This is a genomic window from Phaeacidiphilus oryzae TH49 (assembly GCF_000744815.1).
GTDB lineage: Bacteria > Actinomycetota > Actinomycetes > Streptomycetales > Streptomycetaceae > Phaeacidiphilus > Phaeacidiphilus oryzae.
Map to the genome: position 1 here is coordinate 4,005,373 of NZ_JQMQ01000005.1, position 55,563 is coordinate 4,060,935.

Annotated in this window: 52 protein-coding genes (2 of these 52 cut by a window edge); 31 read left to right on the plus strand and 21 right to left on the minus strand. The window is 74.2% G+C overall.

Features of this window, described 5'->3' with window-relative positions; translation table 11 throughout:
- Positions 1 to 176, plus strand: partial view of a c-type cytochrome biogenesis protein CcsB gene (gene ccsB, locus BS73_RS21520; RefSeq protein ID WP_037574901.1) — the end only. Its footprint begins 958 nt before the window's first position; 176 of the gene's 1,134 nt are visible here — the last part of the coding sequence; its start codon lies beyond the left edge, outside the window; its stop codon occupies positions 174 to 176.
- A gap of 99 nt (positions 177 to 275) precedes the next feature.
- Here the strand turns inward: ccsB and BS73_RS21525 are convergent, their stop codons facing one another.
- Both BS73_RS21525 and BS73_RS21530 read right to left on the minus strand, forming a co-directional pair.
- Positions 276 to 1,256: an isopenicillin N synthase family dioxygenase gene (locus BS73_RS21525; RefSeq protein ID WP_037574903.1), complete on the minus strand. Its 981-nt coding sequence runs from the start codon at positions 1,254 to 1,256 to the stop codon at positions 276 to 278.
- 12 nt (positions 1,257 to 1,268) lie between these two features.
- Positions 1,269 to 1,709, minus strand: coding sequence for a nucleoside deaminase (locus BS73_RS21530; protein ID WP_037574906.1), 441 nt, complete (start codon positions 1,707 to 1,709; stop codon positions 1,269 to 1,271).
- 133 nt (positions 1,710 to 1,842) lie between these two features.
- On the opposite strand from BS73_RS21530, the gene BS73_RS40430 reads away from it, so the two are divergent.
- Positions 1,843 to 3,315 (plus strand): PucR family transcriptional regulator, encoded by a 1,473-nt coding sequence (locus BS73_RS40430; protein ID WP_063837041.1) that lies wholly within the window; start codon positions 1,843 to 1,845, stop codon positions 3,313 to 3,315.
- A gap of 144 nt (positions 3,316 to 3,459) precedes the next feature.
- Here BS73_RS40430 and BS73_RS21540 read toward each other — a convergent pair whose 3' ends face one another.
- Positions 3,460 to 4,923: a purine-cytosine permease family protein gene (locus BS73_RS21540; protein ID WP_084704811.1), complete on the minus strand. Its 1,464-nt coding sequence runs from the start codon at positions 4,921 to 4,923 to the stop codon at positions 3,460 to 3,462.
- Between the two features lie 208 nt (positions 4,924 to 5,131).
- On the opposite strand from BS73_RS21540, the gene BS73_RS21545 reads away from it, so the two are divergent.
- Genes BS73_RS21545 through BS73_RS21560 form a run of 4 tightly spaced genes read left to right on the plus strand, consistent with a single transcriptional unit; the run spans position 5,132 to position 8,191 of the window.
- On the plus strand, positions 5,132 to 6,589 hold the full coding sequence (locus BS73_RS21545; RefSeq protein ID WP_037580556.1) for a menaquinone biosynthesis decarboxylase: 1,458 nt from the start codon (positions 5,132 to 5,134) through the stop codon (positions 6,587 to 6,589).
- Entirely contained in the window at positions 6,589 to 7,515 is a 927-nt protein-coding gene (mqnP, locus tag BS73_RS21550; RefSeq protein ID WP_037574909.1) for a menaquinone biosynthesis prenyltransferase MqnP, read from the plus strand. The genes BS73_RS21545 and mqnP overlap by 1 nt, the downstream gene beginning before the upstream one ends.
- A 32-nt stretch (positions 7,516 to 7,547) precedes the next feature.
- Positions 7,548 to 7,922: a hypothetical protein gene (locus BS73_RS21555; protein WP_037574912.1), complete on the plus strand. Its 375-nt coding sequence runs from the start codon at positions 7,548 to 7,550 to the stop codon at positions 7,920 to 7,922.
- Positions 7,919 to 8,191 (plus strand): DUF4031 domain-containing protein, encoded by a 273-nt coding sequence (locus tag BS73_RS21560; protein WP_037574914.1) that lies wholly within the window; start codon positions 7,919 to 7,921, stop codon positions 8,189 to 8,191. The genes BS73_RS21555 and BS73_RS21560 overlap by 4 nt, the downstream gene beginning before the upstream one ends.
- Positions 8,192 to 8,247: 56 nt before the next feature.
- On the opposite strand, the gene BS73_RS21565 is transcribed toward BS73_RS21560, so the two are convergent.
- A complete protein-coding gene (locus tag BS73_RS21565) occupies positions 8,248 to 8,919 on the minus strand; it encodes an HD domain-containing protein (protein ID WP_037574916.1) in 672 nt (223 codons plus the stop codon).
- 114 nt (positions 8,920 to 9,033) lie between these two features.
- On the opposite strand from BS73_RS21565, the gene BS73_RS21570 reads away from it, so the two are divergent.
- The gene (locus BS73_RS21570) at positions 9,034 to 9,741 is read left to right on the plus strand and encodes a copper homeostasis protein CutC (protein WP_037574918.1); all 708 of its coding nucleotides are present in this window, start codon (positions 9,034 to 9,036) and stop codon (positions 9,739 to 9,741) included.
- Positions 9,742 to 9,998: 257 nt separating this feature from the next.
- Here the strand turns inward: BS73_RS21570 and BS73_RS21575 are convergent, their stop codons facing one another.
- Positions 9,999 to 12,083, minus strand: a complete 2,085-nt coding sequence (locus tag BS73_RS21575; RefSeq protein WP_037574921.1) for a HelD family protein — start codon at positions 12,081 to 12,083, stop codon at positions 9,999 to 10,001.
- Between the two features lie 304 nt (positions 12,084 to 12,387).
- Here BS73_RS21575 and BS73_RS21580 point away from each other — a divergent pair, with 304 nt between their 5' ends.
- Positions 12,388 to 13,089 carry a DUF4232 domain-containing protein gene (locus BS73_RS21580; RefSeq protein WP_037574923.1) on the plus strand — a complete coding sequence of 234 codons (702 nt, stop codon included), beginning with the start codon at positions 12,388 to 12,390 and terminating at the stop codon, positions 13,087 to 13,089.
- A gap of 35 nt (positions 13,090 to 13,124) precedes the next feature.
- On the opposite strand, the gene BS73_RS21585 is transcribed toward BS73_RS21580, so the two are convergent.
- Together BS73_RS21585 and BS73_RS21590 are read right to left on the minus strand one after the other, a co-directional pair.
- Positions 13,125 to 14,777 (minus strand): DNA repair helicase XPB, encoded by a 1,653-nt coding sequence (locus tag BS73_RS21585; protein WP_037574926.1) that lies wholly within the window; start codon positions 14,775 to 14,777, stop codon positions 13,125 to 13,127.
- An 81-nt stretch (positions 14,778 to 14,858) separates the two neighbouring features.
- Positions 14,859 to 15,665, minus strand: coding sequence for a helix-turn-helix transcriptional regulator (locus BS73_RS21590; RefSeq protein ID WP_037574930.1), 807 nt, complete (start codon positions 15,663 to 15,665; stop codon positions 14,859 to 14,861).
- A gap of 50 nt (positions 15,666 to 15,715) precedes the next feature.
- On the opposite strand from BS73_RS21590, the gene BS73_RS21595 reads away from it, so the two are divergent.
- A complete protein-coding gene (locus BS73_RS21595) occupies positions 15,716 to 16,129 on the plus strand; it encodes a DUF2000 domain-containing protein (RefSeq protein ID WP_051940227.1) in 414 nt (137 codons plus the stop codon).
- Between the two features lie 99 nt (positions 16,130 to 16,228).
- Here BS73_RS21595 and BS73_RS21600 read toward each other — a convergent pair whose 3' ends face one another.
- The 3 genes from BS73_RS21600 to BS73_RS21610 are packed head-to-tail and all read right to left on the minus strand — an operon-like array spanning position 16,229 to position 19,494.
- Complete coding sequence (locus BS73_RS21600) at positions 16,229 to 16,630, minus strand: SRPBCC family protein (protein ID WP_037574935.1); 402 nt, start codon at positions 16,628 to 16,630, stop codon at positions 16,229 to 16,231.
- Complete coding sequence (locus BS73_RS21605; protein ID WP_037574937.1) at positions 16,627 to 16,950, minus strand: ArsR/SmtB family transcription factor; 324 nt, start codon at positions 16,948 to 16,950, stop codon at positions 16,627 to 16,629. The genes BS73_RS21600 and BS73_RS21605 overlap by 4 nt, the downstream gene beginning before the upstream one ends.
- Before the next feature lie 45 nt (positions 16,951 to 16,995).
- Positions 16,996 to 19,494: a helicase-associated domain-containing protein gene (locus BS73_RS21610; RefSeq protein WP_037574939.1), complete on the minus strand. Its 2,499-nt coding sequence runs from the start codon at positions 19,492 to 19,494 to the stop codon at positions 16,996 to 16,998.
- A gap of 200 nt (positions 19,495 to 19,694) precedes the next feature.
- Between BS73_RS21610 and BS73_RS21615 the strand changes: the two genes are divergently transcribed.
- The 3 genes from BS73_RS21615 to BS73_RS21625 all read left to right on the plus strand — a co-directional run bounded on the left by BS73_RS21615 (position 19,695) and on the right by BS73_RS21625 (position 24,133).
- On the plus strand, positions 19,695 to 20,747 hold the full coding sequence (locus BS73_RS21615; protein ID WP_037574941.1) for a hypothetical protein: 1,053 nt from the start codon (positions 19,695 to 19,697) through the stop codon (positions 20,745 to 20,747).
- A gap of 225 nt (positions 20,748 to 20,972) precedes the next feature.
- On the plus strand, positions 20,973 to 21,668 hold the full coding sequence (locus BS73_RS21620) for an HAD family hydrolase (protein ID WP_235215488.1): 696 nt from the start codon (positions 20,973 to 20,975) through the stop codon (positions 21,666 to 21,668).
- A complete protein-coding gene (locus tag BS73_RS21625) occupies positions 21,665 to 24,133 on the plus strand; it encodes a glycoside hydrolase family 65 protein (RefSeq protein WP_051940230.1) in 2,469 nt (822 codons plus the stop codon). Before BS73_RS21620 ends, BS73_RS21625 begins: the two co-directional genes overlap by 4 nt.
- Here BS73_RS21625 and BS73_RS34915 read toward each other — a convergent pair.
- The 3 genes from BS73_RS34915 to BS73_RS21640 all read right to left on the minus strand — a co-directional run bounded on the left by BS73_RS34915 (position 24,130) and on the right by BS73_RS21640 (position 27,014).
- Positions 24,130 to 24,993 carry a class I SAM-dependent methyltransferase gene (locus BS73_RS34915; protein WP_084704252.1) on the minus strand — a complete coding sequence of 288 codons (864 nt, stop codon included), beginning with the start codon at positions 24,991 to 24,993 and terminating at the stop codon, positions 24,130 to 24,132. The two genes, BS73_RS21625 and BS73_RS34915, sit on opposite strands and share 4 nt — an antisense overlap.
- Positions 24,994 to 25,064: 71 nt before the next feature.
- Positions 25,065 to 26,147, minus strand: coding sequence for an ABC transporter substrate-binding protein (locus BS73_RS21635; RefSeq protein WP_051940234.1), 1,083 nt, complete (start codon positions 26,145 to 26,147; stop codon positions 25,065 to 25,067).
- A 63-nt stretch (positions 26,148 to 26,210) separates the two neighbouring features.
- The gene (locus tag BS73_RS21640; RefSeq protein ID WP_037574944.1) at positions 26,211 to 27,014 is read right to left on the minus strand and encodes an ABC transporter ATP-binding protein; all 804 of its coding nucleotides are present in this window, start codon (positions 27,012 to 27,014) and stop codon (positions 26,211 to 26,213) included.
- Positions 27,015 to 27,107: 93 nt separating this feature from the next.
- Between BS73_RS21640 and BS73_RS21645 the strand changes: the two genes are divergently transcribed.
- Complete coding sequence (locus tag BS73_RS21645) at positions 27,108 to 27,752, plus strand: HAD family hydrolase (RefSeq protein ID WP_037574946.1); 645 nt, start codon at positions 27,108 to 27,110, stop codon at positions 27,750 to 27,752.
- A 7-nt stretch (positions 27,753 to 27,759) separates the two neighbouring features.
- On the opposite strand, the gene BS73_RS21650 is transcribed toward BS73_RS21645, so the two are convergent.
- A complete protein-coding gene (locus BS73_RS21650; protein WP_037574948.1) occupies positions 27,760 to 28,008 on the minus strand; it encodes a hypothetical protein in 249 nt (82 codons plus the stop codon).
- A gap of 170 nt (positions 28,009 to 28,178) precedes the next feature.
- Here BS73_RS21650 and BS73_RS40755 point away from each other — a divergent pair, with 170 nt between their 5' ends.
- Positions 28,179 to 28,562, plus strand: coding sequence for a cold-shock protein (locus tag BS73_RS40755; protein ID WP_037574950.1), 384 nt, complete (start codon positions 28,179 to 28,181; stop codon positions 28,560 to 28,562).
- Positions 28,563 to 28,614: 52 nt separating this feature from the next.
- On the opposite strand, the gene BS73_RS21660 is transcribed toward BS73_RS40755, so the two are convergent.
- The 4 genes from BS73_RS21660 to BS73_RS21675 are packed head-to-tail and all read right to left on the minus strand — an operon-like array spanning position 28,615 to position 32,231.
- Positions 28,615 to 29,475: a 1,4-dihydroxy-6-naphthoate synthase gene (locus BS73_RS21660; RefSeq protein WP_037574952.1), complete on the minus strand. Its 861-nt coding sequence runs from the start codon at positions 29,473 to 29,475 to the stop codon at positions 28,615 to 28,617.
- Positions 29,476 to 29,487: 12 nt separating this feature from the next.
- On the minus strand, positions 29,488 to 30,213 hold the full coding sequence (locus BS73_RS21665; RefSeq protein ID WP_037574954.1) for a futalosine hydrolase: 726 nt from the start codon (positions 30,211 to 30,213) through the stop codon (positions 29,488 to 29,490).
- A 7-nt stretch (positions 30,214 to 30,220) separates the two neighbouring features.
- Complete coding sequence (locus BS73_RS34920; protein WP_051940236.1) at positions 30,221 to 30,754, minus strand: hypothetical protein; 534 nt, start codon at positions 30,752 to 30,754, stop codon at positions 30,221 to 30,223.
- A gap of 43 nt (positions 30,755 to 30,797) precedes the next feature.
- Positions 30,798 to 32,231, minus strand: coding sequence for an MFS transporter (locus BS73_RS21675; RefSeq protein WP_063837042.1), 1,434 nt, complete (start codon positions 32,229 to 32,231; stop codon positions 30,798 to 30,800).
- Between the two features lie 222 nt (positions 32,232 to 32,453).
- On the opposite strand from BS73_RS21675, the gene BS73_RS21680 reads away from it, so the two are divergent.
- Positions 32,454 to 33,353 carry a DUF3027 domain-containing protein gene (locus tag BS73_RS21680; RefSeq protein WP_407675039.1) on the plus strand — a complete coding sequence of 300 codons (900 nt, stop codon included), beginning with the start codon at positions 32,454 to 32,456 and terminating at the stop codon, positions 33,351 to 33,353.
- Positions 33,354 to 33,465: 112 nt separating this feature from the next.
- Positions 33,466 to 36,783 (plus strand): sacsin N-terminal ATP-binding-like domain-containing protein, encoded by a 3,318-nt coding sequence (locus BS73_RS21685; RefSeq protein WP_037574958.1) that lies wholly within the window; start codon positions 33,466 to 33,468, stop codon positions 36,781 to 36,783.
- A gap of 72 nt (positions 36,784 to 36,855) precedes the next feature.
- On the opposite strand, the gene BS73_RS21690 is transcribed toward BS73_RS21685, so the two are convergent.
- Positions 36,856 to 37,059 (minus strand): cold-shock protein, encoded by a 204-nt coding sequence (locus BS73_RS21690; RefSeq protein ID WP_037574960.1) that lies wholly within the window; start codon positions 37,057 to 37,059, stop codon positions 36,856 to 36,858.
- 368 nt (positions 37,060 to 37,427) lie between these two features.
- On the opposite strand from BS73_RS21690, the gene BS73_RS21695 reads away from it, so the two are divergent.
- The 5 genes from BS73_RS21695 to BS73_RS21715 all read left to right on the plus strand — a co-directional run bounded on the left by BS73_RS21695 (position 37,428) and on the right by BS73_RS21715 (position 41,458).
- Positions 37,428 to 38,306, plus strand: a complete 879-nt coding sequence (locus tag BS73_RS21695; protein WP_051940238.1) for a menaquinone biosynthetic enzyme MqnA/MqnD family protein — start codon at positions 37,428 to 37,430, stop codon at positions 38,304 to 38,306.
- A 169-nt stretch (positions 38,307 to 38,475) separates the two neighbouring features.
- A complete protein-coding gene (gene mqnC / locus BS73_RS21700; RefSeq protein ID WP_037580569.1) occupies positions 38,476 to 39,669 on the plus strand; it encodes a cyclic dehypoxanthinyl futalosine synthase in 1,194 nt (397 codons plus the stop codon).
- A gap of 35 nt (positions 39,670 to 39,704) precedes the next feature.
- The gene (locus BS73_RS21705; protein WP_037574962.1) at positions 39,705 to 40,151 is read left to right on the plus strand and encodes an imidazolonepropionase-like domain-containing protein; all 447 of its coding nucleotides are present in this window, start codon (positions 39,705 to 39,707) and stop codon (positions 40,149 to 40,151) included.
- A 122-nt stretch (positions 40,152 to 40,273) separates the two neighbouring features.
- Entirely contained in the window at positions 40,274 to 40,750 is a 477-nt protein-coding gene (locus BS73_RS21710; RefSeq protein ID WP_037574964.1) for a hypothetical protein, read from the plus strand.
- Between the two features lie 12 nt (positions 40,751 to 40,762).
- The gene (locus BS73_RS21715) at positions 40,763 to 41,458 is read left to right on the plus strand and encodes a demethylmenaquinone methyltransferase (protein WP_037574966.1); all 696 of its coding nucleotides are present in this window, start codon (positions 40,763 to 40,765) and stop codon (positions 41,456 to 41,458) included.
- A gap of 204 nt (positions 41,459 to 41,662) precedes the next feature.
- On the opposite strand, the gene BS73_RS21720 is transcribed toward BS73_RS21715, so the two are convergent.
- Complete coding sequence (locus BS73_RS21720) at positions 41,663 to 42,625, minus strand: esterase/lipase family protein (protein ID WP_037574968.1); 963 nt, start codon at positions 42,623 to 42,625, stop codon at positions 41,663 to 41,665.
- 258 nt (positions 42,626 to 42,883) lie between these two features.
- On the opposite strand from BS73_RS21720, the gene BS73_RS40435 reads away from it, so the two are divergent.
- On the plus strand, positions 42,884 to 44,086 hold the full coding sequence (locus tag BS73_RS40435) for a helix-turn-helix domain-containing protein (RefSeq protein ID WP_051940240.1): 1,203 nt from the start codon (positions 42,884 to 42,886) through the stop codon (positions 44,084 to 44,086).
- 139 nt (positions 44,087 to 44,225) lie between these two features.
- Positions 44,226 to 45,494, plus strand: coding sequence for a geranylgeranyl reductase family protein (locus BS73_RS21730; protein WP_037580571.1), 1,269 nt, complete (start codon positions 44,226 to 44,228; stop codon positions 45,492 to 45,494).
- A gap of 31 nt (positions 45,495 to 45,525) precedes the next feature.
- Here BS73_RS21730 and BS73_RS21735 read toward each other — a convergent pair whose 3' ends face one another.
- Positions 45,526 to 46,866 carry an Ig-like domain-containing protein gene (locus tag BS73_RS21735; RefSeq protein ID WP_051940245.1) on the minus strand — a complete coding sequence of 447 codons (1,341 nt, stop codon included), beginning with the start codon at positions 46,864 to 46,866 and terminating at the stop codon, positions 45,526 to 45,528.
- Positions 46,867 to 47,296: 430 nt separating this feature from the next.
- Between BS73_RS21735 and BS73_RS21740 the strand changes: the two genes are divergently transcribed.
- From BS73_RS21740 to nuoH, 8 genes are all read left to right on the plus strand, one after another.
- Positions 47,297 to 47,656 (plus strand): NADH-quinone oxidoreductase subunit A, encoded by a 360-nt coding sequence (locus tag BS73_RS21740; protein ID WP_037574971.1) that lies wholly within the window; start codon positions 47,297 to 47,299, stop codon positions 47,654 to 47,656.
- A 49-nt stretch (positions 47,657 to 47,705) separates the two neighbouring features.
- Positions 47,706 to 48,260, plus strand: coding sequence for a NuoB/complex I 20 kDa subunit family protein (locus BS73_RS21745; protein ID WP_037574973.1), 555 nt, complete (start codon positions 47,706 to 47,708; stop codon positions 48,258 to 48,260).
- A 133-nt stretch (positions 48,261 to 48,393) separates the two neighbouring features.
- A complete protein-coding gene (locus BS73_RS21750) occupies positions 48,394 to 49,110 on the plus strand; it encodes an NADH-quinone oxidoreductase subunit C (RefSeq protein WP_037574975.1) in 717 nt (238 codons plus the stop codon).
- On the plus strand, positions 49,110 to 50,477 hold the full coding sequence (locus BS73_RS21755) for an NADH-quinone oxidoreductase subunit D (protein ID WP_037574976.1): 1,368 nt from the start codon (positions 49,110 to 49,112) through the stop codon (positions 50,475 to 50,477). Before BS73_RS21750 ends, BS73_RS21755 begins: the two co-directional genes overlap by 1 nt.
- Entirely contained in the window at positions 50,474 to 51,322 is an 849-nt protein-coding gene (gene nuoE / locus BS73_RS21760; protein ID WP_051940246.1) for an NADH-quinone oxidoreductase subunit NuoE, read from the plus strand. Before BS73_RS21755 ends, nuoE begins: the two co-directional genes overlap by 4 nt.
- A complete protein-coding gene (nuoF, locus tag BS73_RS21765) occupies positions 51,319 to 52,710 on the plus strand; it encodes an NADH-quinone oxidoreductase subunit NuoF (protein WP_051940248.1) in 1,392 nt (463 codons plus the stop codon). Before nuoE ends, nuoF begins: the two co-directional genes overlap by 4 nt.
- Positions 52,711 to 55,248, plus strand: coding sequence for an NADH-quinone oxidoreductase subunit G (locus BS73_RS21770; protein ID WP_037574979.1), 2,538 nt, complete (start codon positions 52,711 to 52,713; stop codon positions 55,246 to 55,248).
- Positions 55,248 to 55,563, plus strand: the 5' portion of a protein-coding gene (nuoH, locus tag BS73_RS21775; protein ID WP_037574980.1) for an NADH-quinone oxidoreductase subunit NuoH. 1,088 nt of this gene lie beyond the right edge of the window; 316 of the gene's 1,404 nt are visible here — the first part of the coding sequence; the start codon lies at positions 55,248 to 55,250; the stop codon falls past the right edge of the window. The genes BS73_RS21770 and nuoH overlap by 1 nt, the downstream gene beginning before the upstream one ends.

The window sequence follows — 55,563 nt, forward strand, 5'->3', positions numbered from 1 at the left end:
CCTGGGCGTTCATCACCTGGGTCGGGTACGCCGCGTACCTCCACGCGCGGGCCACGGCGGGCTGGAAGGGCCGGAAGGCGGCGTATCTCTGCCTGATCGCCTTCGCCTGCTTCCTCTTCAACTCCTACGGCGTCTCCATCTTCATCAACGGCAAGCACTCCTACGCGGGCGTGTAGCGGTTCCGCGAACAGCACCGCACCAGGCGACGGCCACCGGGATGCACCCCGGTGGCCGTCGCCGTCCGCGGCGCCGTCCGCGCGCGGGCCCCGCGAGGGTCACCCCACCGTGATCGCGTCCAGCTTCGCGCGGAGGTACGCCGAGGAGTCGACCGGCTCGTACGCGACCGGGCCGGCTCCCGGCGCCGGGACGACGCGGGTGTGCGGGTCGCATTCGTAGAAGTAGACGAGGGAGATCAGCTCCTCGTCCGGCGCCTCCGCCGCCGGCGGGAGCACCCGGTGCCGGCCGGACCTCCAGCGGTCCCCGGTCCAACGGGCCATCAGATCGCCGATGTTGACCGTCAGCGCCTCCGGGTCGTACGGCGCGTCCTCCCAGCCCGCGCCGCCGTCCGCCGGATCGACGTAGACCTGGAGGCCGCCGCGGCCCTGCTCCCGGTCCAGCAGCGTGACGGTCCCGAAGTCGGTGTGCGGGCCGATCCGGAACTGCCCCGGCTGCGGCTCGCCGACCTGCCCGAGCGCCGGGTACCGGTTGATGTTCAGGGTGTGGGTCGGATGCCGGGTGTGGTCGGTGAAGAAGCCCGGCCGCTGCCCCAGCGCCGCCGCCAGCAGCTCCAGCAGGCCGTCGGCGACCTCGCGCATCCGCGCGGTGTAGCGCTCGACGATCGCCCGCAGCGCCGGGACCTCCGCGGTCGGCCAGACGTTCGGCTGGAACCAGAACGCGTCGATCTCCGGGTCCCCGATCGGCCGGTCAGCGCCGATCGTCCAGGACTCCTTGAGGTCCGGCGGGGTCGCGGTGCCCTCGGAGTAGCCGTTCGCCTCGGCGCCGGGGCCGAGCCAGCCCCGCCCGCCGACGGAGACCGCGTACCGCCGCTTGACCTCGGGCGGCAGCTCGAAGAAGGCCCGGGCCGCCGCGCGCACCGCCGCCCGCTCCTCGCGGCTCACTCCGTGCCCGGTCACCAGCAGGAACCCGGCCTGGCCGAGGGCCGCGTCCACCCGCCGGGCGACCTCCGCCCGCTGCTCGGGGCTGCCGGAGCGCCAGGGCTCCAGGTCGATCACGGGGATCCGTGGGCTGCCTGTCATACCGTCCGGCTCCTATTCGCCGATGTCCTCGTACCAGAGTTCCGGCCGGGCGGCGATGAACTCCCGCATCAGGGCCGTGCACGCGGGGTCGTCCAGCACGGTGATCCGGGTTCCGTGCTCGGCCAGCCAGTCGTGGCCGCCGTGGAAGGTCCGCGCCTCGCCGATGACGACCCGGCCGATGCCGAACTGCCGGACCAGGCCCGAGCAGTACCAGCAGGGCGACAGGGTGGTGACCATCGTCATCCCCCGGTAGCCGCGCAGCCGGCCCGCCGCCCGGAAGGCCGCGGTCTCCGCGTGGACGGACGGATCGCCGTCCTGGACGCGCCGGTTGTGCCCGCGGCCGAGGAGCTCGCCGTCCGGCCCGAAGAGTGCGGCGCCGATCGGGATGCCGCCCTCGGCGAGTCCGGTTCTGGCCTCGTCCAAGGCGATGGCCAGCAGCTCCGTGTCTTTCATGACCCAACTCTCGCTGGCGTGAAACACCGGGGCAACGTGCGAAACGTACGCTCCCGGCGAGCCCCCCGCGGACATCACGTCCGCGGGAACGATCCAGGGGAGGCCCAGCGGGCCCCCCGGGGAGGGGAGCCGGATGGCCGCTCTGACGCTCCGCGAGATCCTGTCCCTCGACGTCCTCGGCCCGGCCGCGCCCCAAGTGCTCAGTGGCGAGAGCGAGTTGGGGCGCCCGGTGCGCTGGGTGCACTGCAGCGAGCTGTACGGGATCGGTCCGCAGCTGGCCGGCGGCGAGCTCCTCCTCACCGCCGGTCAGGGACTGGCCGGGGTGGACGCCGGCGCCCGCCGCCGCTACCTCCGCCGGCTGGACGAGCGCGGGGTGGCGGGGATCGCGGTCGAGATCGGCGGCTCGCTCCCGGAGGTCCCGTACGAACTGGTGGAGGAGGGCCGGCGGCGGGACTTCCCGGTGGTCGCGCTGCGGCGGAGGGTGCCGTTCCTCCGGGTCGCCGAGGCGGCCAACACCGCGATCGTCACCCGTGCCGTCGCCGGGCGCGGCCGGCCCGGCGAGGCGGGCGGCGGCCCGGAGTCCGGCCCGCGCCCCCACGCCGACCGGGACGCCCACGCGGCCGCCCTGCTGAGGGAGTTGGCCGAGGGCACGGCGCTGGGCCAGGCGGACGTGCTGGCCCGGGCCCGCGAGCTGGGCTTCCGCCCGTCCCCGCGCCTGCGGCTGATCGGTGTCGCCGGCCCGCTCGCCGAGGCGGGCCTGGTGCTGCTGGACCGGGCGGTCGCGGAGGAGCGGGGCGCGGCCGCGATCCGGGCGGTGGCCCCGGACGGGCTGCTGGCCCTGGTCGCGCTGCCGGCCCGCCCGGGGGTGGACCCGGTACGGCGGTTGGCCGCCCTGCTGGACGGTGCGGCGGCCGCCGCCGGGGAACGCCGCTGGCCGCGGCTCGCGCTGGGCGACGCGGTGCCCGGCGGTGCCGACTGGACCCGCTGGGGCGAGACCCTGCGGGAGGCGCGCGGGGCGCTGCGGCTCGCGCTGAGCATCCCGCCGCCGCGGACGGCCCCGGCACCGGGGCGCGCCGGCGGGGGCGCTCCGGCGGCCGGGGGCGGCGGGCCGCTGGTCACCTCGGCCCGCGCGCTGGCCCTGGAGCGCCTGCTGGTCGGGGACTCCGGGGTGCTGGACCCGGGCGGTCGGGAGCGCCTGGGCCGCCTGGTCGAGCGGGTGCTCGGCCCGTTGCTGGCCTGGGAGTCGGCGCATCCGAGCGACCTCGTGCGGACCCTGGAGGTCCATCTGCGCAACGGCTGCTCCGCGACCCGTACGGCGGCCCTGCTGCATCTCGGGCGGCAGTCCCTCTACCAGCGGCTGGACCGGATCGAGTCGCTGCTCGGCGTCCCCGTCGCCGATCCGGACCTCCACGCCGAGCTGCTGCTGGCGACCTGCGCGCGGCGGGTGCTGACGGCGATGACCGGTGCTCAGGACCCCCTGGGGGCACCGGCGCCGGCGCCGGTCTCCGCCGAGGCCTCCGCCGCCTGGGTTCCCTCGCCGACGAGGAACCGCCCGCCGCCCGCCGCATCGGCGAGGTCCGCTCCGAAGAGCCGCCCGGGGGTGTAGGCGGCCGGCCGGTTGCCGAGTGCGGCGCCGTAGCCGGCTGGGCGCGCAGTTCCCCGCGCCCCTTACTCGCGCCTTCGGCGCTGCGCTCGGGCGCGCCCGCCCCGTACGAGGCCTTCGGCGCTGCGCTCGGGGTGGGCCCGCCGCTTATGAGACCTTCGGGCTCGCCGGGGGGCGGCGCAGCGCGGCGTACAGCGCGGCGGCGGTGACGAAGCCTGCCGCGAAGGCGATGTCGCCCAGCGCGGGGACGGCCCTCGCGACGTAGCCGGTGAAGTCGGTCTGGTTGGAGAAGAGGAGGACGCCGGCGACGGTGCCGGCCAGCATCGCGACCGGGCCGGCCCAGTTGCGGTGGGACGGGGAGGTCAGCAGGGCGGCGGTCGCCGCGTCCGGTCGGCGGCGGGAGAGCCATCGGTCGGTGAAGACCACGCCGAGCCAGGGGCCGATCCAGTAGGTGATGACGAGGAGGAAGTTCTCGTAGGCCGAGCCGGCGTCGCTCAGCCCGCTCCAGGCGACGAGGGTCCCGATCGCGCCCAGGACCAGCGCCACGATCGCCCGCCGGGCCCACGCCGGGAGGCGGATCCCCATGGCGACGAAGGACAGCGTGCCGCTGTAGATGTTGAGGGCGTTGGCCGCGATCCCGCCGATGGCGATGGCCAGCAGCGTCAGATCGGCCAGCCAGGTGGGGAGGTGGCCGGTGAAGGCCGCCGTCGGGGTCGCCGAGGCGGGGGCCGCCAGCGTCGCGGACGCCGCGCCCACCGCGCCCAGCAGCACGCAGGACCAGAAGACCCCCACCGCCGGCCAGAGCGCCACCTTCCAGCGGGCCGTGGCCTTCGGCAGGTAGCGGGTGTAGTCCGAGCCGTACGGGGTCCAGCCGGCCGCGTAGCCGAAGGCCGCCCCGGCGGTGAGGAGGAAGGCGCCGGGGACCGGGTGGGCGCCGCTGGCGGACGGGTGGGCGTGCGCCAGCGTCCACACCGAGGCGATCAGGAAGACCGCGCACAGCACCGGGAAGGCGTACTTCTCCACGGAGTGGATGAAGTTGTGCCCGTAGAAGGCGATCACGATCTGCAGGGCGACCGCGATGAACAGGCACAGCAGGGTCGGCCAGCCCAGCAGCGAGTTGAGGGCGAAGGCGGCGCTCACCGAGTTGACGGCGAACCAGCCGACGCCCGCGGTGAGGGCGTTGAGCCCGGCGGGGAGGATGGTGCCGCGGTAGCCGAAGGCGGCCCGCCCGGCCACCATCTGCGGGACGCCGAACCGCGGTCCTGACAGCCCGAGGAAGCCGTGGGCCACCGAGCCCAGCGCGGTGCCGAGCACCAGCGCGAGGAGCGCGCTCCAGAAGCCGAGTCCGAAGATCCCGACCGCCAGGACGCCGATGAAGACGGTGGCGAACTCCATGTTGGGGGAGGTCCAGGTCCACAGAAGCTGAAGGGCGCTGCCGTGTCTGGCGTTCTCCGGGACCGGTTCCGCGCCGGTCGGCTCGACGGTGAGGACGTGGTCGCCGTAGGCGGCGATCTCCTCGGGGGCGGCGGCGGCAGCGGTGGCGGCGGTGGCGGTGGCGGTGGTCCCCGGCGGGGCCGGCTCGGGGTTCTGCGAGGGGGGAGCGGTGGTCATGTCGAACACTGTCGCGGGCGCCCAGGCCGGGGTAAACGTGCAGTGCGTCAGCTCTCCGCCGACCGGAGGCTGACGTTCCGTACGCCGCCGCCATCCGCGGTTTCCCGCGTGTTGCCGAGCCGTTTCGGTGCGGCGGCCGCACGGCCCGAACCGGGTGGACGCGGGGCGGAGTGCGAACCGCGGAGCCCCGTACCGGATACTGAAGGACATGGCTTACGACGATCTTCGGTCCTTCCTGCGGGCACTGGAACGGGACGGGGACCTCCGCCGGATCAAGGCGGAGGTCGACCCCCATCTGGAGGTGGGGGAGATCGTCGACCGGGTGCAGAAGGCCGGCGGCCCGGCGCTGCTCTTCGAGAACGTCAAGGGCAGCGCGATGCCGCTGGCGATGAACGTCTACGGCACCGAGCGGCGGCTCTCCAAGGCCCTCGGCCTGAAGTCGCCCGACGACATCGCGGAGAAGATCGCCGGGCTGCTCAAGCCGGAGCTCCCGCAGGGCTTCACCGGCTTCCGGGACGCCTTCGGCAAGCTCGCCGGGATGACCCACGTGCCGCCGAAGAAGGTGAAGGCCGAGGACGCCAAGGTCCAGGAGGTCGTCCTGACCGGCGAGGAGGTCGACCTGGAGCGGCTGCCGGCGCTCTTCACCTGGCCCGCCGACGGCGGCTCCTTCTTCAACCTGGGGCTGACCCACACCAAGGACCCCGAGTCCGGCATCCGCAACCTCGGCCTCTACCGGCTGCAGCGGCACGACAAGCGGACCATCGGGATGCACTGGCAGATCCACAAGGACAGCCGGAACCACTACCAGGTGGCGGCCCGGCGCGGGGAGCGGCTGCCGGTCGCCATCGCCTTCGGCTGCCCGCCGGCCGTGACCTACGCCGCCACCGCGCCGCTGCCCGGCGACATCGACGAGTACCTCTTCGCCGGCTTCGTGCAGGGCGAGCGGGTGCGGATGGTGGACTGCAAGACCGTCCCGCTCCAGGTCCCGGCGGACGCCGAGGTGGTACTCGAAGGGTGGCTGGAGCCCGGCGAGACCCGGCCCGAGGGGCCCTTCGGCGACCACACCGGCTTCTACACCCCGCAGGAGCCGTTCCCCGCGCTGACCGTCGACTGCGTGACGATGCGCCGCCGCCCCCTCCTCCAGTCCATCGTGGTCGGCCGGCCGCCGACAGAGGACGGTCCGCTGGGCAAGTTCACCGAGCGGTTCTTCCTCCCGCTGCTCAAGATCATCATTCCGGACATCGTGGACTACGACCTGCCGGAGGCCGGCGGCTTCCACAACTGCGCGATCGTCTCGATCGACAAGAAGTACCCGAAGCACGCCCAGAAGGTGATGCACGCGATCTGGGGGGCGCACATGATGTCGCTCACCAAGCTGATCGTGGTGGTGGACGCGGACTGCGACGTCCACGACTACCAGGAGGTCGCCTGGCGGGCCTTCGGCAACGTCGACTACAGCCGCGACCTGAGCGTGGTGGAGGGACCCGTGGACCATCTCGACCACGCCTCGTACCAGCAGTTCTGGGGCGGCAAGGCGGGGATCGACGCGACCCGCAAGCTGCCCGAGGAGGGCTACACCCGGGACGGCGGATGGCCCGAGATGGTCGCCTCCGACCCGGCCACCGCCGCCCTGGTGGACCGCCGTTGGAAGGAGTACGGGCTCTGATGAGCGCCATCGCCGCCACGCCCGACCGGCCGCAGGGGCCGGACACCGAGGAGCAGAGCAGGACCCGGGCCTTCCTCCGCCTGGTGATGATCGAGCACTCGGTCTTCGCGCTGCCCTTCGCCTACATCGCGGCGCTCACCGCGATGTTCCTGAGCAACGGCCACATCCACTGGGTGCAGCTGCTGCTGGTCACCGTCTGCATGGTGGGGCTGCGCACCTTCGCCATGGCCGCGAACCGGATCATCGACCGGGAGATCGACGCGCGCAATCCGCGCACGGCGGGCCGGGAGCTGGTGACCGGCGCGCTGAGCGTCCGCACCGCCTGGACCGGGGCGATCATCGCGGTGATCGTCTTCCTGGGGTCCGCCGCGCTGCTGAACCCGCTCTGCCTGGCCCTGGCGCCGGTCGCGGTGATCCCGATGGTGGTCTATCCGTACGGAAAGCGGTTCACCGACTTCCCGCACGCCATCCTCGGCCTGGCGCAGGCGATCGGGCCGGTCGGCGCCTGGCTCGCGGTGACCGGCAGCTGGTCCTGGCCGGCGGCGGTGCTGGGGCTCGCGGTGGGCGTCTGGATCGGCGGCTTCGACCTGATCTTCGCCTGCCAGGACGTCGCGGCGGACCGGGCACACGGGGTGCGCTCGGTGCCGGCCCGCTTCGGCATCCCGGCCGCGCTGTACGGCGCGCGCGGCGCCCATGTGGTGACGATGGCGCTGCTGGTCTGGTACGCGGTGCTGGTGGACGCGGGGGCGGCGTTCTGGCTGGGCCTGGTCGTCACCTTCGTGGCCTTCTGCTACGAGCACACGATCGTGAAGCCGCACGACATCTCCCGGCTGAACCGGGCGTTCTTCCAGGTGAACGGCTTCATCGGGATCGCCCTCTTCGTCTTCGCGCTGATCGACCTGCTGGTCCGCGGCCTGCGCGGATAGGCCTTCGGCCGGGCGACCCGGAGAATGGAGTCATGGGAGAGAAGGACGGGACGAGCGGCCCGCCGGAGCTGGAGCCGGTGCTCCACCGTGCGCGGGCCCTGCTGCTGCACGACCTGACCGCCCGGGACGTCGCCGACGCGGCGGTCGTCTCGCTGGTGGAGGACGCGGTGGCGCACCGGCGGTGGTGGGTCGAGCAGTGGCCGGAGGGCGCCGAGTTCCTGCCCGGCCTGGTGGCCCAGGACGTGCAGGACGCCCTGCTGGACGGCTACGGGCGGTGGCCGCTGTGCGAGGACTGCGCGGCGGAGGGCGACCCCCACGCCCTCTCCGTGGAACCCGAGCTGGGCCCCGATCCGCACTGGGTGTGCGGAAAGCACGGCGCGGTGGTCGCCGCGGTCGGCGAGCTGTGATCCTCATCGACCCGCCGGACTGGCCCGGGCACGGGCGCTACTGGTCGCACCTGGTGAGCGACGTGTCCTTCGAGGAGCTCCACGTCTTCGCCCGGCGGCTGGGCGTGCCGCCCCGGGCCTTCGAGCGGGACCACTACGACGTGCCGGCGGACCTCTACCAGCGGGCCGTGCGGGCGGGGGCCAGCGCGGTGCCGTCCCGGGTGCTGGTCGCCCGGATCACCGCGGCCGGCCTGCGGCGGCCCAAGCACCGGCCCTGGCCCGGGGACTGACGCCGGGTCAGGGGCAGCACAAGGGAACGCGGGGGACTCGGGGAGAGTCGGGTGAGTCAGGGAGATCCGGCGAGCAGCAGCTCCAGTTCGGTGCTGAGGTTCAGCCGGGCGCGTTCGGCGTACCGCTGGCGGGCCGGCGGGGTGCGGTAGAGCGCCGGCAGGTCGAGGAGGTCGCGGAGCACGGCGGCCCGGCCGGCCCGGAAGTCCGGGTCGGGGACGAAGGAGTACTCCTCGCGCACCGCCGCCGCGTAGGCGGCGTAGTCCTGCGGGGAGCCGGCCAGGACGGCCAGGTCCGCGTCGCAGAGCACCTCGCCGTCCCGGTCCCCGGCCTCCGGCTCGTGGGTGCGGGTGAGGAGGACCAGGCGGGACACCTCGTCGGCGCGGCGCCCGGGCACGCCGGCCTCGCCGAGGGCGCGCAGCGCCAGGCGGGCGCTGGCCGCCTCGTTCTCGCTGTGTTCCGGCCGGTAGACGGCGTCGTGGAACCAGGCGGCCAGCCGCACGGCGTCCGGATCGGCGGCGTAGCCCGCCAGCGCGTCCACCTCGTGGAGCACCGCGTCCAGATGGGCGACCGTGTGGTACCGGCGGTGCGGTTCTGACCAGCGGCGCAGCAGGTCCTCCCCATACGGGCCGGCCGGCGGCCCGCTGCTGCGGGTCCGGTCCAGCAGGGCGCACCAGCGGCGCAGCAGCTCGTCCGACGAGGTCGGCCGGCGGTGGTGTTCGGTCGGCATCAGGCCATTGTGGTGCACGGACCTGCGCGTTGGTGAGCGGAAGCGTGAGCGACGGGTGACCGAATCGGGTGCGGTGGCTCGCAGCGCGGGCACGGCTGTGGCAGGCTGTGCGATATGTCTAGACCAATCCTCGAGGTGATCGCCACCCGTGCCGAGGACGCGGTGGCCGCGGTGGCGGGCGGGGCCGATCGCCTCGAAGTGGTCACCGACATGTCCGCGGACGGCCTCACCCCGGACGTGGACGGGCCGGACGGCTTCGGCCGGATCCGGGACGCGGTGGACGTGCCGCTGCGGGTGATGCTGCGTCAGCGGGACGGCTTCCTGGCCGGCGGGGCCGAGGGGGTCGACGCGCTGCGGGCCGCCGCGCGCCGGCTGCGGGCGGCCGGGGCCGAGGAGTTCGTCCTCGGCTTCCTCGACCGGGACGGGCGGGTGGACGCCGAGTCCGTGCGGGCGGTGCTGGAGGAGATCCCCGGCTGCGCGTGGACCTTCCACCGGGCGCTGGACCACGCGGCGGACCGGGAGGAGGCGCGGGCGGCGGTGGGCGAACTCCCCGGCGTGGACGGGGTGCTGACCGGGGGCTCGGCGGAAGGGGTCGCCGGGGGCGGGCTGTCCGTCCTCGTCGACGAGGCGCGGGCGGGGGCGAAGCCGCGGAGCATCGCCGGCGGGGGGCTGACCCTGGACGCGGTCCCGCGGCTGGCCGCGGCGGGCGTCGACGCCTTCCACGTGGGCCGCGCGGTCCGCCCGTCCGGCTGGTCCGGCCCCGTCTCCGCGACGGAGGTCCACGCCTGGCGCGAGGCGCTGGACGCGGGCGCGGCCCGGTAGTTCTCAGTGGCCCCAGCCCCGCGACCACGCTTGGCTGCCCCGGAAGTGCGCCCCGAAGGGGCAGCACTTCAGGGGCGCGGGGAACTGCGCGGCCGGCCGACTACGGCGCCGCACCCGGCTGGGGGTCCCCCCTCTGGGGGAGGCCAACGGGCTGCAACCCGAAGCCCGTTGCCGAGCGCGGCAGGCTGCGGCGCCGGCCGCGCAGTTCCTGGCGCCCCTTGCTTGCGCCTTCGGCGCTGCGCCCGGCCGAGGGAGGGCTACGCCAGCAACGCCGGCAGCGGCCTCGCGTGGAGGACCGTGAGGCCGGAGACCGCACGGGTCAGCGAGACGTACAGCCGCCGCAGGCCGGTGCGTTCGTCCGGCTCCGCGGCGACGATCGCGGACGGCTCGGCCAGCACGACGTAGTCGTACTCCAGGCCCTTCGCCAGGCTCGCCGGCACCAGCGTCAGCCGCGCCTCCGCACTCGTCTCCTCGCCGGGGGACAGCGCCGCGATCCCCGCCTCCGCCAGCGCCGCCCCGATCTCCGCCAGCATCGCGTCCGCCGCGATCAGCCCGATCGAGCCGTCCTGCTTCAGCGCGGACCCGCTCTCCGCGACCAACTCCGCCAGCAGATCGGAGCCCTGACGCACGGTCAGCGAGCCGACCGCCGCGCGCACCGAGGTCGCGGGCGCCAGCTCCGGCGCGATCGCCGGCAGCAGCCGGGAGGCGTAGTCGATGATCTCGGCCGGCACGCGGAACCCCTGGGTCAGCTCCTCGACCCGCGCCCCGCCCTTGCCGAGATGGCCCAGTGCCTCCGCCCAACTGGGCGTCGACCACGGCGTGGTGCCCTGCGCCAGGTCGCCCAGCACCGTCACAGAACCGGTGGTGCAGCGCCGTCCGACCGCCCGGTACTGCATCGGCGAGAGGTCCTGCGCCTCGTCCAGCACCACATGGCCCAGCGAGCCGGTCCGGTCCAGCAGGTCGCGGGCCTCGTCGACGAGGACGGCGTCGGCCGCGGACCACTCCGCCCCGCGCGGGCTGCGCGCCGGCCTCGCCCAGAGCAGCAGCTCCTGCTCCTCGGCGGTGAGCAGCCCCTCCGCGCACTCCGCCAGGAACTCCCGGTCGGAGAGCAGCCGGAAGACCGTCTTCACCGGGTCCACCTGCGGCCAGGCCGCCTTCACCACGGCCTTGACCGCCGGGTTCCTGGCCACGGCGTCCTGCACCCGGTCGTCCGGGGCCTCGCCGGACTGCTCCATCCGCACCAGCACGGCGTGGGCGATCCGCTGCGGCAGAGCGGCCCTGGCCGCGTTGTAGCGGATGTCCCGGTCCATCAGCTCCTGGACGATCTCGGCGAGTTCGTACCCGGGGATCCGCCAGCGCCGGGAGCCGCGGACCACCACGCAGGACTCCTCGGGCAGCCGGATGCCGGAGCGCACCGCCCGCCGCAGCACCTGCGCCATCCGGGCGTCGCCCTTCACCGACGCGGTCGCCGCGCGGTCCGTCCCGCGCACCGGGACGTGCGCGACCAGCTCGTCCACGGTGGACTGGGCCACCGTCAACTCGCCCAGTGCGGGCAGCACCTGCTCGATGTACCGGAGGAAGGACCGGTTCGGCCCGACGACCAGTGTCCCGGTCCTGGCCAGCCGCTCCCGGTGGGCGTAGAGGAGGTACGCCACGCGGTGGAGGCCGACCGCGGTCTTCCCGGTGCCCGGCGCCCCCTGGACGCACAGGTCGGTGTGGACGTCGGTGCGGACGATCTCGTCCTGCTCGGGCTGGATGGTGGCGACGATGTCCCGCATCGGGCCGATGCGCGGACGCTCGATCTCCGCGGTGAGGAGGGCGGAGGCGAGCGGGGCGTCCGGATCGGCCTCGGTGAGGTACTCGTCCTCGTACGCGGTGAGCTCGCCGCCGGCCGAGCCGAAGCGGCGGCGCAGCCGGACGTCCATCGGCTTCTTGGGACTGGCCTGGTAGAAGGGCTGGGAGACCGGCGCCCGCCAGTCGATCACCATCGGGTCGCCGGTGGCGTCGTGGACGTGCCGGCGGCCGATGTAGAAGCGGGAGCCGGCGGCGTCCGCGGGCGCGGCCCCGGCCTCGGCGCCGATCTCGTGGAGGTAGTCGAGCCGGCCGAAGAAGAGCGGCAGGTCGGCCAGGTCGGCGAGGGCCGCGATCCGGCGTTCCAGCTCCCCGGCCAGCACCTCGCGGTTCACCCAGTTCCCGGTGACGTCGGTGATGTCCAGCGCCTCGGCGTCCGCGCGCATCGCGGTCAGCGCGGCCCTGGAGGCGGCGAGGTGGTTCCGCTCGCGTTGCAGCGGGTCGTCCTGCGCCGCCGGCGCGGGCATCGCCGACACATCGTGCGAGGGCATGGTGAAGCCTCCAGCCTGCGCGGACCCCCGGGGTGGGGGCGCGCGGGTCGTCTCGGTGGTCCGACTGTGGAATTCGGCGCCGCCGGGTTCCGACCCGGCGACACCTCCCGAGCAGCACAGGGAGGCGGAAACCGCGCCATTCTAGGCGGGCCGTGGAAGCCGGGCCAGCGAGTTACCCGGTGCTGGCGGCGTCTCCGGGATGTGTCGATCTCGAAACAGGGGAAACCGCCCTCGGCGATCTTGCGTGTTGGGATCACGTAAGCGCTCGCTGAGAACAGATGTCCACTACCTGGGGGGATTTCCCATGCAGCTCCGCAAGCCCGCCGCCCTGGCCGCCGTGGTCCTCGCCGCCGGTCTCTCGCTCACCGCCTGCAACGGGAACGGCTCGGTCTCCGCCTCCGGCTCGGCCGGCTCCGCGGGCGCCTCGGCCTCGGCGGGGGGCACCGCGTCGGCCGGCCAGTCCGGGAACGGCGGCGCCCAGGCCGGCTCCGGCAGCGGCTCCGCCGGCTCCTCGGGCTCGGGCACCTCCGGCTCCGGTACCTCGGGCTCGGGCACCTCGGGCTCGGGCTCCACCGGCTCGGCGTCGGGCACCTCCGCTTCCTCGAAGTGCCTGACGCCCAACCTGGCCATCGCCGTGAAGTCGAGCGGGCCGGCCAGCAACGGCCCGTACTACGACACCGAGATCAGCATGACCAACAGGGGCTCCGGCAGCTGCGTGATGCGCGGCTACCCGGGCGTGGACTTCCTCACCAACTACGGCAGCATGAGTGAGCCCCGGACCGCGAACCAGATCGAGCCCACCGTCCACCTGGCGCCCGGGCAGGCCACCTCGTTCACCATCCTGACGCCGGTCAACAACACCGGCGGCTCCGGCGTCCGGATCACCGGCGCGAAGATCACCCCGCCGAACGAGACCCACTACGCGACCGTCTCGCTCGGCCTGAACATCCCGGCGTCCGACGCCAACTCGGACGGCACCGCGGGCGTCAGCCCGGTCGGCGACTGAGCAGCCGGCCCGGTCGGGGGCGGCGGCGCCCCCGCTCAGACGTCGTCGCCCGCCAGCACCGCGTCCGCGTCCACGATCCGGTAGGCGTAGCCCTGCTCGGCCAGGAAGCGCTGGCGGTGGGCGGCGAAGTCCTGGTCCACGGTGTCCCGGGCGACGACCGAGTAGAAGCGCGCCGGGTGGCCGTCCGCCTTGGGCCGGAGCACCCGGCCGAGGCGCTGGGCCTCCTCCTGCCGGGACCCGAAGGTGCCGGAGACCTGGATGGCGACGGTGGCCTCGGGCAGGTCGATGGAGAAGTTCGCCACCTTGGACACCACCAGCACGTCGATCTCCCCGGCCCGGAAGGCGTCGAAGAGCTTCTCCCGCTGGGCGTTGGTGGTCTCGCCCTTGATCACCGGGACGTCCAGCTCCGCGCCCAGCTCGTCCAGCTGGTCGATGTACTGGCCGATCACCAGGGTCGGGGTGCCGCGGTGCCGCTCGACCAGGGCGCGGGTCACCTTGGACTTGGTGGCGGTGGTCGCGCAGAAGCGGTACCGCTCCTCCGGCTCCGCCGTCGCGTACGCCAGCCGCTCCGAGTCGGTGAGGGTGACCCGGACCTCGCAGCAGTCCGCGGGGGCGATGTACCCCTGGGCCTCGATCTCCTTCCAGGGCGCGTCGAAGCGCTTGGGGCCGATGAGGGAGAAGACGTCGCCCTCCCGGCCGTCCTCGCGGACCAGGGTGGCGGTCAGCCCGAGCCGGCGCCGGGCCTGGAGGTCGGCGGTGAAGCGGAAGATCGGCGCGGGCAGCAGGTGCACCTCGTCGTAGACGATCAGGCCCCAGTCCCGGGAGTCGAAGACCTCCAGGTGCGGGTAGACGCCCTTCCGCTTGGTGGTCATCACCTGGTACGTGGCGATGGTGACCGGGCGGATCTCCTTGCGGGTGCCGGAGTACTCGCCGATCTCCTCCTCGGTGAGCGAGGTGCGCTTGACCAGCTCGTGCTTCCACTGCCGGGCCGAGACCGTGTTGGTGACCAGGATCAGCGTGGTCGCCTTGGCGGTGGCCATCGCGGCCGCGCCGACCAGCGTCTTGCCGGCGCCGCAGGGCAGCACGACGACGCCGGAGCCGCCGTGCCAGAAGCCCTCGACCGCGTGCTCCTGGTACGGCCGCAGCTTCCAGCCGTCCTGGTCCAGCTCGATCGGGTGCGCCTCGCCGTCGACGTAGCCGGCCCGGTCCTCGGCCGGCCAGCCGAGCTTCAGCAGGGTCTGCTTGATCTGGCCGCGCTCGGAGGGGTGGACGACCACCGTGTCCGGGTCGAGCCGCGCGCCGACCAGCGGGGCGATCTTCTTGGAGCGCAGCACCTCCTCCAGCACCGGCCGGTCCGTGCTGGAGAGCACCAGGCCGTCCGCCGGGTGCTTCTCCAGGCGCAGCCTGCCGTACCGGTCCATGGTGTCCGCGATGTCCACCAGCAGGGCGTGCGGCACCGGATAGCGGGAGTGGGTGACCAGCGCGTCCACCACCTGCTCGGCGTCGTGGCCGGCGGCCCGCGCGTTCCACAGGCCCAGCGGCGTCACCCGGTAGGTGTGGACATGCTCCGGCGCCCGCTCCAGCTCGGCGAAGGGCGCGATGGCCCGCCGGGCCTCATCCGCGCTGGGATGCTCGACCTCCAGCAGGAGTGTCTTGTCTGACTGGACGATCAGCGGCCCGTCGTTCACCAACGCCTCCTCATGCGTGACCAGACCTCCCAGTGTCGCGCATCGGACAAGTCTCCCGGGAGCGGAGGCCGCCCCGGACGGTCAGCCGGCGCCGCCGCCGCTGCGGGCGTAGCGGCCCGGGGTGGTGCCGAGCACCCGCTTGAACTGCCGGGTGAAGTGCGGCTGGTCGTAGAAGCCGGAGGCGGTCGCGGCCAGCGCGGGGGACATCCCGTCCAGCAGGAGCCCGCGGGCCAGGTCGACCCGGCGTCCGGTCAGGTACTGGTGCGGGCCCATGCCGAACTCGCGGCTGAAGACCCGCACCAGATGGGCCGGGTGGGCGTGGAGCTGCTCCGAGGCCTGCTGGAGGCTGATCCCCTCGCGGAAGCGGGCGTCCAGCAGCTCGCGCAGCCGGCGGGCCAGCGTGGGGTCCTGGGCCTGGCCGCGGTCCTGGACGGTGTGCGCCAGATGGTCCCGCAGCCGCTCGGCGACCAGCGCCAGCCTTCCCTCCGCCTCGAACTCCTCGCCGGGGTGCTCCAGCGCCCGGTGGAGGCGGTGGATGCGGTCCCGGAGCAGCGGGTCGGGGAAGAGCGGCCGGTCGACGGCCAGGCCGATCAGATGCTCGGGGATCACCGAGGAGTCGAGGTAGGCGACCCGCTTGCGGAAGCCGGCCGGGGTGGCGGACTGGCCGTTGTGCGGGATGTGCGGGGGGAGGAGGGTGACCGCCTGCGGCAGCGTGCCGTGCTCGTGGTGGGCCAGGTCGTAGCGGACGCCGCCGTCGTCGACGATCAGCAGGGTCCACGCCTCATGGGTGTGCATCGGGTAGGCGTGGTCGACGAAGTGGGCGTGGAAGACCTCGGCCACCCCCGGCACGGGCGGCCGCCAGGCGCGTATCCGCTGCTGGGCAACCACGCAAGGATCGTACAAGACCGCCTGCCGGCGGCCGGGGTTCAATCCTGGGCATGGCTACTTTCGACACCAAGATCGCCGTCCTGGTCCGCGACGACCTCGAGACCTGGCAGCGGCTCAACGTCACCTCGTTCCTGGTCAGCGGGATCGGGCGGCGGGCCCCGGAGGTGATCGGCGAGCCGTACCAGGACGCCGACGGGACGGAGTACCTGCCGATGTTCCGCCAGCCGGTGCTGGTCTTCGAGGGCGGCAAGGAGCTGCTGGCGCGGTCGCACGGGCGGGCGCTGGACCGCGGGCTCGCGGTGGGCGTCTTCACCTCCGACCTCTTCGCCACCGGCAACGACGAGGACAACCGGGCGGCGGTGCGGGCGGTCCCGCGCGACTCCCTGGATCTGGTCGGCCTGGCCGTCTACGGCCCCCGCAACGCGGTGGACAAAGCGATCAAGGGCGCCCGCATGCATGGGTGACCTGCGGCGCGGGTCCCGATGCGGCGTCGCAGGCGCGCATCGGGGCCGCGCAGTTCCCCGCGCTCCTTGAGTCGCCGCGCGACTCCCGGGGCGGTCCGCTCAGCCGATGGTGGTGTTCATGGCGGCGAGGAGGCCGGGCCAGCCCTGGCCCATCCCCTTGTGCGCCGCGCGGCCCGCCTCGCTGTCGAGGTCGAGGCCGGCGTGGGTGAGGAAGAGGCGGGTGCCGTGGCCCTCGGGTTCCAGCCGCCAGGTGAGGACGGAGTCCAGCACGCCCTCGGCGAAGGTGTAGCGGAGCAGCTTCTCCGGCTCGGCTTCGAGGACCTCGCACCGCTGCGCGCCCCACGGGCCCATCTCCAGCGTGAAGCGGTGGCCGACCTCGGCGCCGACGTCGCCGGCCGCCCACCACTTCGCGTGCTGCGCCGGGTCGGTGAGGGCCTGCCAGACCACCGCCGGCGGGTGGTCGAGGTACTGCTCGAACTCCAGGGTGGCGAGCTTGGTCATGGATGTTCCCGGTCCTGTTCGCGGTCGAGGTGGTCGGCGAGGGCGCGCAGCCGCGCGCGCCAGAAGCGCTCGAAGGGATGGAGCCACTCGCCGATCTCGGAGAGCGGTTCCGCGGTGAGGTGGTAGAGGCGCTGCCGGCCGCGCGGCTCCTCGCGGACCAGCCCGGCCGTGCGCAGTACCTGGAGGTGCTCGGATATCGAGGGCCGGCTCAGTTCGAAGAGCCCCGCCAGCTCCCCGGCGGGGAGCGGTCCTTCGCGGAGGGCTTCGAGGAGCCGGCGGCGCACGGGGTTGGCCAGCGCGCTGTAGACGTCCGTGGGCATGGCCCCACGGTACCCCAAAGCGTCGGAATTTTCCGACGCTTCCGCTCAGGGGGCGGTGAGGTCCGGATCGTCCAGCTCGGCCACCCCGGTGATCCGGTGGAGGGCGAAGGTGCGGACCTCCTCGCGGAGGTGGTCGTACGCGGTGACGTAGCCGCCCTCGACCCGGACCGGCTCCACCACCCGCTGGCTGGCCGAGCCCTCCGCGTTGACGTAGCCGATCCACAGCTGGGCGCCGGTGAGGACGGCGGTCTGCATCGCGGCCAGGGTGTCCGCCGCCGCGGTCCGCGGCAGCCGACCCGGCGTCTGGGCCTCGGCCCCGCTCGGCGCCCTGCGCGGGGCGGTGGAGGCCCGGTCGCCGGCCCGGATCGCCCGGACCGCCGCGTCCAGCAGCACCGCCCGCGGGGCCGGCGGGCCGTCCGGGATCGCCGCCGGCGCGGTACGCAGGGGCGTGCGCCGGGCGTCCGGCCGGGCGACCACCACGTCCCCCTCGGCGGACTCCGCGGCCGGGGCGTAGCCCATCGAGCGCAGCACGGAGAGGAGGGTGTCCGGCGCGCTCTGGGCGACCACCACGGTCGGCGCCAGCCGGCGCAGCCGCAGCTGCGCGGAGCGCCGGTCGGCCAGGATCTCGCCGAGGAGCGCCTCGTCGTCGCAGCGGAGATACGATCCGGCGGCGCCCACCCGGAGCCGGCCGTGCCGCCGGGCCACGTCGTCGACCAGGTAGTCCAGCGGCTGCGGCACCGGGGTGCGGGAGTGCCGGGCGAGGAACTCGTGCACCTCGGCCGCCGACCAGCCGACGTCCAGCGCCCGGCGGACCGACTCGGGGGTGAAGCGGTAGACGGTCGCCCCGCCCTTGGACTCCACGTCCGCGAGGAGGGAGAGGGCCTGCGCGATCGGGGTGTCCAGCGGCCCCGGGGCGATCGCGGTCAGATCGGGTTGCAGGATGACGTGGTCGACCGGCTCCGGGAGGAGCGGCTCCAGCGCCGCGCGGGCGGCCGCCCGCGCTCCCGCCTCGCGGGCGTTCGCCGTGCCGGCGGACGGATCCGCCAGCAGCGCGCGGGCCGGCGCGGCCAGGGCCCCGCGGCCGGTGACGCCGAGCCGCTCCGCCTCGGTGAGCGTCCACCGCACCAGACGGTCCTTCAACTCGCCGCCCCGGAGCGGCAGTTCCCAGTGCAGCCGGGCGGTCACGGCCGCCGTGTCCGCGGCGGTGCCGGGCGGCAGCTCGGCGAGGAGAGCCAGCACCCGGGCGCGGACGGTGGCCGCGATCGGCCGGTCCAGGTCGGGGCCGAGCGCCGAGAGCACCCTGCCGCGCGCGTCCTTCTCGCCGACCAGGCCGGCCACCCGGGAGCCGGTCAGCCAGCCGTCCGCGACCAGCCGCAGCCAGCGCTCGCCCGGCGACTGCCGCAGCCACTCGTCGTACGCCGGGGTGGGCGCCCAGACCTCGTCCGCCTCGCCGTCGCCGGCCAGCAGTCCTGCGGCGTAGGCGAGCTCCAGCCAGAAGGCGGCCTCCTCGGGCGGCAGGTCCGCCTCGGCCGCGGTGCGGCGCAGCTCGCGGACGCCCAGGCCGCCCGTGCGGAGCACCGGCGGAGGCGCGGTCGAGTACCGCTCAAGCAGCTCCTCGACGGTGCGCACGGCCAGGAAGGCCTGGCCGCCCGCGGCCCGGTCGACGGCCTCCGGCTCGCGCTCCCGCCCGGCCGGGGACGGCGGGACGGGGGTGGTCTCGCGGTGGACCCGCCCGCCCCGCAGGGTCAGCGCCGCCTCCCGGGGGAGCACCACCGTGCGGCGGTCCACCGGCAGCAGCAGGCCGCGGGCCAGCAGCCATTCCACGGGAGTGCGGGCCTCGGCGGCCCGGACCGGGCGGCCGGCCTCCGGGACGCTGCCGGTGGGCGGGCCCCAGGTGAGCCGGGACAGCACCTCCGACACCCCGTCAGGGGCGGTGTCCAGCAGCGCGGTCAGGGCCTCCTGGTCGGCGAAGAGGGCGGCCAGCGCCTCGGCCGCGGAGACCGGGTCGTGGGTGGGGGGCAGGCCGGCGTCGGCCAGCAGCTCCTGGAGGCGGGACGGTGAGGTGCCGGTGACCGCCTCCGCGAGGGTGGGGCCGAGGCCGGTCGGGCCCCCGCCGGGCTCGCTGCTCAGCGGCGGGGCGAGGACGTCGCGGACCGTGCGGGGCAGGTGGAGGGCCTCGTCGGCGCCCCAGAGGAGGGCCTGCTCGCGCAGCCGGGCGACGGCCGCGGCGGTGGCGCCGGCCGTCTCGGGGCCGCCGACCAGCGCCTCCACCTCGGTCAGCGGCACGCCGTCCGGGACCACCGCGATCGCCTCGGCCACGTCCAGCGTGAAGCGGTCCAGCCGCTCCAGGGCCCGGACCACGGAGGCCCTGGTGGAGAGCCTGGTGGAGAGCTGGGTGAGGTCGCTCGGGACGGGGTTGAGCAGGTCCGGACGGGCGCGCAGGAGCGCGGCGAGGTCGGCGTCGGCCCGGCCGCGGAGTTCCTCGGCGAGAGTGCGCGGCGCGCGGGCGGCGGTGGCTGCGCCGGAGGTCCTGCTGCTGCTCATCCGGCCCAGAGTAGTCCCTCGGCGGGGGCCCGCCCGGGTGTGCGAGGTGGGAGGCGTGCGGCGGGGCGTGCGGAGGTGGCGCACACATCAGGTGGTGGGCGGGGCGCCGGGCCCGTCCGTTCGGGGTCGTCCGGTAGGGGGGAGGAGTACCGTCGCAGCGGGCGCGGCGTGCGGGCGCGCACAGGAGGGGACCGGGAACGGTGGGGTACGAGAGCGACAAGCTGGTCTACGACTATCTCAGCCGGGTGGGTGATCTGGCGCAGGCCGCGTCGATGACCGCGGCCGAGCGGGCCAGACTCGTCGCCCGGGTGCGCTCGGAGATCGACTCCGGGCGGGCGCAGCTGCCCAAGGAGACCCCGGCGACCGTGCGGCGGCTGCTGAAGCGGGTCGGCTCGGCGGAGGACGTGGTCCGGGCGGCCGAGCGGGGCGGCCCGGAGGCCGGCGCGGCCGCGGCGGGGGCGCGCGGCGGGCCGCATCCGGAGGTGCCGGTGGGGGCCGGGCCGTCGGGGGCCGTCGGCGGCGGCCTCGGCGGCGGCCTCGGGGGCGGCCTCGGGGGCGAGGAGGACGGATCCGCCGTCTACAGCGGCGGTGGGGACTGGTGGCGGCTGCCGGACGAGTCCGCGGCCTCGGCGCCGGCCCCGGACGGGCGGCGGGTGCCGACCATGCGCGGCCCGGCCCAGGCGGACTTCGGCGTCTGGGACCGGGTGGAGCTGGACTTCGACGTCGAGGAGGGCGAAGAGGGCGAGGAGACCGAGGAGGACGGCGAGGCGGAGGCCGCGGAGGGGGCGGCTGCCCGGGGCCCGGTCGGTACGGGGGCCCAGGCCGGGGCCGAGGAGGCCGCGGAGGAGGTCGTCGAGGTCGCGCCGCGCAGGCGGCTGCTGCGGTTCCGGCGCGGGCCGCGGCGGGCCACCGGGCCGCTGCTGTGGCTGGAGGCGCTGGCGGCGCTGCTCCTCGCGGCGGCGGCGGTGCTGGGGCTCTGGTACCTGGCGGTGCTCGGCTGGTTCGCCACGTACGGATCGGTCCGGCTGGGCCAGACGATGCGGAAGTTCGTGTCGATCGGGGTGCCGGCGCTGACCGTGGCCGGGGGGCTGGTGTGGCTGTGGGCGCGGAGCACCGGGCACTGGGGCGCGGCGTTGACGCATCCGCAGGCCATGGCGGAGCTCAAGGGGATGTGGGGGGCGTTGCTGCGGATCGCGTCGGCCGCGTCGGCGGTCCTCCTCGGCTGGCTCATCTACCGCCAGCGCCGCTGGTAGCGCCGCGGCGGCCCGGTCGGCCGGGCCGGACGTCATCCCCACCCCCTGCCCGCCCGCCGCGAGCGCCCTCGGCGCCGTCCTCGGGGCGGGTGGGGGTATCGCTGCCTCTTCGGGGCTAATCCTCGGGCGTTGCGCCTGGTCGGCGCCGCGCCCAGCGGTAACGCTGGGAGGACTGGTCACGGTGGCGGGAGGAGGGGACGGATGGGCTTCGGTGCGCGAGGAGCCGTGTTCGACACGGACGGGGTGCTCACCGACACCGCGAGCCTGCACGCGCAGGCCTGGCGGCGGACCTTCGACGGATACCTGCGGGAGCGCGCCCAGCGCCTGGGCGAGGAGCCGCCGCGCCCCTTCGACCCGCGGCGGGACTACCTCTCGCTGATCGACGGCCGCTCGCGGGAGGACGGCGCCGCCGCCTTCCTGGAGTCGCGCGGGATCCACCTCGCCGGCCCGGACGAGCTGCGGGCGCTGACCGACCGCAAGGACGCCGCCTTCATGGAGCTGCTGCGCACCCAGGGCGCCCGCCCGTACCCGTCCTCGCTGGACTTCGTCCGCTCGCTGCGCCGCGCCGGGGTGCCCACCGCGGTGGTCTCGGCCAGCCGGCACTGCCGCGAGGTGCTGGAGAGCGCCGGCGCCGCCGGGCTCTTCGACGTCCGGGTGGACGGGATCGACGCGGCCCGGCTGAAGCTGCCGGGCAAGCCGGACCCGGCGCTCTTCCTGGAGGCCGCCCGCCGGCTCGGCACCGAGCCGGGGCGGACGCTGCTGGTCGAGGACGCGATCGCCGGGGTGAGCGCCGGCCGGCGGGGCGGCTTCCATCCGGTCGTCGGCCTGGATCGCGGCGCCGGGGAGTCCGCCCTGCTGGAGGCGGGCGCGGACCGGGTGGTCGAGGACCTCGCCGAGCTCGGCGAGGAGGCGGCCCGATGATCGAGGACCCCCTCCTCGCCGAGGACTGCGACGCCGACGACTGGACGCTGCGCTACCAGGGCTTCGACCCCGAGCGGGAGGGGCAGCGGGAGGCGCTCTGCGCGGTCGGCAACGGCTACTTCGTCACCCGGGCCGCCGCTCCCGAGTCGGTCGCCGACGGCGTCCACTACCCCGGCACCTATCTGGCCGGCTGCTACCACCGCGCGGTCTCCGAGGTCCACGGCCGCCAGGTGGTCAACGAGGATCTGGTGAACGGGCCGAACTGGCTGGCGTTCAGCTTCCGGGCGGCGGACGCGAAGCCCGGCGCGCCCTGGTTCGGGGAACCCGGCTTCACCGTGCTCCCCGACTCCCAGACGCTCGAACTCGACCTCCGCACAGGCGAGTTGACCCGCCGTGCGATCTGCCGCGACCCGCAGGGCCGCCATACCCGGATCACCCAGCGCCGGCTGGCGCACATGGGGCGGCCGCACATCGGCCTGCTGGAGACGGAGATCGCCCCGGAGGACTGGGTGGGCGAACTGACCATCCGCTCCGGCGTGGACGGCCGGGTCGACAACCTCGGCGTCGCCCGCTACCGGGAGCTGAACAGCCACCACCTGGATCCGCAGGGGCAGGGCGGCGGCGAGCAGGGCGACCCCGTCTGGCTGCATTCCGGGCCCTCCGACAGCCCGCTGCGGATCGCGGTGGCCGCCCGTACCGTCCTGCGCCGCCCGCACGCCGGGGAGGCGCGGTGGGAGCTGCGGGTCGAGGAGGGGCGGGTGGCGGAGGAGTTCACCGTCCCGGTCCGGCCGGGTGAGACGGTGGTCGCGGAGAAGATCGCGGCGCTCTGCACCTCCCGGGACCGCGCCATGGAGGACCCCCCGGCGATGGCCCGCCGGCTCGCCGCCGAGGCGCCCGCCGCCGCCGAGCTCCGCGGCGAACAGGCCCTGCGCTGGCGGGAGTTGTGGAACCGGTGCCGACTGGAGGTGCGGCCGGACCACATCGTCGCCGTCCGGCTGCACCTCTTCCACCTGATGCAGACCTTCTCCGAGCACTCGGTCGGCCTGGACGTCGGCATCCCGGCCCGCGGGCTGCACGGCGAGGCGTACCGCGGCCACGTCTTCTGGGACGAGCTGTTCATCCTGCCGCTGCTCAACCTCCGCTTCCCGGAGCTGAGCCGGGCCGTGCTGGAGTACCGCCACCGCCGGCTGCCCGCCGCCCGCCGGGCCGCCCTCTCCACCGGCGCGACCGGGGCCATGTACCCGTGGCAGAGCGGGATGGACGGGCACGAGGAGACCCAGGAGGTGCACCTCAACCCCAAGTCCGGCCGCTGGCACCAGGACCGCAGCCGGCTGCAGCGGCACGTCGGCCTCGCCGTGGGGTACAACGTCTGGCAGTACTACCAGGCCACCGGGGACGACGACTTCCTGGCCCGGGCCGGCGCCGAGATGCTGCTGGAGATCGCCCGCTACTGGGCCCATCTCGCCGAGTACGACCGGTCCACGGGGCGGTACCGGATCCGCGGGGTGATGGGACCGGATGAGTACCACGACGGCTATCCCTGGACCGACGCGCCGGGCCTGGACGACAACGCGTACAGCAACGTCCTGGCCTCCTGGACGCTGTCCCGGGCGCTGGAGGCGCTCGGCCACCTGCCCGGACGCCGCCGCGGCGAGCTGCTGGAGCGGATCGGCCTGGACGCGGACGCGCTGGAGCACTGGAACGAGATCTCCCGCCGGCTGACCGTGCCCTTCCACGACGGGGTGATCAGCCAGTTCGCCGGCTACGAGCGGCTGGAGGAGCTGGACTGGGAGGGCTACCGGGCCAAGTACGGCGACATCCGGCGGCTGGACCGGATCCTGGAGGCCGAGGGGGACACCCCCAACCGGTACCGGGTCTCCAAGCAGGCCGATGTGCTGATGCTCTGGTACCTCTTCCCGCCCTCCGAGGTCCTCGCCCTCCTCGACCGGATGGGCTACCGCCCCGAGGGCGACCCGATGCGGGAGGCGGCCGCGTACTACCTGCGGCGCACCGCCCACGGCTCGACGCTGAGCGCCGTGGTGCACGCCTGGGTGCTGGCGCGCTGCGACCGCCGGGCGTCCTGGGAGTTCTTCCGCGAGGCCACCGCCGGTGACCTGGAGGACGTCCAGGGCGGCACCACCGCCGAGGGCATCCACCTCGGCGCCATGGTCGGCACGGTCGACCTCCTCCAGCGCTGCTATCCGGGTCTCGACACCCGGGCAGACGCCCTCTTCCTGGAGCCCAACCTGCCGTCCTCGGTGGCGACCGTGGAGCTGAACCTCCGCTACCGCGGGCACTGGGACGTCGGCCTGCGGCTCACCCACGAGGAGGTCGTGCTGCGGCTGCCGGACGAGCCGCCGGGCGTCCCCGTCCGGGTGGTGCTGCCGGACGGGGTGCGCCTGCTGCGGCCGGGCGAGACCCAGCGGGTGCTGCTCCCCCCGAACCCGTACCGGGAGCCGTACTAGCCGCAGGTGGCGGTGGTGTAGAGGATGTGGGTGGTGCGGCGCAGGGGGGCCGGGGGCAGCGCGGCGAAGGCCGCGGACCTGGCCTCCTCCCGGCGGGACTCGGGGATCCGGTCCAGCACCCGGCGGCGGCCGCCGCCCCACTGGGAGCGCCACCAGTCCTCGGGGCCGCCGTAGTCGGAGTGCGCCACCTCGTCGTGGACCCGGATGGCCTCGAAGCCCGCGTCGGCGAGCAGCGCCGGGATGTCGGGGCCGGAGCGGCGGTGGCCGGCTCCGGGGTCCGGCCGCTCCTCGGGGTCCGGCTCGGCGAAGGAGGCGAGCACCCGGAAGGCCTCGCCCCAGCGCGGGTCGTCGTCGGGCCCGAAGGAGGTGGCGCCGAACCGCCCGCCGGGGGTGAGCAGCCGGCGGGCGGAGGCGATCGCCGCCGCGGGGTCGGGGGTCACCTGGAGCACCAGGCTGGAGAGCACCGCCTCGAAGGAGGAGTCGGGGAATCCGGGCGACTCGATGTCGTCCACCCGCACCGAGACGTTGCGCAGCCCGAGCCGCGCCGCCTCCTGGGCGGTGGCGTGCGCCATCCCCTCCGAGAGGTCGATGCCGACCGCGTAGCCGTCCGGGCCGACGGCCTCGCGGGCGGGGAAGAGCACCGCGCCGCGGCCGCAGCCGAAGTCGATCACCCGGTCTCCGGGGCGCAGCCCGGCCAGCTCGGTCAGGCGGGCGCCGATGCGGTCGTGGAACCCGCCGTGGGCGCGCTGGTAGTCCTCCTTCGCGACCAGGTCGAAGGTGTGGGCGATGCGCTCCTTGCGCCGCGCCTGGTCGCGTCCCGCCCCCAGGGGCTCCACCGGTTCCACTGGAATCGTCGGCATCCTGCCATGGTGGTGCGGAGTGACCTGGCTCACAAGGGTTGCGCACCGGGATGGTTCGCGCCGACCGGGTGTCAGACGCCGAGGAGGTACTGGAGCTGGGAGAGGAGTTCGTTGGCGCCGGTGTAGCCGATGCCGAGGAACCACAGCTGGTCGTCGACCGGGAAGGCCTGGTGCTTCGCCACCGCGGGCAGCGCCCGCCAGGAGGCGCCGCCGGTGACGGCCTTCTGCTGGGAGTCCTCGGCCGGTCCGTAGCCCGCGTAGAGGAGGGTGGTGGCGTCCGAGGTCTGGTGGATCCCGCTCGCGTCCACCTCGGTGGCGAAGACCTCGCCGTCCTGCGCCCCCGGGCGGCCCACCTGGACGTCGGCCAGGACGCTGCCGGCGAAGCTCTTCCTGCCGTACAGCCGGATCGGCCGGCCGGCGACGAACCGCACCAGTCCGACCTTGTGGGCGCCCGCCTTGTCCTTGCCGCCGAGGGCGTCGACGACGTTGGCCACATGGGCGGAGTAGGCGTCGATCACCACGCCGACGGAGTCGTCCAGGCCCAGCGCCGAGGCGTGCAGCCGGAAGTTGGACTTCCACGGGTAGCCGGTGGTCTCGGTGAGGACGGTCGGAGCGATCGCGCTGAGCTGCCGGTAGCGGCTGCCGTCGCGGTACCTGCTGGAGAGGATGAGGTCGGGTTCCAGCTCCGCGATGGCCCTGAGGTCGGGCCGGCCGATGGTGCCGACCCGCTTGACCGGGGAGAGCCGGTCGGAGGCCCAGTAGTCGAGCAGTCCGGAGTCGACGGGGGCGCGGCAGGCGCCGACCGGGGTCAGCCCCAGGGTGAGGACGGAGTCCAGCTCGGCGGTGTCCAGGGTGACGATCCGGGACGGCGAGGAGGGGACGGTGACCTTGCCCATCACGGTGGAGACCGTGCGGGGGGAGGGGGAGGGGCCGACCGAGGGCGGCGCGGTCGGGGAGGCGGAGGTGCCCGAGCTCCCCGAGCCCCCCGCCGAGCCCGAGCCCCCGGCCGAGCCCGAGCCCGCGGATGAGCCCGAGTCCGAGCAGCCGGCCAGTGCGAGGCCGGCGCCGAGCCCGGCGCCCAGGCCGAAGCCGAGCAGCGAGCGGCGGGACGGCCCCGCGGGACGGCGGGCGGGGTCGGGTGGCTGACGGTTCATCAGTCGCCCATTATGTCCGATTTGATGATGAAGGTCGGAGAGGGCGGACGGTGTGGCGACCGCTCAGGCCGCGGCCCGGCGGGGGCCGGGGGCGCCGGGGACCACCAGCGGGGTGCCGGTGACCGGGTCCGGCACCACCACCGACTCGAGGCCGAAGACCTCCCGCACCAGCTCGGCGGTGACCACCTCGGACGGCGGGCCCTCGGCGGCGATCCGCCCGGCCTTCATCGCCACCAGGTGGTCCGCGTACCGGGCGGCCTGGTTGAGGTCGTGGAGGACGGCGACGGTGGTCTGCCCGCGCTCCCGGTTCAGCTCCGCCACCAGGTCGAGGACCTCGATCTGGTGGGCGATGTCCAGATAGGTGGTGGGCTCGTCGAGCAGCAGGAGGTCGGTGTCCTGGGCGAGCGCCATGGCGATCCAGACCCGCTGCCGCTGGCCGCCGGAGAGCTCGTCCACCGGGCGGTCGGCCAGCTCGGCGACGGCGGTCCGCTCCATCGCCAGCCCGACGGCGGCCTCGTCCGACTCCGACCACTGCCGCCACCAGCTCTGGTGCGGCTGCCGTCCGCGGGCGACCAGGTCGGCCACGGTGATCCCGTCCGGTGCGACCGGGGTCTGCGGCAGCAGGCCGAGCTTGCGGGCCACCTCCCGGGTGGGGGTGCGGTGCAGCTCCGCGCCGTCCAGCAGGACGGACCCGGAGGCCGGGCGGAGCAGCCGGCCGAGCGCCCGCAGCAGGGTGGACTTGCCGCAGGCGTTGGGGCCGACGACCACGGTGACCCGGCCGTCCGGTACGGCGAGGTCGAGGTCCTCGACGACCGTCCGCTGCTCGTAGGCCAGGGTGACCTGACGTGCCGTCAGTCGCGCGCTCACTCCGCCGGCTCCCCTCGGTGGAACGGTTGGGTCTGGTTAGGCAAACCTAACCTACTCCATGGGCGGGCCGGCACCCCACGTACCCTGGGGCCCATGGCAGACCCGAACACCCAGGCGCCGCTGACCGTCGGCTTCGACCTGGACATGACGCTGATCGACTCCCGGCCGGGCATCAAGTACACCTACGACCTGGTCGCGGAGGAGTTCGGGGTGCCGATCGACAGTGAGCTGGTGATCAGCCGGCTCGGGCCGCCCGTCGAGCGGGAGATGGCCCACTGGTTCCCGCCCGAGCGGGTGCAGGAGGTCTCCGACCGCTACCGGCAGCTGTACGCGGTGCACGGCGTGGACGGCTGCGACCCGCTGCCCGGAGCCGTGGAATCGCTGGCGGCGGTGCGGGAGTTGGGCGGCCGGGCGCTGGTGGTCACCGGGAAGCACACGCCGAACGCGGTCCTCTGCCTGAAGAGCGCGGGGATGGCGGACGCCGTCTCGGAGGTCTTCGGCGACGTCTTCGCCGAGGGGAAGGGCGAGATCCTGATCACCGAGGGCGCCGCCGTCTACGTCGGGGACCACCTCGGCGACCTGGTCGCGGCGCGCACGGCGGGCGCGGTCGGGGTGGGCGTGGCCACCGGGCCGTACACGGCGGCCGAGCTGACGGCGGAGGGCGCGGACGTCTCGCTGCCCGACCTCACCGGATTCCCGGCCTGGCTGGCGGGGTACGCCGGGCGGGCGTCGGGCTGAGCGGACGTCAGGCGTCGGCGGCGGTCGAGGCCGCCCGGCGCTGGCTCATCGCCGCGCGGACCATGCCGAGCAGCGCCACCAGGAAGCCGAGCGGCATCAGCATGCAGGCGGCGTAGGCGGGGGTCGGCAGCCGGCTCATGCCGAGGAAGAGCGGGGCGACGGTGGCGATGGTCGCCAGGGCCCCGACGATGAAGACGATCCCGCCGGTCCGCACGAGGGCGTCGCCGGCGCGGGCGGTGTTGTCGCTGGTGCTCACAGGAACAGGGTAGGCGGTGCCGGCGAGAGGCCGCCGAGAGGGCCGGAACGGAGGGCTCCGTACCTGGTCGGCCGGGATGCCGGGAGATCGTTAATCCCTGGGCGCGCTGGGTATGACACGGTAGGTTGGGCGCGGGTCGGAGCTTCTGTGTCGGAAAGCGGGTGTGTGCTTTGCCTACCGGCAAGGTCAAGTGGTTCAACGCGGACAAGGGGTTCGGATTCCTCTCCCGCGATGACGGAGGGGACGTCTTCGTCCACTCCAAGGCGCTTCCCGCCGGTGTGGACACCCTCAAGCCGGGGCAGCGGGTGGAGTTCGGCGTGGTCGCCGGGCATCGGGGGGACCAGGCACTCTCGGTCGTCCTCCTCGATCCGGTGCCGTCGGTGGCGGCGGCGATGCGGAAGCGGCCGGACGAACTCGCTCCGATCGTGCAGGATCTGACGACGCTTCTGGAGCGGGTGCTGCCGGGGCTGCAGCGGGGCCGCTACCCCGAGAAGCAGTCCGGCAAGCAGATCGCGCAGATGCTGCGGGCGGTCGCGGACCAACTGGACGTCTGAGGCCCGGGCGCCCCGCAGGTCGCGAGCGACCCGAGGGGCGCGGATCGCCGGGCTAGCGCCCCGGGAAGGCCAGTGCGTCGGCCGGCAGCTCGGGGACCAGCCCCTGCGCGGCGGCCCGGCTGAGGAACGCGGAGACCGCCTCGTAGCCCGCGGGGCCGAGGTCGCGGGTGAACTCGTTGACGTAGAGGGCGATGTGCTGGTCGGCGACCGCGGGGTCCATCTCCTCGGCGTGGGTGAGGACGTAGTCCCGGGACGCGGCGGGGTCGGCCCACGCGTACTCGACGGAGGCGCGGATCGTGCCGGCCAGCAGCCCCAGGCGCTCCGCGCCGAGCGAGCGGCGGGCGATGATCGCGCCGAGCGGGATGGGGAGGCCGGTGTCCGCCTCCCACGCCTCGCCCATGTCCGCCAGCTTGCGGATGCCGAACTGCTGGTAGGTGAACCGCGCCTCGTGGATCACCAGTCCGGCGTCGACCTTGCCGTCCCGCACCGCCGGCATGATGTCCCGGAAGGGCAGGACGACGATCTCGCCGAGCCCTCCCGGCACCGCCTTCGCCGCCCAGAGGCGGAAGAGGAGGTACGCGGTGGACCGCTCGCTCGGCACCGCGACGGTCTTGCCCGCCAGCGCCGCCGGGTCCTCCGGCGCGTCCGGCCCGACCAGCACCAGCGGCCCGCAGCCCCGGCCCAGCGCCCCGCCGGACGGCAGCAGCGCGTACTCGCCCAGCACCCAAGGGAGTTGGGCGTAGGAGAGCTTGAGGACGTCCAGCTCCCCGCGCTCGGCCATCCCGTTGGTGAGGTCGATGTCGGCGAAGGTCACCCGCGGCGCCGGCTCCCCGTCGACCAGGCCGTTCGCCCAGGCGTGGAAGACGAAGGTGTCGTTGGGGCAGGGCGAGTAGGCGATGGTCAGCGGTGCCATGGGGACGCTCCTTCAGGCCTTCGGGTGCAGTAGCGCGGGGTACGGCAGCGCGGCGTAGACGCGCTCCAGCGCGGCGAGCGCGTCGCCGATCACCCAGGACGACCGGTCCCGCGGACCCACCGCATTGGACACCGTACGCAGCTCCTGGACGGGGATGCCGAAGGGGGCCGCCGCCTCGGCCACCCCGAAGCCCTCCATGGCCTCGGCCACCGCCTCCGGGTGACGACCGGTCAGCTCGGCGGCGCGGGCGGCGGTGCCGGTGGTGGTCGAGACGGTGAGCACCGGGCCGGCGCTGACCGGCAGCCCGGCGGCCCGCAGCGCGCCGGTGATGAGCGCCACATGCGCGGTCTCATGCCGGATCCGGCCGAAGCCGAGCGCGGCGACGTCGGCGAAGCCCCCGGGAGCCTCCGGGGCCTCCGCGCCCAGGTCCGCGGCGACGATGCCGTCCGCGACCACGGCCGCCCCCATCGCGGCCCGCGGCGCGAAGCCGCCGGCGATGCCGGAGGAGACGGCCAGCGCGTACCCGTCGCCGCCGACGGCCAGCGCGGTGGCGGTGGCCGCCGCGGCGGCGGCCGGGCCCACGCCCGCGGCCAGCACGTCGACCGGCCAGCGGCGGCGGAGGGTGCGTCCGCCGGGCAGCGGAACCTCGACCGGTGCGGCGTCCTCCTCGGCCCCGGGGACGCCCCTGAGCACCGCGTCCGCCTCGACCGGGACCGCGGTCACGACCAGCAGGCGCACGGCGGGATCAGAGGCTCTTGTTGTCGAGCTCGTAGTACCAGACGCCGTAGGCCTTGTTGCCCTGGTCCATCGAGACGACGGTCAGCAGGGTCTTGGCCTTCGAGCTGGACATCACCTGGGTGGCGCGGACCTGGCCGGAGAAGGTGGTCGACCTGGTCCAGCCGGAGAGGACCGCCTGGCCGGAGCCCGTGGTGGAGGAGTCGCCGCCGTCGGTGAAGGCGTCCCAGCCGTGGCCCGCCATGGTCTCGTCCAGGCCGACCGACACCATGTCGTTGCTGCGGACGTTGATGGACGGCAGCTTGCCCTGGGAGGCCGCGGAGAGGGCCTTCGTCTGGCAGAGCTTGACCTGCGCGTCGGACAGCGGCTTGCCGTCGTTGTAGCAGGTCGGCTCGGCGGTCTTGAAGCCCTTGCCCACGGTGACCGTGGCCAGCGGCTGGGGCTTGGTGATGCTGGAGGCGTTGGCAGCGGACGTGCCCGCGGCGATGGCGCAGCCCACGACGACGAGGGCCCCCAGGGCGATGGCAGGACGGCTAAGGCTCATGAGCCGAAGGCTACCTGTAGAGATCGTTCCGTCGGACGGCGGGTCAGGCCGTGTCCTCCGCCGCCCGGCCCACGGTCCCCCGGGCGGGGTGCGGCGGCCGCGGCATCCGGCGGAGGCTGCGGAGGGTGAGCAGCAGGCAGGCGATCAGCAGCGCGGCCGCGGTGCCGGTGCCCAGGCGGCCGATCAGCGGCAGGACGATGCCCAGTCCGCCGCCGAGCACCCAGCCGAGTTGCATCAGGGTCTCCGAACGGGCGAACGCGGAGGTGCGGATCCGCTCCGGGACGTCCCGCTGGATCAGCGCGTCCAGCGCGACCTTGCCGAGCGACTGGGCGATGCCGGCCACGCCGGCCGCCAGCACCACGGTGAGCGGCAGGTACCAGAGGGTGGCGGCGGTGAGCGCGGCCGCCGCGGCGGCCAGCATCGCGGTGACGGTCAGCTCCGGCCCGCGGCTGCGCAGCCAGGAGCCGATCACCGTGCCCACCATGTTGCCCGCCCCCAGCGCCCCGGCGGCCAGCGCCAGGGCCAGCGCGCTGGGCAGCCCGCCGACCGGGTGCTCCCGCAGCAGGAAGGCGAAGAAGAAGGTGAGGAAGCCGGAGAGGGCACGCAGCGAGCCCTCCGCCCGGACCGCCAGCCGCACCGCCGGGCCGGCCTCCCGCCAGCTGCGGCGGAGGCGGGCGAGGAGCGGCTCGCGCGGCGGACGCGGCCCGGACGGCTGCTCGGCGCGGAGGTCGGGGCTGTCCACCTGGTGGGGGAGGGAGAAGGAGAGGACGGCGCCGGCCACGAAGACCAGGAAGGCGGCGCGCAGCGGCCAGTCCGGCCCGATGAAGTGCAGCGCCCCGCCCAGTCCGCCGGCCAGGGCGGTGGCGATCAGCCCGGCCAGTGTCACCCGTGAGTTCGCCTTGACCAGCGTCACCCCCTCGGGGCGAAGCCGGGGCACGACCACGCTGCGCACCACCCCGTACGCCTTGGAGGAGACCAGGACGCCCAGCGCCTCCGGATAGAGTTCCAGGCCACCGGTGCGGATCGAGCCGGCCATCGTCCAGGCGAGCATCGCCCGGGCCAGCATGGCGGTGGCCATCGCGGCCCGCCGACCGGACGGCAGCCGGTCCAGCAGCGGGCCGATCACCGGGGCCAGCAGGACGAACGGCGCCATCGTCACCAGCAGGTAGAGGGCCACCCGGTCGCGGGCCTGGCCGGTGGGCACGGAGAAGAAGATGGTGGAGGCGAGGGCGACGGTGATCAGCATGTCGCCGGCCGAGTTCACCGCGTGGAGTTCGATCAGATGGGCGAGTCCGGACTCGCCGGCTCCCCCGGCCGAGGTGGCCTTTCTGATCCGGCGCCCGGTCGCCCCCGCGGCCTTGCCGGTGCCCACCGCCGCGGCCGCGACGGCGCGCCTGGCACCCTCCCGGAAGCCCCTTGCCGCGCCCTCGGGTGGCGGGGCGTCCGGGCGGTTCGGAGTACGGTCCTCGTCCGCCACACTGCCATCCTGCCGGAGCGGCGCGGATGCCGGGTACTGTCCGGGCCAACGGCGGGACGATAGCGTTCGTCAGGTACCGGGGTGGTTGGAGGCGCTCGGAACGTCCCGCAGAATGGTGTACGAGTCCCGGGCCGAGCGCCGTACGGCCGCGCGGCAGCGGCGCCCCTGACACCGGTGTCTGAAGACTTGGATTGGGAGAGAATCGATCCTGTGAGTCCTGCGATGCGAAGCCGTACCCCTGACCGGCTGTGTGCCGAAGCCGTAGAGCTGGCCCGCAGGGCCGCGGTGGAGTCGGCCGGGGCCGACTCGGTGGGCGAGCACCAGGGCCTGGAGGTGGACGGCGACCGCGTCGTCACCCACTACTTCGCCTGCGCCGAGCTCGCCTACCGCGGCTGGCGCTGGGCGGTCACGGTGGCCCGCGCCTCCCGCGCCAAGAACGTCACCGTGGACGAGATCGTCCTGCTGCCCGGGGCGGACGCGCTGATCGCCCCGCAGTGGGTGCCGTGGAGCGAGCGGCTGCTCCCGGGCGACCTCGGCCCCGGCGACCTGCTGCCCACCCCGGCCGACGACCCCCGTCTGGAACCGGGCTGGACCGGGAGCGACGAGGGGCGGCCGGCGCCCGCGGCCGGTTCCGCCGCGGCCACCGAGGAGACCAGCGCCGAGGCGTTCGTCCCCGAGGAGCTGGAGCTCAGCGAGAGCGCCCGCGGCACGGTCGCGGACGTCGCCTCGGAGCTCGGGCTCGGACGCCCCCGGGTGCTCTCCCGGTACGGGCTGCATCTGGCCGCCGACCGCTGGGAGAAGGAGCACGGGCCGCACAGCCCGATGGCGCAGGCCGCGCCGGCCTCCTGCTCCAGCTGCGGCTTCCTGATGCCGGTGGGCGGTGTGCTGGGGCAGGCCTTCGGGGTGTGCGCCAACGAGTACAGCCCGGCGGACGGGCGGGTCGTGTCGCTGGGCTTCGGCTGCGGCGGGCACTCGGAGGCGGCGGTGATGCCGACGGCCCCGCAGCCCGCCGAGCCGATCCTGGACGAGCTGCGGGTGGATCCGATGGCGCTGCGGGGCGGCGGAAACGGCGGCGGCTCGGTCGAGGCGGGCGCCCCGCCGGAGGAGCTGGGCCACTCCTGAGGCCTTCGGCAAGGCGCTAGGCGCCGCCGCGTTCGGGGCGGTGTGACGGGATCTGTCGCGGACACGGAAGAATGCGCGGGACCATAGGGGTCCGAGCAGGAGGCCGAGTCGAGTGGAACCGCGGATCGTCGGAAGCCCGGAGAACGCCGTAGGCGCGGTCGGTGAGGCCGAGGACGTCTTCGACACGGGGGCCTTGCGGCACCGAGTCCTGGCGGCCTGGGCCGCCTCGCCGGCGCGCTTCCGGGAGGATGCGAACGCCGAGGAGGAGCTGGCCCTCGGCGGCTACCGGGACCGCCTGGTGGTCGAGCTGGCCCAGAACGCGGCGGACGCGGCGGCCCGCGCCGGACGCCCCGGCCGGCTGCGGCTGACCCTCCGGGACGGGGTGCTGGCCGCGGCCAACTCGGGTGCCCCGCTGGACGGTTCCGGCGTCGAGTCGCTGTCCACGCTGCGGGCCTCGGCCAAGCGGGCCGGGGACGAGGGCACGGTCGGCCGGTTCGGCGTCGGCTTCTCCGCCGTCCTCGCGGTGAGCGACGAGCCGGCGGTGCTCAGCACCTCGGGCGGGGTGCGCTGGTCGATGGGCGAGGCCCGGGCCGCGATCGAGGGACTGGGCGACCGGACGCTGCTGGACGAGGTGCGCCGCCGGGACGGCCATGTGCCGCTGCTGCGGCTGCCGCTGCCGGCCGGCGGCACCCCGCCGGACGGCTACGACACCGTGGTGGTGCTGCCGCTGCGCGACGGCGCCGCCGGCGACCTGGCCCGCCGGCTGCTCCAGGAGGTAGACGACGCCCTGCTGCTGACGCTGCCTCAGCTGGACGAGGTGGTCGTCGAGATCGACGACGGGCCGGTGCGGGTGCTGCGCCGGGAGTCCGCGGGGCCCGAGGGCGAGGGGCCGACCGAGGTGGCGGTCGCCGAGCAGGTCGGGGACGGTGAGCCGACCCGCAGCCGCTGGCAGGTGGTCGCCGACTCCGGCTCGCTGGAGTCCGGACTGCTCGCGGACCGGCCGGTGGAGGAGCGGCTGCGCCCCTGGTGGTCGGTGACCTGGGCGGTCCCGGTGGACGAGGCAGGGCGCCCGCGCAATCCCCGCACGCCCCCCGTGGTGCATGCGCCCACCCCGAGCGACGAGCCGCTGGGACTGCCCGCGCTGCTGATCGCGACGCTGCCGCTGGACTCCACCCGGCGCCATGTCGCCCGCGGGCCGCTGACCGACTTCGTCCTGGCCAGGGCCGCCGAGGCGTACGCCAGGCTGGTGCGGGAGCGCGGGCCGCGGGTGGACTCGCTCGACCTGGTGCCGGGCCCGCTGGGCAAGGGCGAGCTGGACGGGGCGCTGCGCGCCCAGGTGCTGGAGCGGCTCGCCGAGGTGCCGTTCCTGCCGGCCGCCGAGCCGGCCGGGCCCACCGAGGGCCCCGAGGGTCCCGAAGAGGACGGCGCGGAGGCGATCGGGCTGCGGCCCGGTGAGGCGGTGCTCCTCCAGGGCGCGGACCGGGAGCTGGTGGCCGCGGTGGCCAGCGTGCTGCCGGGGATGCTGCCGGCCGGCCTGGAGCGCCGCCCGGAGCTGCGCACCCTCGGCGTACGGCGGCTGCCGCTGGCCGAGGTGGTCGATCAGCTCTCCGGTCTGGACCGGCCGCCCTCCTGGTGGCGGCTGCTCTACGCGGCGCTGGCCGGGGCCGATCCGGAGCCGCTGGGCGCCCTCCCGGTGCCGCTGGCCGACGGGCGCACCGTGACCGGGCCGCGGCGGGTGCTGGTCCCGGCGACCGGAGCGGCCGCCGAGGCGGAGTGGGGCGCCGATCCGGCCGAGACCCCGCTCGCCGACGATCTGGCCCGGCTGGGGCTGCGGGTGGTGCACCCGGAGGCCGCCCACCCGCTGCTGGAGCGCCTCGGCGCCGGGGTGGCCGTCCCCGCCGGGGTGCTGGCCGCGCCCGAGCTGCGGTCCGCCGTGGAGCGCAGCCTGGAGATCGCCGAGGACGACCCGGAGCGGGCGGAGGAGCTGGCCGACGCCGTGCTCCGGGTGGTGCGCGCGGCCGGGGCGCGGCCCGGGGAGTACCCGTGGCTGGCCCGGCTGGCGCTCTCGGACGAGGAAGGCGAGCCGGCCCCGGCCGGTGAACTGGTGCTGCCGGACAGCCCGTGGGGCGCGGTGGTGGACGAGGAGGACGCCGCTTTCGTCGGCGAGGAGTGGGTGGAGCGCTGGGGCGGCGAGGTGCTGGCCGCCGCGGGCGTCGCCGCCGCGCCGGTGCTGGTGCGGGCCGCCGAGGCGGTCCTGGACCCGGACGACCTGGAGCGTCTCGACCCGACCGCCGAGCCGGACCGGGCCGCCGGCGGCGAGCCCACCGGGCTGATCGACGAGTCCCCGGACGGCCTCGCCGAGTGGGCCGAGGAGGTGCTGGACACCCTGGAGGCGCGGGGCGACGGCCTCGGCGGCGCGGGCGGGCCGGAGGGGGTCGAGGTGCCGCCGGTCGCCGTCGAGCTGGCGGCCGTGCGCGACCTCGACCTGGTGGCCGAGGAGGCCTGGCCTGAGGCGCTGGCCATGCTGGCCGTCCCGCCGCTGCGGTACGCGGTGACCGAGCCGGTGGTGCTGCGGCTGCCGGACGGCGGGAGCACCAGCGTCCGGCCGTACACCGCCTGGTGGCTGCGGGACCACCCGGTGCTGGACGGGCGGCGCCCCGCGGGCCTGCGCGCGGCCGGCTCCGACCCGCTGCTGCGCGGCCTCTACGAGGAGGCCGGCACCCCGCTGGACGAGGAGTTCCTCCACGCCCTCGGGGTGCGCACCTCGCTGGCCGCGCTGCTGGCCGAGCCGTTCGGCGCGGACGAGCTGCTGGAGCGGCTGGCCGACCCGCAGAGCGTCGTCACCCACCGGCAGCTGCACGGCCTGTACTCGGCGCTGGCGCAGGTGGACGCGATGGCGATCGGCGGGGAGCCGGCCCAGGTGCGGGCGCTGCCGGCCGCCGGGGACGGCGAGCCGCGGCGGGCCGAGGGCACCGCCGTGGTGGACGCCGAGCTCGCGGTGATCGCGGACGCCCCGGACCTGATGCAGCTGCTGGACGGGGTGCCGGTGCTGCCGGTCGCCCCCGTACTGGCCGGGGCGCTGGCCGAGCGGCTGCGGGTGCCGCTGGCCAGCGAGGTGGCCGGCGGGCGGGTGCTGACCGAGGGCGACCGCCGGCCGGTGCCGCCCGCGGTCCGCGCGCTGCTGCCGGAGAACTGCCCCGGGGAGTACGAGGAGCACGAGGAGCTGCTGGTCGTGGGGGTGGACGGCGGGGAGGCCCCGGTGGACTGGCGGTGGGACGGCGAGGAGCTGCACGCCGCCACCCCGGAGGGGCTCGCGGCCGGGCTGGCCTGGGCCTCCGGCCAGTGGGTCCGCCGCTTCGAGCTGCTCACCGCGATCGGCGACCCGGGGCGGTCCGAGGAGTTGGTCGCCGAACGGGATTTCGAGGGGTGAGGAGAAGGCAGGGGGCCCGCCGGACGAGTCCGGCGGGCCCCCTTGGGGTGATCACTCAGTGGAGGTGAGGAATCAGACGGCGGTGACGTTCTCCGCCTGCGGGCCCTTGGGGCCCTGGGTCACGTCGAACTCGACGGTCTGGTTCTCCTCCAGCGAACGGAACCCGTTCGCATTGATGGCGGAGTAGTGGACGAAGACGTCGGGGCCGCCGCCGTCCTGGGCGATGAAGCCGAAGCCCTTCTCGGCGTTGAACCACTTGACGGTTCCGGTCGCCATACCGTTCTCCTTGCGAGGGACGAATGGACACCGCACTTCGCGGCGCCCTGGGTCCGCTGCGCTGATCGCCCCGCCGCCTTCAGTCCTTCTGAAACAAAAGCTCTGAAAACCAAGAGAAGCCCGCGGTCACATGCTCCGCAGGCTCCACGTACTGCAAGGGAAATCAAACTGCAACTGCGGTCAACCGTAGCACGCGGACCCCCGGACGACCAGGGACTGGATCAGGAAAAGCGCTCCGGCGTGTCGGGGCGGTGAGGGGGCCGTGCCGGAGTCGTACCGGCGCTGAACCCGGCCTGAACCCGGGTCGAACCGGAGTCGTGCCGGGGGTGCGCAGGGGCCGTGCCGGGGGCTGGGGCTAGCCTGCGGGGGTGGACATTTCTCACGAAGCTCACGTCCCGCATACACCGGGGAAGCGCCCCCGGGTCGGGCACATCCAGTTCCTCAACTGCCTGCCCATCTACTGGGGTCTGGCGCGCACCGGCAGCCTGCTCGACCTGGACCTCACCAAGGACACTCCGGACCGGCTGAACGACCTGCTGGCCGACGGGGACCTGGACATCGGCCCGATCTCCTGCCTGGAGTACCTGAAGCACGCCGACGACCTGGTCGTGCTGCCGGACATCGCGGTGGGCAGCGACGGGCCGGTGATGTCCTGCCTGATCGTCAGCCAGCTGCCGTTGAACGAGCTGGACGGGCGGCGGGTCGCCCTCGGCTCCACCTCGCGGACCTCCGTCCGGCTGGCCCAGCTGCTGCTGGAGGAGCGCGAGGGGGTCCACCCCGAGTACTTCACCTGCCCGCCCGACCTGCCGGTGATGATGCAGGAGGCGGACGCCGCGGTGGTGATCGGCGACGCCGCGCTGCGCGCCTCCCTCCACCAGGCGCCCGAGTTGGGCCTGCAGGTCCACGACCTGGGTGAGATGTGGAAGGAGTGGACCGGGCTGCCGTTCGTCTTCGCGGTCTGGGCCGCCCGCAAGGAGTACCTGGCCGCCAACCCGCACGCGGTGCGGGAGGTGCACCGGGCCTTCCTGGAGTCCCGGGACCTCTCCATGGCCGAGGTGGACAAGGTCTGCGAGCAGGCCGCCCGCTGGGAGGCCTTCGACGAGGAGACCTTCCGCCGCTACTACACCAAGGCCCTGGACTTCTCCTTCGGCGACCGGCAGCTCGCCGGCATCCGCGAGTTCGCCCGCCGGGTGGCCGCGGACTCGGGCTTCGCCCCCGAGCTGGAGATCTCCCTCCTCCCCGGCTGAGGCGGCGGCCGGGTCACCGGCCGCGATGCCGCAGTCCGCGCCCGGCGGCGGGCCGGTGCCCGCCCCCGGGCCGGGCGGCGGCCTGCCCGAGACCGGCGGACCGGCTGGCGTAGGCTGGCTCGGTCGATTCGACACGTCCGACGCAGTGCAGGAGAAGGGATCGATCGCCGTGGTGAACGCCGAGACCGCCGAAGCTCTGGATATCGCATTCGCCGGTGGCAGGCTCTCCCCCGAGCAGGCGCTCGACCTGTACCGCAACGCGCCGCTCCACTCGCTGGGGCGGGCGGCGGACGCCGCGCGCCGGCGCCGGTACGCGGGGACCGAGCACATCGCCACCTACATCATCGAGCGGAACATCAACTACACGAACGTCTGCGTGACGGCGTGCAAGTTCTGCGCGTTCTACGCCCCGCCGAAGAGCGAGAAGGGCTGGTCGCGGGATCTGGACGAGATCCTGCGCCGCTGCGGCGAGACGGTGGAGCTCGGCGGGACGCAGATCATGTTCCAGGGCGGCCACCACCCGGACTACGGCGTCGAGTACTACGAGCGGGCCTTCTCGGCCATCAAGGCCGCGTACCCGCAGCTGGTGATCCACTCGCTGGGGGCCTCCGAGGTCGAGCACATGGCGAAGGTCTCGGGAGTGACCATCGAGGAGGCGATCCGGCGGATCCACGCCGCCGGGCTCGACTCGTTCGCCGGCGCCGGGGCCGAGCTGCTGCCCGCCCGGGCGCGCAACGCCATCGCCCCGCTCAAGGAGTCCGGCGAGCGCTGGCTGGAGATCATGGAGACCGCCCACAACCTGGGCGTCGAGTCCACCTCCACCATGCTGATGGGCACCGGCGAGACCAACGCCGAGCGGATCGAGCACCTGCGGATGATCCGCGAGGTGCAGGACCGGACCGGCGGCTTCCGCGCCTTCATCCCGTACACCTACCAGCCGGAGAACAACCATCTGAAGGGGCAGACGCAGGCCACCCTCTTCGAGTACCTGCGGATGATCGCCATCGCCCGGCTGTTCCTGGACAACGTGGCGCACATCCAGGGTTCCTGGCTGACCGTCGGCAAGGAGATCGGCCAGCTGTCGCTCCACTACGGCGCGGACGACCTGGGCTCGGTGATGCTGGAGGAGAACGTGGTCTCCTCGGCCGGCGCCAAGCACCGCTCCAACCTGCTGGAGCTGATCCACCTGATCCGCGCGGCGGGACGGGTGCCGGCGCAGCGGGCGACCACCTACGAGCACCTGGCGGTGCACGAGGACCCGGCGAACGACCCGGTGGACACCCGGGTGAGCTCGCACATCGCCTCCACGGCGATCGAGGGCGGGACCGCCCACCCCGAGCTGCAGATCGTCGCCACGAGCTGACGAGCCGACGACCTGACGACCTGACGAGCTGACTGATGCTCACCTTGCATACGGTGGCGGGGAGTTCCGGGGAGCCGGAGTCCGCCGTCCTCGTCGAGGGCGGGCGGATCGCCGCGCTCGGGACGGCCGCCGAGCTGCAAGCCGGCAACCCCGGCGCCCGGGTGCGCGAGTGGCCGGCCGGCGCCCGGCTGGCCGCCGGGCGGCTGTGGACCGGGCCGCTGCCGGACGCGCCCAGCCCGCGCGAGCGGGTCTACGCGGCGCTGCGGCTCGGCGCGACGGCGCTGCTGGGCGCCGAACTGGCGGGCGAGCCCGGCGGGGACGAGCTGCGGGCGGCCGCGCGGCGCAGCGGCGTACCGGTGCTGGACGGGCCGCGGGAGCCGCGGCTGGCCGTCGGCGAGCGGGCGGACCTCGTCGTCCTCGACGCCGGCGGCGGGTGCGTGGCCACGGTCGTGGGCGGGAAGCTTGTGCACAGGAGACGCTGACCTCTAGCATCTCGCTGACTCAGCGGGCGGCCCCTCCCGCCCGTCCCCCGGCTACCCTCCGCCCCTCACCGGGCGGCTCAACCCCCATGTCTGCTTCAGCTTCAGCTTCAGCGATGACTGTCATGCCGCATACGCGATCGTCCGCCGCGTCCCGGCTGCGCTGGTACGTCCTCGCGGTGCTCAGCGCCGCCGTCGCGCTCGGGACCGGCTGTTTCGGCGCCTGGCAGGTGGCCCAGGCGCACAGCATCGACCGGGCGCCGATCCGGGTCGAGGGAACGGTGGTCCGCATCCCCACCGGCGTCGCCACCTACAACCAGGTCGACTACACCGTGCACGGCCGCCGGGAGGAGGCGGCGAACCTCGCGCTGCCCTCCGGGGCCGGGGTGGGCGACCCGGTGTGCCTGGAGGTCTCGTCCGGGGACCCGACCGCGGCCCGGCCCTGCGGGCAGCAGTACCCGCAGGCGGCGGGGGTGTCGCTGGCCCGGGTGCTGGGGCCGGTGGGCGCGCTGGTCGCGGTCTTCGCCCTGCTGAGGGTGCGTCAGCTGCGACGCGCGCTGCGCGCGGCGGGGGCGCGCCCCGGACGCAGGCGCCGCAGGTGAACAATGGGGGGCGTGACCCGAGCCTCCCTGGACAAGCAGCCGCGTGAAGTCGCCGAGATGTTCGACGGCGTGGCGGCCAAGTACGACCTGACCAATGATGTGCTGGCGCTGGGACAGACGCGGTACTGGCGGCGGGCGGTCGCCCGCGCGGTGGACGCCAGGCCCGGCGACCGGGTGCTGGACCTGGCGGCCGGGACCGGGACCTCCTCGCTGCCGTTCCTGGCGGCGGGGGCGACGGTGGTGCCGTGCGACTTCTCGCTGGGGATGCTGCGGGAGGGGAAGCGGCGGCATCCGCAGCTGGCGCTGACCGCGGGGGACGCGACCCGGCTGCCGTTCGCGGACGGGGTGTTCGACGCGGTGACCATCTCCTTCGGGCTGCGGAACGTGTCCGGGACGGAGCGGGCGCTGGAGGAGATGCTGCGGGTCACCCGGCCGGGCGGGCGCGTCGTCATCTGCGAGTTCTCGCAGCCGGTGTGGGGGCCGTTCCGGACGGTGTACTCCGAGTACCTGATGCGGGCGCTGCCGGGGATCGCCACCCGGGTGTCGTCCAATCCGGACGCCTATGTGTACCTCGCCGAGTCGATCCGGGAGTGGCCGGGGCAGGCGGAGCTGGCTTCGCTGCTGCAGGGGGCCGGCTGGCGGGACGTCGCCTGGCGCAATCTGACCGGCGGCGTGGTCGCTCTCCACCGGGGGTTCCGCCCCGAGTAGTTCTCGCCCCGGCCCCGCCCTTTCGCCGTTTCCCGGGGCCGGCGCCCCGGGCCCCCATCCGCTGCCGGGTGCGGCGCCGTGGTCGGCTGGGCGCGCAGTTCCCCGCGCCCCTGAGGTGCGCCTGCGGCGCTGCCTCCGGGACGCGGGGCTGGCCGCGCCCCCGAGGTGCGCCTGCGGCGCTGCCTCCGGGGCGCGGGGCTGGGGTCAGCCCAGGGGCCCGGTGACCGGGAGGACCACCTCGCAGGGGACGGGGACGGGGTGGGCGGGGTCCAGCGCGTTGAGGACGTCTGCCATCGCGATGGGGTCGGCGGCGATCTCCAGGTGGTCGCTCCCGTCGAGGCCGCACTGGTTCTGGACGGTGATGTCGTGGACGTTCGGGGCCGCGGGGAGGAAGGCGTTGGTGTAGGGGGTGACGACCTCGTCGTCCTTGGTGGCGATGACGGTGTAGTCGACGCCGGGCACCGTCTCCCCGCCCGCGTTGAGGCCGGTCAGGAACGGCGAGCCGGCCTCCTGCTGGACGCAGGCCGCGCAGGCCTGGACGAGGAACCGGTTGGCCGGCTCCAGCAGGCCCCACTGCGAGGCCAGCGCCGTGATCCCGTCCAGCGTGGTGCCGTTGTTGCTGGGAGCCAGGCCGACCAGCTTGTCGACCTTCGCCGCGCCGCCCAGGTTCTTGAGGTAGTAGCGGGGCATCATCCCGCCCTGGGAGTGGCCGACCAGATCGACCTTGCTCGCGCCGGTCGCGGAGAGCACCTGGTCGGTGAAGGCGGCGAGTTCGCCGGCACTGGCGGCGATGTCCCCGGTGGCGGTGATCGGGGAGCCGGCGAACGGGCTGCCGTAGTCGAAGGCGAAGACGCAGTACCCGTGGTTCGCCAGCAGCGGTGCCGCCGCGCCCCAGTTGTCGTGCATGTTGGCGAAGGTGCCGTTCACCAGGACGACCGGCTCGGGGTGGGCGGCGCTGGGCTTGCAGCCCCAGTCGTTCGCGCCCGGCGGCGGGGTGTCCGGGGTGAGGAACCCCACCAGCGCGCCCGTCGCGAAGTCGTAGTCCACCGGGTAGGAGCTCGCCGCGGTGTCGGCGTGGGCGGGAAGCTGGCTGAGGGCGCCCATCGCGACCGCGACCGCCGCCGCGAGCGGGATTCTGATCGCTCGTCGAACTGTCCTTCGTGCCATGGCCTTTGCCTCCCGGGTGGGGGAAGTGGGGGGAAGTCGGGCAATCGACTGGGCCCGGACGTTAGGGGGCGGCGGGTGCGGCGGCAATGCGCAGGGCCGGGATTCCCTGAAGTGTGTGCGCGGATGCGCGCGTTCGGCCGAACCGGGAGTCGTGTTCCTGTCACCCGGATGAGCTGTGGCTGACCTGCCGTCAGAAGTGTTGACCCGTCGGTAACCCAGGCTCATACTCCGGTGCTGATCCCCGGGAGGCCGGCCGCCATGGAGATACCCGAATTGCCCCGCGCGCTGGGGCCGGAGCTGAGAAAGGCGCAGAGCTCGATCGCGGGCGAAGTCATTCGGGAGATCCGCTCCCAGGTCCCGGAATTCTCCCGCCCGCTGGCCGGGAAATTCGGCGCCGCTCTGCAGAGCGGGGTGGAGACCGCACTGGCCGAGTTCGCCGACCTGGTCGAGGGCGCCCCCGTCCAGCAGGCCGGCGGGATGCGGGTCTACCGGGCCCTGGGGCGCGCCCAGTTGGTGGAGGGCCGCAGCCTGGACGCGCTGCAGGCGGCGTACCGGCTGGGCGCCCGGGTGGCCTGGCGGCGGTACGCGGAGCTGGCCCGCGACCTCGGGGCGGACACCGAGCAGCTGGTACGGCTGGCCGAGGCGGTCTTCGCCCACATCGACGGGATCGCCGCCCACTCCGTGCAGGGGTACGCCCTGGCCCAGGCGGACGAGGCGGGGACGCTGGGCCGGCGCCGGCACCGGCTGCTGGAGCTGCTGCTCGCCCGGGCGCCCCGGGCCGCCGTCGAGGAGGCCGCGACGGCGGTGGACTGGCCGCTGCCGGAGCGGGTGGCCTGCGTCGCCCTCGGCGGTCCCGGGGAGGGCGAGGACCTGCGGAGCTGGCCGGCGCTGCCGGTCGCGGTGCTGGCCGACCTGGACGGCGTCGAACGCTGCCTGCTGGTACCGGATCCGGCGCTGTTCCTCCGCGGACGGCAGGTGCGGAGCGCGCTGCGCGGACGCGGGGCGGTGATCGGCCCCGACGTCCCGCTGGCGGACGCCGGGGACTCGCTGCGCTGGGCCAGGGCGCTCCGCGCCCGCCTGCGGGAGCGCGGGCTGCTCCGGGCCGAGCCGGTGGACTGCGGAGGCCGGCTGCCGGAGCTGCTGATGCTGGCCGATCCTGCCCTGGTGCGGGTGATGACGGAGCGTCGGCTGGCCCCGCTGCGCGGGCTCACCGCCAAGCAGCGGCAGCGGCTGTCCGCCACGCTGCTGGCCTGGTTGCAGTGCGGTGGCGGCGGGGCGCCCGCGGTGGCGGCCCGGCTGGGCATCCATCCGCAGACCGCGAGGCAGCGGCTGCGGCAGGCGCGCGGGCTCTTCGGCGCGGAACTGGAGGACCCGGACGCCCGTTTCGAACTGGAGGTCGCCCTGCGCGCGGAGCTGCGCGGCGGGGCTGTCCGGGCGGTTCGGGGGCGGTCCGTAGACTGACCTCGGCCACCCGCCGCCCACGGGGGTGCCCCGGCACCGCTGAGGCGTGGGGGAGGAACGGCCGGTCCGAGCAGAGCGAGAGCAGGAGCCCCAGGTGACGCAGACCGCAGCGGCCAGTGCGGAGAACGGTACGGTCCCGGTGGAAGCCGAGGCCGATGTGATCGTGGTGGGCGCCGGTCCTGCCGGCTCGACCACCGCGTACCACCTGGCCCGTTCCGGGCTCAACGTGCTGCTGCTGGAGAAGAGCAGCTTCCCCCGGGAGAAGGTCTGCGGCGACGGCCTCACCCCGCGCGCGGTCAAGCAGCTGGTGGACATGGGGATCGACATCTCCGAGGAGGCCGGCTGGCTGCGCAACCGCGGCCTGCGGATCGTCGGCGGGGGCGTGCGGCTGGAGCTGGACTGGCCGGACCTGGCGGCCTACCCGGACTACGGCCTGGTGCGGAAGCGCGCCGACTTCGACCAGCTGCTGGCCCGCCAGGCGGAGAAGGCCGGCGCCCGGCTGGTCGAGCTGTGCAACGTCAACGGCCCGGTGCTGGACGAGCGTTCGGGCCGGATCACCGGGGTCACCGCCAAGCTGGGCGAGGACAAGCGGCCGGTGTCCTTCCGGGCGCCGCTGGTGATCGCGGCGGACGGCAACTCGACCCGGCTCTCCCTCTCCATGGGCCTCCACCGGGACGAGTCGCGGCCGATGGGCGTCGCCTACCGGACGTACTTCAACTCCCCGCGGGACCGGGACGACTACCTGGAGTCCTGGCTGGAGCTGTGGGACCGGCGGGGGAGCGAGCCGAAGCTGCTGCCCGGCTACGGCTGGATCTTCGGGATGGGCGACGGGACCTCCAACGTCGGCCTCGGACTGCTCAACACCACCAAGGCCTTCGGCGACATCGACTACCGCGAGCTGCTGAAGGTGTGGTGCGCGGGGATGCCGGAGGAGTGGGGGTACACCCCGGAGAACATGACCGAGCCGATCCGGGGCGCGGCCCTGCCGATGGCCTTCAACCGGAAGCCGCACTACACCCGCGGGCTGATGCTGGTCGGCGACGCGGGCGGGATGGTCAACCCGTTCAACGGGGAGGGCATCGCGTACGCGATGGAGTCCGGGCAGATCGCGGCGGGCGTCGTGGTGCAGGCGATGGCGCGGCGCTCGGAGGTCGGCCGGGAGCGGGCCCTCGAGGCGTACCCGCAGGTGCTGAAGGAGACCTACGGCGGCTACTACTCGCTGGGCCGCGGGTTCGTGAAGCTGATCGGCAACCCGCGGGTGATGCGGCTGGCGACCGAGCGGGGGCTCACCCACCCGTATCTGATGAGGTTCGTCCTCAAGATGCTGGCGAACCTGACCGACCCGCAGGGCGGGGACGCGATGGACCGCATCATCAACGGCCTGGCCAAGGTCGCCCCGCGGGCGTAGCGCCCGCGGGACGACGGGGTGGGCGCGGCGGTCAGTGCTGGACGGTCACCGTCGCCGTCGACTGCGCCGCGGCCAGGTGCTCGTCGCCGGCGTAGGACACCTGGTAGCTGACGGTGCCGGTGTCCGGGGGCGTGTCGGTGAGGCTGAAGCTGCCGTCCGCGGCCGTGGTGACGGCGGGGAGGGCCACGCCGTCCCGGGTGACCGTGAGGGTCTGGCCGCCGGTGTACGGGCTGGGGCCGCCGAGGGACCCGGTGATGGTGAGGGCGCGCTTGGGCTTGGCCGTCGCCGGGGGGAAGAGGTTGACGCTCGACGCCGTCTGCGCCGGGTCGGAGACCACGTGGAGGGTCGGGTTGTTCCCGTAGACGTCGGTGGTGACGCCGAACAGCTCGGTGTTGTCCGGGGTGACCGCCAGGCCGGCCGGGGCCAGGTCGGTGTCGAGCTGCAGCGGGTACGAGCGGACCGCCGAGCTGTAGCCGCCGGGGGCGAAGACGTAGACCGAGTCGCCGTAGTAGTCGTCGGAGCCGCCGTAGACCGTGCCGTCGGCGGCGATCGCCACCGCGTCCGGGTAGGTGGCGTCGGTGTACTGGCCGTCCGCGCTGAGGTCGGCGACTTTCCACGCCTGGTGGGCGTAGGGCGCCCCGCAGGCGGTGATCACGTCCTTGCCGTCCGGGGTGATCGCCAGGTCGCGGAGGTTGCTGCTGACGTCCGGGGTGTCCAGCTGGGTCTGCGGCTTCAGCACCCGCACCGTGGCGCCGGAGACGTCGTAGCTGGCCAGCGAGGCGGGGCTGACGCCGGACCAGCCGGCGACCAGTTCGCCGTTCGGGCCGCCGGCCAGCAGCGGGGCGTCGTACCAGGAGTCGCCGGTGGCCCTGAGGGTCACGGCAGCCGGGCCGGCCGCCGGGTCGATGGAGCCGATGCCGCCGCTGCCGGCCGCCGAGCCGTTGTAGGAGAACCAGACCTTGCCGCCGCTGACCGCCACGGACTCCGGGTCGTAGCCGGCGCCGGTGGCGTAGCGGGCGGTCTCGGTGAGGTCGGCGGTGCTGATCGCGGAGACCGCGTCGGTGCCGCCGAGGCCGGCGTAGACGGTGCCGCCGTCGGCGGAGAGGGCGAGGCCGTTCGCGTCGGTCTCGTTCGGGATGGTGGCCACGGTCTGGCCGGTGTAGTCGGTGACCAGGATGTCGGTGCTGCCCGAGCCGCCGCTGACGAAGAGGTGCCGGTGGACCGGGTCCACCAGGAGGTGCGAGTAGTGCGCGATCGGCAGCGCGACTGCCGTGGTCGCCGCGCCGGCCTGGGCGGCGGGGAGGGCGACCGTGGAAGCGATCCCGGCCGCGACGGCTATCGCGGCGGCAAGAGAGATCTGCTTACTGCGCATGGAACTCCTGTCTCGATGCGGTGAGTTGCCGACCTGATCTTGGGCGGCGGGTGTAGTAAAGCGCACAGCACTGACACAGGGGCACGCGGAGTAGCCGGGGCCGGCGTCAACTCCCGTACGCGCGACTCACTCCGACGATCAGTCTGCGCATTATCACGAGAGATGCTCGGTGTCCAAACTTGTGATGGATGCTCATAAGTGCTAGTCAGACGGCCTGTTGGGGGACGCCGGGGTCGCATGTGCAACTGCTTGTGAACGAGTGCACGCGATCAGTGCACCATGCTTGTCCGGATCGACCGGTTGACTCAGCGTCAGGTGGCCTAGATCACAATGCTGAGGGGAACCGCCGTGTCGCAGATCACAGGTCGGCGGGCGTAGCATGGCGCCGTTCCAGGGATTGTGAACTGCCTCACAAGGGACGGGAATCGGGATGAACGTCTACGCACCCATCCTGGTGCTGGGCGCGATCGCAGCAGCGTTCGCGGTCGGCTCCATCGTGATGGCCTCGCTCACCGGACCCAAGCGCTACAACCGGGCGAAGCTCGACGCGTACGAGTGCGGGATCGAGCCGACCCCGCAGCCGGAGGGGGGCGGACGCTTCCCGATCAAGTACTACCTGACGGCGATGCTCTTCATCGTCTTCGACATCGAGATCGTCTTCCTCTACCCGTGGGCGGTCAGCTTCGACTCGCTGGGGATCTTCGGCCTGGTCGAGATGGTGCTCTTCATCCTCACGGTCTTCGTCGCCTACGCGTACGTGTGGCGGCGCGGCGGCCTGGAGTGGGACTGACGACGGCTGCGCGACGCGGCGACGGACCGACACGAGGGAGTGACGGGCAATGGGCATTGAGGAGAAGCTGCCCAGCGGCTTTCTGCTCACCACCGTGGAACAGGCCGCCGGGTGGGTCCGGAAGAGTTCGCTCTTCCCGGCCACCTTCGGGCTGGCCTGCTGCGCGATCGAGATGATGACCACCGGGGCCGGGCGCTACGACCTGGCCCGGTTCGGCATGGAGGTGTTCCGCGGCTCTCCGCGGCAGGCCGATCTGATGATCGTGGCGGGCCGGGTGAGCCAGAAGATGGCGCCCGTGGTCCGCCAGGTCTACGACCAGATGGCGAACCCGAAGTGGGTCATCTCCATGGGCGTCTGCGCCAGTTCGGGCGGGATGTTCAACAACTACGCGATCGTGCAGGGCGTCGACCACATCATCCCGGTCGACATCTATCTGCCGGGCTGCCCCCCGCGGCCGGAGATGCTGATGGACGCGATCCTCAAGCTCCACCAGCAGATCCAGCAGACGAAGCTCGGCGTGAACCGGGCGCGCGCGGACGAGGAGCTGGAGCGCGAGGCGCTGGCGGCCACGCCGACGATCGACCAGCGGGGGCTGCTGCGGTGAGGATGCGAATCGCGGCACGGGCGGCAACTGCGGATACGTCGGCGGGTGCGGGGAGCAGGTGGCTGGGCGCGCGGTTCCCCGCGCCCCGGTTGCGCTGCCCGTCTGCCCGACTGGGCTGGAAGGTGGTCGGCTGATGAGTGAGCCGCAGAACGGGCAGGTGCCCGCATCGCGGGAAGAGGGCGCCGGGGAGCCCGAGGTGATCGGCGTCCGCAGAGGGATGTTCGGGGCCAGGGACGGCGGGGACACCTCCGGCTACGGGGGGCTGGTCCAGCCGATCGTGCTGCCCGGGGCCTCCAGCCGGCCGTACGGCGGGTGGTTCGACGAGGTCGCGGACGAGCTGGAGGGGGCTCTGGAGGAGCAGGGGCTCGATCCGGAGCAGGTGGTCGAGAAGACCGTCGTCGACCGGGGCGAACTCACCTTCCACGTCAGGCGCCAGGACCTGGTCGCGGTCTGCCGGACGCTGCGGGACGACGCCGCGCTGCGCTTCGAGCTCTGCACCGGGGTCAGCGGCGTCCACTACCCCGGCGACACCGGCCGCGAGCTCCACGCCGTCTACCACCTGCGGTCGATCACCCACAACCGGCTGATCCGGGTGGAGACCTCGGCCCCCGACGCCGACCCGCACATCCCCTCGACGGTCGCGGTGTACCCCACCAACGACTGGCACGAGCGGGAGACCTACGACTTCTTCGGGATCGTCTTCGACGGCCACCCCGCGCTGATGCGGATCATGATGCCGGACGACTGGCTGGGCCATCCGCAGCGCAAGGACTATCCGCTCGGCGGCATCCCCGTCGAGTACAAGGGCGCCCAGATCCCGGCTCCCGACCAGCGGAGGTCGTACAGCTGATGAGCGATCAGAACACCGTCCACGCAACCGGTTACGCCGAGGCGCCCGGCCGCGAGACCACCGAGGGCCGGGTCTTCACCGTCACCGGCGGCGACTGGGACGAGATCGTCACCGCCGCCGCCAAGGCGGACGACGAGCGGATCGTCGTCAACATGGGCCCGCAGCACCCCTCCACCCACGGGGTGCTCCGGCTGATCCTGGAGATCGACGGCGAGACGGTCACCGAGGCCCGCTGCGGAATCGGTTATCTCCACACCGGCATCGAGAAGAACATCGAGTGGCGGAACTGGGTGCAGGGCACCACCTTCGTCACGCGGATGGACTACCTCACCCCCTTCTTCAACGAGACGGCCTACTGCCTCGCGGTGGAGAAGCTGCTCGGCATCGAGGACGACATCCCGGAGCGGGCCGACATCGTCCGGGTGATGATGATGGAGCTCAACCGGATCTCCTCGCACCTGGTCTGCCTGGCCACCGGCGGCATGGAGCTGGGCTCCACCACGCTGATGATCTACGGCTTCCGGGACCGCGAGGTCATCCTCGACATGTTCGAGCTGGTCACCGGCCTGCGGATGAACCACGCGTACATCCGGCCGGGCGGGCTCGCGCAGGATCTGCCGCCGGGGGCGGTGGACCAGATCCGCGAGGGCGTGAAGCTGCTGCGCTCGCGCCTGTCCGAGTACGACGCGCTGGCCACCAACAACCCGGTCTTCAAGGCCCGGTTGTGCGACGTCGGGTACCTGGACCTGGCCGGCTGCATGGCGCTCGGCGTCACCGGGCCGATCCTCCGCTCCACCGGCCTGCCGCACGACCTGCGGAAGTCCCAGCCGTACTGCGGCTACGAGGACTACGACTTCGAGGTGTGCACCGCCGACACCGCCGACTCCTACGGCCGCTTCCTGATCCGGATCCACGAGATCGCGGAGTCACTGCGGATCGTCGACCAGTGCCTGGACCGGCTGGCCGGCACCTCGGGGAACGGCGGGGGCCCGGTGATGGTCTCCGACAAGAAGATCGCCTGGCCGGCCCAACTCTCCGTCGGACCCGACGGGATGGGCAACTCGCTGGACCACATCAAGAAGATCATGGGCACCTCGATGGAGGCGCTCATCCACCACTTCAAGCTGGTGACCGAGGGCTTCCGGGTGCCGCCCGGGCAGGCCTATGTGGCCGTCGAGTCGCCCAAGGGCGAGCTCGGCGTCCACGCCGTCAGTGACGGCGGCACTCGGCCGTACCGGGTGCACTTCCGGGATCCCAGCTTCACCAATCTGCAGTCGATGGCGGTGATGTGCGAGGGCGGCCAGGTCGCGGACGTCATCGTCGCCGTGGCCGGGATCGACCCGGTGATGGGAGGAGTCGACCGGTGACGGCAAGCGAAGCCCGGCCTGGGGCGGTGCCGGTGGCCCTCGGGCTGCCGGAGGGGCCCGCCCCCGAGTACCCGGCGGACGTACGGGCCCGCCTCGACCCCGACGCCGAAGAGCTGATCTCCCGCTACCCGCAGTCCCGTTCGGCGCTGCTGCCGCTGCTCCACCTGGTGCAGGCGGAGGAGGGCTACGTCTCCGCGAGCGGGATGCGGTACTGCGCGGACAAGCTGGGGCTGACCACGGCCGAGGTGCGGGCGGTCGCCACCTTCTACACCATGTACCGGCGCAGGCCGGCCGGGCGGCACCACATCGGGGTGTGCACCAACACCCTCTGCGCGGTGCTGGGCGGCGACGAGATCTTCGCGGACCTCCAGGAGCACCTGGGGATCGGCAACAACGAGACGACCGAGGACGGCTCGCTGTCCATCGAGCACATCGAGTGCAACGCCGCCTGCGACTACGCGCCGGTGGTGATGGTCGACTGGGAGTTCTTCGACAACCAGACGCCGGAGAGCGTCCGGGAGCTGGCGGACCGGCTGCGGGCGGGCGAGGAGGTCTCCCCCACCCGGGGCGCGCGGCTGTGCGGCTTCCGCGAGACCTCGCGGGTGCTGGCCGGGTTCCCCGATCCGCGGCCGGAGGCCGTGCACGAGGGTGGCGCGGCCGGGGACCCCAGCCTCGTGGGGTTGCGGCTGGCGAAGGGCGAGGCCTTGCCGGGCGCACGGGTGATCAGCCCCCGCCAGGATCCGGCGGAGCCGGATACATCAGGGGCGCGGGGAACTGCGCGCCCAGCCACAAGCGAAGCCGCACCCGCCGACCGCGAATCACTTGAAGGTGGTGGCGCGGAATGACCGCGACCGAACCGGAGAAGCTGCTTTCGCCCGTGCTCTCCGCGAGCTGGGCCGAGCCGCGCCCCTACACGCTGGAGACCTACCGCGCCTACGACGGGTACAAAGGCCTCCACGCCGCCCTGCGGATGGACCCGGACGAGGTCATCGCGCTGGTCAAGGACGCCGGCCTGCGCGGCCGCGGCGGCGCCGGCTTCCCGACCGGGATGAAGTGGCAGTTCATCCCGCAGGGCGACGGCAAGCCGCACTACCTGGTCGTCAACGCCGACGAGTCGGAGCCCGGGACCTGCAAGGACATCCCGCTGCTCTACGCCAACCCGCACGCGCTGATCGAGGGGATGGTGATCGCCTCCTACGCGATCCGCTGCCACAAGGCTTTCATCTACCTCCGCGGCGAGACCGTCCCGGTCCTCCGCCGGCTGCACTCGGCGGTCGCCGAGGCGTACGCCGCCGGATACCTCGGCAAGGACGTCCTCGGCTCCGGCTTCGACCTGGACATCACCGTCCACGCCGGCGCCGGGGCGTACATCTGCGGTGAGGAGACGGCGCTCCTCGACTCGCTCGAAGGCCGCCGCGGCCAGCCGCGCCTGCGGCCGCCGTTCCCGGCCGTGGCCGGGCTCTACGCCTGCCCGACCGTGGTGAACAACGTCGAGTCGATCGCCTCGGTGCCGGCCATCCTCCACCGGGGCAAGGACTGGTTCCGCACCCTGGGCTCGGAGAAGTCGCCCGGCTTCACCCTCTACTCGCTCTCCGGGCACGTCGCCAACCCCGGCCAGTACGAGGCCCCGCTCGGCATCACCCTCCGCCAGCTCCTGGACATCAGCGGCGGGATCCGGCCGGGCCACCGGCTCAAGTTCTGGACCCCCGGCGGCTCCTCCACCCCGATGTTCACCGACGAGCACCTCGACGTCCCGCTGGACTACGAGGGGGTCGGCGCCGCCGGCTCGATGCTCGGCACCAAGGCGCTGCAGTGCTTCGACGAGACCACCTGCGTGGTCCGCGCGGTCACCCGCTGGATCGAGTTCTACGCCCACGAGTCCTGCGGCAAGTGCACCCCCTGCCGCGAGGGCACCTACTGGGTGGTCCAGCTGCTGCGCGGGATCGAGGCCGGCAAGGGCGCCCTGGACGACCTCGACAAGCTCGACGACCTCGCCGAGAACATCAACGGCAAGTCCTTCTGCGCCCTCGGCGACGGCGCCGCGGCCTGCCTGGCCTCCTCGCTGAAGCACTTCCGCGCCGAGTACGAGGAGCACGTCAACGGCGGCCGCTGCCCCTTCGACCCGGCGGCCACCACCGTCTGGGCCGACCGCCGCCCCTCCGGAGGGTCCGCCGCCGGCGGAGCCTCCGCAACCGACCCGTCCACCGCCCAGGAGAAGGGGGTGCTCGCGTAGATGACCGTCACCACGAACGCTCCCGGTGCCGGGGCGGAGGCCCCGCCGCCGACCGAGCTGGTCACCGTCACCATCGACGACGTACCCGTGCAGGTGCCCAAGGGCACGCTGATCATTCGAGCCGCGGAGCGGATCGGGGTGCAGGTGCCCCGGTTCTGCGACCATCCGCTGCTCGACCCGGCCGGCGCCTGCCGCCAGTGCATCGTCGAGGTGGAGGGCCAGCGCAAGCCGGTGGCCTCCTGCACGATGGCCGTCGCGGACGGCATGGTGGTGCGCACCCAGATCAGCTCGCCGGTGGCCGCCTCGGCCCAGCGCGGGGTGATGGAGCTGCTGCTGATCAACCACCCGCTGGACTGCCCGGTCTGCGACAAGGGCGGCGAGTGCCCGCTGCAGAACCAGGCGATGTCCAGCGGGCGGGCGGACTCCCGGTTCGAGGGGACCAAGCGGACCTTCGCCAAGCCGCTGCCGCTCTCCAGCCAGGTGCTGCTGGACCGCGAGCGCTGCGTGCAGTGCGCGCGCTGCACCCGGTTCAGCGAGCAGATCGCCGGCGACCCGTTCATCGAGCTGGTCGAGCGCGGGGCGCAGGAGCAGGTCGGGATCGGCGAGGGCGAGGCCTTCCGCTCCTACTTCTCCGGCAACACTATCCAGATCTGCCCGGTGGGCGCGCTGACCTCGAAGGCGTACCGGTTCCGCTCCCGGCCGTTCGACCTCTCCTCCTCGCCGGGGGTGTGCGAGCACTGCGCCTCCGGCTGCGCGATCCGCACCGACCACCGGCGCGGGAAGACGCTGCGCCGGATGGCCTTCGACGACCCCTCGGTCAACGAGGAGTGGAACTGCGACAAGGGCCGCTTCGCCTTCCGCTACGCCCAGCAGCCGGACCGGATCCGCACTCCCCTGGTGCGGGACGAGGAGTCCGGAGAGCTGCGCCCGGCCTCCTGGCCGGAGGCGCTGGAGGTGGCGGCCCGCGGCCTGACCCGGGGCCAGGACGGCCGCCCGGCCAAGGCAGGGGTGCTGCTGGGCGGCCGGGCCACGGTCGAGGACGCCTACGCCTACGCCAAGTTCGCCCGTACCGTGCTCGGCACCAACGACGTGGACTTCCGCGCCCGGGCGCACAGCGCGGAGGAGGCGGACTTCCTGGGCTCGGCGGTCGCCGGCCGGGGGATCGACCTGGACGGCAACGGCGTCGCCTACGCCGACCTGGAGGCCGCGCCCAGCGTGCTGCTGGCCGGGTTCGAGCCGGAGGACGAGTCGCCGATCGTCTTCCTGCGGCTGCGGAAGGCGGTCCGCAAGCGCGGTCTCAGGGTCTTCTCGATCGCCACCCACGCCTCCCGCGGCCTGGCCAAGCTGAGCGGCCGGCTGCTGCCCGCCGCCCCCGGCACCGAGACCGAGTGGCTGGACGCCCTCGGCGACCAGGACGCCGGCGCCTCCCTCACCGGCCCCGGCGGGGCGGCCGACGCGGCCGCGGCGCTGGCCGAGCCGGGATCCGTGATCCTGGTCGGCGAGCGGCTGGCCGCCGTACCGGGCGCCTACTCCTCGGTCTGCCGGCTGGCCAGGGCCACCGGCGCCCGGCTGGCCTGGGTGCCGCGCCGGGCGGGCGAGCGCGGGGCCGTCGAGGCCGGCGCGCTGCCCGGGCTGCTGCCCGGCGGGCGTCCGGTCACCGACCCGGTGGCTCGCGAACGCACGGCCGCCGTATGGGGGTTGGCCGACTCGGACGCCCTCCCCGCCCGCTACGGGCGGGACACCGGCGGCATCCTCACCGCCGCCGCCAACGGAGACCTGGACGCCCTGCTGGTGGGCGCGGTCGACCCGGCGGACCTGCAGGACCCGGTCGCCGCCGACACCGCGCTGGACCGGATCGGCTTCCTGGTCAGCCTGGAGCTGAGGCCCTCCGCGGTCACCGAGCGCGCCGACGTGGTGCTCCCGGTGGCCGCCGCCTCGGAGAAGGCCGGGACCTTCCTGGACTGGGAGGGCCGGGTGCGGATGTTCGAGCCCGCGATCCGCCCGGACCAGATGACCTCCCGCCAACTCCCGGCCGACCTCCGGGTCCTCCACATGCTGGCGGACGCCGCCGGGGTGCCGCTGGGGCTGCCCGACGTCACCGCGGCCCGCCGCGAGCTGGACTCCTTCGGCCGCTGGACCGGGGAGCGGGTGGACGCGCCGGCCGAGACCGCGCGGCCGCTGCCCCGGCCGGCCGCCGGCGAGGCGGTGCTCGGCGGCTGGCGGCAGCTGCTGGACAACGGCTCGCTCCAGGACGGCGATCCGGCCCTGGCCGGCACCCGCCACCCGGCCGTCGCCCGGCTGTCGCCGGCCACGGCGGCCGAGATCGGCGTGGCCGACGGGGCGCCGCTGGCGGTCTCCGGGCCGGCGGGCTCGGTGACCCTGCCGCTGTCCATCACCCTGGAGCTCCCGGACCGGGTGGTGTGGGTGCCCCTCAACTCGACTCCGGGCGGAGTCGCCCGGGCGCTGGGCGCGGTCCCCGGCCGGGTGGTCGGCCTGGCACCCGGCCAGGCGCACGGCGCTGACCCGGAGGAGGACTGATGCTGGCTCAGATCGCTCTCGCCGCCCCGCACGGCGCGGCCCTGCTCGCCGCCGAGGACCTCTCCGTCTTCGGCCGCGACCCCTGGTGGCTGGTGCTGCTGAAGGCGGTGTTCTGCTTCGCCTTCCTGGTCGTCACCGTGCTCTTCGCGATCGTGTGGGAGCGCAAGGTGGTGGCCTGGATGCAGCTGCGCATCGGGCCCAACCGGCACGGCCCCTGGGGCCTCCTGCAGAGCCTCGCGGACGGGGTGAAGCTGGCCCTCAAGGAGGACCTGGTGGTCACCGCCTCCGACAAGGTGGTGTTCGTCCTCGCCCCGA

Excerpts from the sequence above, each read along its gene's own strand:
- BS73_RS21720 (WP_037574968.1), bottom strand. The coding sequence starts at position 42,625 with ATGGCACGAAGGACAGTTCGACGAGCGATCAGAATCCCGCTCGCGGCG.
- BS73_RS21595 (WP_051940227.1), top strand. The coding sequence starts at position 15,716 with ATGGCTACTTTCGACACCAAGATCGCCGTCCTGGTCCGCGACGACCTC.
- BS73_RS21545 (WP_037580556.1), top strand. The coding sequence starts at position 5,132 with ATGGCTTACGACGATCTTCGGTCCTTCCTGCGGGCACTGGAACGGGAC.
- BS73_RS21710 (WP_037574964.1), top strand. The coding sequence starts at position 40,274 with ATGCCGCATACGCGATCGTCCGCCGCGTCCCGGCTGCGCTGGTACGTC.
- nuoF (WP_051940248.1), top strand. The coding sequence starts at position 51,319 with ATGACCGCGACCGAACCGGAGAAGCTGCTTTCGCCCGTGCTCTCCGCG.
- BS73_RS21565 (WP_037574916.1), bottom strand. The coding sequence starts at position 8,919 with ATGCCGACCGAACACCACCGCCGGCCGACCTCGTCGGACGAGCTGCTG.
- BS73_RS21625 (WP_051940230.1), top strand. The coding sequence starts at position 21,665 with ATGATCGAGGACCCCCTCCTCGCCGAGGACTGCGACGCCGACGACTGG.
- BS73_RS21605 (WP_037574937.1), bottom strand. The coding sequence starts at position 16,950 with ATGCCCACGGACGTCTACAGCGCGCTGGCCAACCCCGTGCGCCGCCGG.
- BS73_RS21575 (WP_037574921.1), bottom strand. The coding sequence starts at position 12,083 with ATGCCCTCGCACGATGTGTCGGCGATGCCCGCGCCGGCGGCGCAGGAC.
- BS73_RS21770 (WP_037574979.1), top strand. The coding sequence starts at position 52,711 with ATGACCGTCACCACGAACGCTCCCGGTGCCGGGGCGGAGGCCCCGCCG.
- mqnP (WP_037574909.1), top strand. The coding sequence starts at position 6,589 with ATGAGCGCCATCGCCGCCACGCCCGACCGGCCGCAGGGGCCGGACACC.
- BS73_RS21660 (WP_037574952.1), bottom strand. The coding sequence starts at position 29,475 with ATGGCACCGCTGACCATCGCCTACTCGCCCTGCCCCAACGACACCTTC.
- BS73_RS21735 (WP_051940245.1), bottom strand. The coding sequence starts at position 46,866 with ATGCGCAGTAAGCAGATCTCTCTTGCCGCCGCGATAGCCGTCGCGGCC.
- BS73_RS21525 (WP_037574903.1), bottom strand. The coding sequence starts at position 1,256 with ATGACAGGCAGCCCACGGATCCCCGTGATCGACCTGGAGCCCTGGCGC.
- BS73_RS21705 (WP_037574962.1), top strand. The coding sequence starts at position 39,705 with ATGCTCACCTTGCATACGGTGGCGGGGAGTTCCGGGGAGCCGGAGTCC.
- BS73_RS21755 (WP_037574976.1), top strand. The coding sequence starts at position 49,110 with ATGAGCGATCAGAACACCGTCCACGCAACCGGTTACGCCGAGGCGCCC.
- BS73_RS21580 (WP_037574923.1), top strand. The coding sequence starts at position 12,388 with ATGCAGCTCCGCAAGCCCGCCGCCCTGGCCGCCGTGGTCCTCGCCGCC.
- BS73_RS21745 (WP_037574973.1), top strand. The coding sequence starts at position 47,706 with ATGGGCATTGAGGAGAAGCTGCCCAGCGGCTTTCTGCTCACCACCGTG.
- BS73_RS21680 (WP_407675039.1), top strand. The coding sequence starts at position 32,454 with ATGCGAAGCCGTACCCCTGACCGGCTGTGTGCCGAAGCCGTAGAGCTG.
- BS73_RS21555 (WP_037574912.1), top strand. The coding sequence starts at position 7,548 with ATGGGAGAGAAGGACGGGACGAGCGGCCCGCCGGAGCTGGAGCCGGTG.
- BS73_RS21600 (WP_037574935.1), bottom strand. The coding sequence starts at position 16,630 with ATGACCAAGCTCGCCACCCTGGAGTTCGAGCAGTACCTCGACCACCCG.
- BS73_RS21610 (WP_037574939.1), bottom strand. The coding sequence starts at position 19,494 with ATGAGCAGCAGCAGGACCTCCGGCGCAGCCACCGCCGCCCGCGCGCCG.
- BS73_RS21645 (WP_037574946.1), top strand. The coding sequence starts at position 27,108 with ATGGCAGACCCGAACACCCAGGCGCCGCTGACCGTCGGCTTCGACCTG.
- BS73_RS21635 (WP_051940234.1), bottom strand. The coding sequence starts at position 26,147 with ATGAACCGTCAGCCACCCGACCCCGCCCGCCGTCCCGCGGGGCCGTCC.
- BS73_RS21540 (WP_084704811.1), bottom strand. The coding sequence starts at position 4,923 with ATGACCACCGCTCCCCCCTCGCAGAACCCCGAGCCGGCCCCGCCGGGG.
- BS73_RS34915 (WP_084704252.1), bottom strand. The coding sequence starts at position 24,993 with ATGCCGACGATTCCAGTGGAACCGGTGGAGCCCCTGGGGGCGGGACGC.
- BS73_RS40430 (WP_063837041.1), top strand. The coding sequence starts at position 1,843 with ATGGCCGCTCTGACGCTCCGCGAGATCCTGTCCCTCGACGTCCTCGGC.
- BS73_RS34920 (WP_051940236.1), bottom strand. The coding sequence starts at position 30,754 with ATGAGCCTTAGCCGTCCTGCCATCGCCCTGGGGGCCCTCGTCGTCGTG.
- BS73_RS21570 (WP_037574918.1), top strand. The coding sequence starts at position 9,034 with ATGTCTAGACCAATCCTCGAGGTGATCGCCACCCGTGCCGAGGACGCG.
- BS73_RS40435 (WP_051940240.1), top strand. The coding sequence starts at position 42,884 with ATGGAGATACCCGAATTGCCCCGCGCGCTGGGGCCGGAGCTGAGAAAG.
- BS73_RS21690 (WP_037574960.1), bottom strand. The coding sequence starts at position 37,059 with ATGGCGACCGGAACCGTCAAGTGGTTCAACGCCGAGAAGGGCTTCGGC.
- BS73_RS21530 (WP_037574906.1), bottom strand. The coding sequence starts at position 1,709 with ATGAAAGACACGGAGCTGCTGGCCATCGCCTTGGACGAGGCCAGAACC.
- BS73_RS21750 (WP_037574975.1), top strand. The coding sequence starts at position 48,394 with ATGAGTGAGCCGCAGAACGGGCAGGTGCCCGCATCGCGGGAAGAGGGC.
- BS73_RS21740 (WP_037574971.1), top strand. The coding sequence starts at position 47,297 with ATGAACGTCTACGCACCCATCCTGGTGCTGGGCGCGATCGCAGCAGCG.